We start from the raw sequence: 57,671 nt of genomic DNA, 5'->3' as shown, positions 1-57,671 counted from the left end.
GAACTCACCCCCTTCACAGCCGAACGCGCCGGATCGGAACTACTGATCCCCGACGCCCAACTCGCCAGCACCCCGAATGTGCTTTTCCTGCAAGCCAACCCCGTCGAGTCGATCGAAGACTTCCTCGGCACCGGCACCCTGATCACCACCGCAACCGAAGACGGGAAACCCCTCGAATCGGCCTCCAAAACGGTGTCGGCCGCCTTCCGCTCCGACACCCCACCCGCCTTCATCGTGGTCCAGGCAGGCCGCTGGCTCCTGCTCGCCGAAGCCGAACGCTGGGCCGAAGGCCGCTACCTCGCCATGGACCTGCTGGTCGTCGCCGAACGCCGCCACGACGCCCGCGGCGGCGAAATCGACCGCGCCGCAGCCATCTTCGGCCACCAATCCCTACGCCCCGATGCCGACGGCAACATCTGGTGGACCGGCGTCCTCGAAGACTCTGTGAAGCACACCGTCGGCGTCTCCAAGGACCTGCGCGAAGGCATCCGCCTGTCCATCGAAATCATCGCCAACGAGGTCGTGCACCGCCGCCGCGACAAGGGCCTGACGATGGACGGAATCGACGGCAACGACCTCGCCAAACACTCCCTGCGCTTCCTGTACCGCATCCTGTTCCTGCTCTACGCCGAGGCGTCGCCGGAGATGCAGGTGCTGCCCACCGGCGCCGCCGAGTACGAGGAGGGTTACGGCCTGGACCGCCTCCGCGAACTCACCCTCACCGAGTTGGTCTCCCACCACGCCCGCACCGGCACACATCTGTACGACTCGCTGAAGAAGCTCTTCGACCTCGTCGACCGGGGCCACAAGCCTGCCGTTCGGGAGAACGTCACCGACGACCCGGCTCCCGGTCTCGAGTTCAATCCGCTGCGCGCAGACCTGTTCTCCCCCAAGGCAACCGCCCTCATCGACGAAGTCGGCCTCGGCAACGAAGCGACCCAGCAGGTCTTGGCCCACCTCCTCCTCACCAAGGAGAGCAAGACCCGCAAGGGCGGTGACCGCGGCTTCATCAGCTACGCCGAACTCGGCATCAACCAGCTCGGCGCCGTCTATGAGGGCCTGATGTCCTACACCGGCTTCTTCGCCGAGGAAGACCTCTACGAAGTAGCCAAGGACGGCAACCCCGAAAAGGGCTCCTGGGTCGTCCCCGTCGACCGCGCCGACCACCTCTCCGAATCCGACTTCGTCCGCACCGAAGACCCCGTCACCGGCGAACTCAAGCCCGTCCTCCATCCCAAGGGCACCTTCGTCTTCCGTCTCGCAGGCCGCGAACGCCAACAGTCCGCCTCGTACTACACCCCCGAAGTCCTGACGAAATTCGTCGTCTCCCAGGCCCTCGAGGAACTCCTCGACCAAGACGGCCACCGCACCACCCCCGAAGAAATCCTCTCCCTCACCATCTGCGAACCAGCCCTCGGCTCCGGCGCCTTCGCCATCGAAGCAGTCCGCCAACTCGCCGCCGAGTACTTGAAGCGCAAACAAGAAGACCTGGGCGAACTGATTGACGCCGACCAATACACGATCGAACTCCAAAAGGTGAAGGCCCACATCGCCATTCACCAGGTCTACGGCGTCGACCTCAACGCAACAGCCGTAGAGCTAGCCGAAATCTCCCTCTGGCTCGACACCATGGTCGCAGGCCTCCAAGCCCCCTGGTTCGGCCTCCACCTCCGCCGAGGCAACTCCCTCATCGGCGCCCGTCGAGCGATCTACTCCCCCACCGACCTCATTAAAAAGGCCTGGCTCAAAACCGTCCCCAAGGACGTCCCCCTCGGCACCGAAATCGGCGCAGGGATCCACCACTTCCTCCTCCCCGCCGAAGGCTGGGGCGCGATAGTCGACACCGCCGAAGCCAAAACCTATGCTCCCGACCAGCGCGAAGAACTCCGGCTATGGCGCAACGAAATCCGTAAGTCCCCGTCCAAGGACATCACCAAACGCTTGGCCTCCCTCGCCCAGCGCGTGGAAACCCTGTGGGAGTTCACCCTCCGCCGCTTGACCATCGCCGAGTCCGAGATCCGCCGTGACCTTCACCTGTGGCGCAGCGAACCCATCGACCATGTCCCCGCGGTCACCCGCGAACAAATCGAAGCGGTCCTCAACGACGAGAAGGGCTCCTACCAGCGGTTGCGCAGAGTGATGGATGCCTGGTGCGCACTCTGGTCCTGGCCCGTCACCGGCGACATCGCGGCACCAGACTGGGACCAGTGGGTCGGCGGCCTCGAATCGATCCTCGGCACAACCGCCAAGGCAGGCAAGTTCGAAAAGTACGGCCAAACCAGCTTCGCCTCCGACCTGGACTGGTCCGAACTCGATATCGCCGAAGACAACGACCGGGTCTTCGCCCAAGCCAAGTCCACCGACGCCGCGACCGCTGAATTTCCCTGGCTGAACGTGGCTTCCGAGATCGCTAGTACACAAGGGTTCCACCATTGGGAGCTCGACTTTGCACCGCTGTTCGCGCGTGGTGGGGTCGACTTACAGGTGGGTAACCCCCCCTGGGTACGACCAGATTGGGACGAAGCCGGAGTGCTGGCCGAACTCGACCCGTGGTGGCGGCTGGAGAATAAGCCCGATGAAACCACAAAGCGCACCAAAATGGCAGCTCTCGTTTCACAGTCTGCATACCTAACCGCTTTCCTCAACGAACGGTCCGAGCAAGCAGGACAGAGCTGCCACCTCAGTTCCGGGATAGATCGCCCAGCTCTTAGTGGACTGCGACCAGACCTCTACCGATGCTTCATTGAACGAACATGGAGATCCGCATCAAAGATAGGCGTCGGATCGCTCGTACATCCTGAGAGTCACTTCGCAGAGGTCCGCGCCAGCCATTTTCGGAGAGAATGCTATAGACGACTCCGGCGGCACTGGCAGTTTAAAAACGAATTGAGCCTGTTCGACATTGACCATCACAATATATTTGGGGTCCATGTATATGGTGCTGATTCGGATATCCGCTTCTTGCAGGGTGCGGCTCTGTACCACCCAGACACAGTAGACCGATCCTTCCACCACGACGGCTCCGGGGCGCCACCCGGCGTCAAGTCGGAAGACGGACACTGGGACCTACGGCCCCACGCTGAAAGGATAATCGTCGTCACAGAGTCCCTATTGGCAACTTGGGCCGCCTTGATCGACGAGACAGGTACGGCGCCTGAAACAGCGCGCATGCTTTACCCAGTCAATCGAGCTAGTGCGGCAGTCCTTAACAAGCTCGCAGCCGCACCCCGCATCGCAGACAAACCGTTCTTCTGGACATCCGGCTGGAATGAAACGACTGACCGAAAACTTGGCTACTTTCAAGCGACATCCGCTATACCGAAGAAGATGGATGAGGCAATTCTTCAAGGACCTCACATCACCGTAGCCACACCGTTATTCAAACAGCCCACAGAGACGATGCGCAACAATCTCGACACCACAGAGATTGACTTAATGAGCATTGGCAAAGAATTCATCCCAAGAACCAGCTATCAACCAGCGAAGCGCCCCGACGAATACATTGCCGGGTACCCCAAGTGGCACAGTCAGCCAAGCTCGCACTTCTATCGGTTAACTTGGCGCGCAATGGGCCAGTCCGCAAACGTCCGGACCATACACTCGGCGTTGATTCCACCAGGCCCTACTCACGTCCTTGGACTGTTCTCGCTAACGTTCGACGATCTTGCGGATCTGGCGATTGCTGGCGGCATTACTGCGTCATTGCCAGCCGACTACATGGTCAAGGTAACCGGCGTTACCAACATCAAGATTGGAATCCTTGGACAGGTCCCACATATTCGCCATCATCCGCTCGAAAACCATCTGATTCACCGCACTCTCCGACTAAATTGTCTCACTCAAGCCTATGCTCCGCTTTGGTCCGAACTATTTTCTCCCGAATGGCTCAAGGATTCTAGCGTACCCAATCTTGGAAACGCATACTACGGACCGTCCGAACTCAGCAACGTTACACAAGACTGGACGTGGAACACTCCGCTGCGTAGCGCATCGGATCGCCGCCAAGCCCTCATCGAAATCGACGCCATCGTAGCCGTAATGCTCAACATCACCGCCGAAGAACTCCTGACCATCTACCGCACCCAATTCCCCGTCCTCCAAAAATACGAACGCGAAGCCCTCTACGACGCCAACGGCCGCCAACTCCCCACCAAACTAGCCTCCGAATACCGCAAGAAGGGCCCCCTCCCGTCGTCAGACCTAACAGTCGACGGCATCACCTACGTCGAGCCGTTCACCGGCGTAGACCGCGAGCGCGACATGGAGCTAGCTCACCAACATTTCTCGCGGCTGGCGAACTCGGCAAATAACACTTGATCCGGCCGAGGTTGGTGGCGCTCAATCGCCGTCTTGAGCCCTGAACCATCGTTCCACGACACGGAAAACTAGAGCTATGAAAACCAATGAGCGCCTCGTAATCGGAATCGCCTCCAGTGCACTGTTCGACCTGACGGAATCCGACCGTGTATTTCAAACCGACGGCGAAGCTTCTTACCGGAAATATCAGGAGGATAACCTTAACCGTAGGCTCGAACCCGGTACGGCCTTCCCCTTTGTTCGGAGGGTGTTGTCGTTAAACAATCTCAACCTGTCGAATGAGCAGCTGGTTGAGGTTGTGGTCTTGTCCCACAACGATCCGATGACCGGCCTCCGAGTCCTGCGATCAATCAAGGCTCACAAGCTCGAGAGAGTCGCCCGCGCAGTGTTTACACAGGGCCGCTCACCCTATCGCTACATGCCCGCCTTCAACATGTCTCTCTTTCTCTCCAAGAACGAAGAGGACGTCAAAGAAGCGACGGGGTTGTCGTTGCCAGCAGGCAGAGTCCTCGACTGTCCAGAGGCGGAGGATGATCCCGATGATCTTGAGCTGCGTATCGCGTTCGATTTCGACGGAGTACTTGCCGACGACTCATCCGAGAATGTATACGCATCAGGCGGGCTTGCCAGGTTTCACGAATACGAAGCTGAGCACGCCACTGTTCCACACCCGGCTGGGCCGTTGCGTCCATTCCTGCACGCAATCAACAAGATACAGATGTTGGAGGAGAGTCGGCGACAGAATGACGGGACGTATTCGCCCAGGGTACGCGTCTCCCTTATCACCGCCCGCGACACTTCAGATCATGCTCACGAACGTGCCGTGCACAGCTTAAAGCAGTGGGGGTTACGGTAAATGACGCCTTCTTTCTCGGCGGGCTTGAGAAAGGAAGTATTGTGTCGATCCTCAAGCCCCACATCTTCTTTGACGACCAAGAACGTCACCTCGTCTCAACAGCCAATAATGTGCCGAGTGTTCATATACCGTTCGGAATATTGAACCGATCACTATCGTGACGGACCTACAGCCAGCCTCACAGGCGACTCCAAATCTCCATCTATAGAAGAGAGGGCGGCCAAATCGTTGAGCGCGCTTCCGCAATTAGGTGATACAGACTTCACCGAACGCGCCGGTATAAATTATGTCGCGGTAATTGTCAACAGCGCCCGATGCATTTGGCGCGAACTGCTCCACAGAGATATCGGTATCGACGGACACATAGAATACATCACGCCCACCGGCGGTGCTCCCGGTCGGATCGTGGCCGTCCAGGTGAAAAGCGGAAAATCGTGGTTTCGGCGAACTACCGACGATTTCATCTCGTACAGCGTGAGCGCTAAGCATTCAGCCTATTGGGAGCGCTACCCTCTCCCTGTAATACTGATCCTGCACAATCCTGACACCTATGAAACCGTATGGACTGATGCCAGAGCGCTTTTGCGTTCTTGCCCCGATAAAACGGTAATCAAAGTATCACGCCATAATCGATTCGATGCCGACGGGGTCCTGCACTCACTGGCGACAGATGGCCCTCTGCCTGAAGGCGAGTTTCAGGTTGAAGCAATTCTGCGCGAGATGGCCAAGGCCGAGGAGGCCGCACAAGGACTCTCCTTTATAACTCTGTTTGCGCAGGGAATGACGAATATTGCACATTCGCTATTCTTCTCGATGCAGATAGTTTCAGAAGCTCTCGACTACAACTGTGCGAAGGCAGGCCAGTCGGCGTACACTGTCGGTTCCGCAGAGTTTGAATTTGTCGATAGTTACGTCGACTTTATCGTTGAGAACGATCTTGCTCGGATCGACTACGGCGCCTGGATGCAATCTTCATCCGAGCTGGGCATGGTCGGCAACTTCATCGCTCCCCTCACACAGAAAGGGCGGCTTATTCGCGATCGGATTACCGAGATTGACAAGCACCTTACTCAAAATGCGCCTGCACCGACGCGCCGGTACTTCGCCATCCAAGAACGGTTCGTGAGCATGCTCATAAATCGAATGGGTGAAGATGAATTTTCGATCCGGCAAAAATACATAGATTCAATCTCGGACTATATTGTGAGAACATCCGTCGAACCGGATAGTTAGGCGACACGGTAAGGGCAGTGCCGAGCCATTTTTCACGCAAAGGCAGGGTACACATTACCACGTCAAATACATAGCCATCACTTCGGCGACGAACACCTTGGTTTTCTCAGTGCGTAGACTTTCCGCGATGGAATTAATTGAAACAACTCAGGGCAACGTCAACCCAAGTACGGTTCGACTCTTCGCTCCTTGTAGTGTTCGATCCTCAGTCGGACGGTCGGGTGCATCGTCAATCCGGCAAGTTCGTCCACGCCGACGAATCGAACCTCGGTGGATTCTCTACTCACAGCAATTTCACCGCCCACAACCCGGCCAAGATACGTCACAGCGAACTCCTGCCGTACCTCTCCGTCCGCGTACTCGATCACGTGCTCCGGGTCGGTGTAGATGCCCAACAATCCGGTGATCTCGACATCGAGTCCGGTTTCCTCCTTCGTCTCGCGAATCGCACACTGCTCCAGGGTTTCCCCGATCTCCATCGTGCCCCCCGGCAGCGACCAGTTCCCGGAATCGCCTCTGCGCTGCAACAAGATTCGTCCGGCGCTGTCGGTGACCAGGACCGAACCACCGGGCACCAGACTGTTGGCTTCGGGAGCGTTGGGATCCTTGTAGTAGTCACGCCGTGAGCTCACGCGAAACTCCTTGTGCATAGTGAGTGGTCGAACCCCAGATCTGCTCGAATTGCTCAGCGAAGGACGAGAAGATTCCATGCGCTGACAGCTTCCGGAGGTGAAGCGCGGGGTGCTGGTATCCGCGGGCACGGAAGAGGTGTGGAGTGACGATCATCTTGTCGTCAAACCGGAACACCGAGTTGTAGAGATGGCAGGTGTGCAGTCCGATGTCGCACCCGCGCGTGTCGGTCAGCGGACCCAACATGTTCAGCGCGTTGCGAATTCGGCCGGAAAGCGTTCCGTTCATCTGCTCGAGCGCATCACGCTCTGCAACATGCGGGCAACTGGGATCCGCGAAAGCGAGCCGGATGCGAGTCCCGCTGCAGCATTTGGTGGCCAAGATGTCCCCTGCGTCCGGCAACAACTCCAGGACGAAGGGGTAGGCGTAACCGACGATATCGATCTGCTCGTGGGCACCGAGGAGTAGCGAGATCCACAGATCATTGGGAATGGCCGCGCGGTGCGCGTATGCGCCCTGGACCTCTGCGGTCGCGGCCCCGCCTGCCGCAAGGTCGGGGCGCGTCTGTGGCCACAGCAGATCCTCCGCTTCACCGAGGATCCCGGCGACCATCGCCCGCGTTCGCCGGTGTGGGACACGGCCGGCCAGCCATCGGTTGACCGTCTTGACGTCTACGCCGACGGCCTGTGCCAGTGCGACCGAATCGAGTTGCGCACGAAGCATTGCCGATCGCAAGCGGTGAGTCATGCTCGAACCATACTGCCCATTCAACGGACATTACAGCACCTTCGAAATGTCCACCGAAGCGTCCCGAACGTGGTTCAGGTGCCCGTCTCTGTTGCATACGGTCAGGTCACCGTGCACCACCAATAGCCAAGGGGGAAACGTGATCTACGACCAAGCACTTGTCCTTCGGACTCTGCAGGGAGGCAGACAACTCACCGACCGCCAGATCGCCGCAAACACAACGCTGTCCATTCGCCGGACCCACCGCGCATTGCGCGTCCTCTACGAGAACGGTCTGCTCCGCCATGTCACGCCTCGACAAACCTGGGAACTGTCGAGCCGTGGACGCTCCTACATCCGGACACCGACCGGTCAGGCCATGCTCGATGTCCCACGATCGGCGCTCGCCGGATGAAACCCATTGCCATCGGTTTTCTGCGCTCGGACATCTCTGGAACCGCCCAGAATTGGGACGAGATCCGAATCCGATCGCTCGCAAAGCGATACGGCTACGACCTCGCCAAAACGATCGTGTTCGGAGTCCGTGCTCAGAATCCCGTCGGCCAGCTCGTAGACATCGTCCGGCGAACCAGCGCCGAGGCTATATTCGCGCCGACTCATCGCCATCTCGACGATGAATTCTTCGATCGGCTTGTCCGCGCTTGTGACGTCGTCACGGTCGAAGACGGGACCACGTACGCACGGTCCTACGTGAGCTGCCCGTCCGAGCAGCTTTGAACCCTTAGGACTGCTACATGAGTAGGGCACCGGTGTCACCGGATCGTGCAGCAGTCCCAACTGTCCCGCGGACGGCTACCGAATCAGGGTTGCAGCTGCCAAACCAAGTTCCCGGCATTACGACCGTTGACGGTCGGGTTGCAGTACAACACCCGCTCTTCTGTGCCGACCGTCGTGTCAACGGCATTCAGGCACGAACTGCCGGGCGACGGTGGAAAGTGCGGATCCGTGGCGAGCTCGTCCGGAGACGATGACCAGACGTAGGCGTCTGTGTACTTGACACGGACGCAGTAGGCAACGGCACCGTTGTCAAACCTGGCCGGACCATCACCCAAATCGCAGTAGGCGCCCATCTGAACTGCGGGCTGTGAGCTGGGCGCTTGCCCGTCAGCGCTTCCGGTACCGGGAAGCGCCGCGACTGGGCCCGCTGACGCACACGCCAGCAGCATCAATCCGCCGACCGCGGCCCACCTCTGAATTGCACGCATCCACTGATGTTAGTCGGCAGCCGGGTGTGCGTCGGACGTGCTGGGGTGAAAGCAGCCGAAAACCACCACCTCCCGGTTTCCCACCTGCGCAGCACTCACATTGACGCAGGAGGAGGGTCAGCCGGAGATCCATGACGTTGACTCCACATCCACAGCTCGATAGCCTCGCGAGCAAGGGGGGCACATGAGTGACACCGGCAATCTGAATCTGCCTATCGCGGAGATCGTTTCGGCTGTCGAGCAGATCAGGAACGAGATCGAGACAGTCCGATACGACTGGAACTCGCTGTCGGCTGATATGTGCGGGGCCGAGCAGGGATGGGGTGGCGACTCGGTAGCCGCAGCTGCGATCCTGCGCACCGCATTCGACAAGGTCGGCACCGCGGTGCTGACCGCATTGAGCGACTGTGCCGACGCTGTCACCAAGAGTGTCGAGGCGCTGAGTTCCGTCGATGGAGCGACTGCCGCGGCCCTCACGAGCCAGCAGGAGGCGTAATGGCTCTGAGCTGGTCGGACGTGGTTTCGTGGGATTCCGAGAAGCTCGTCGGTGCGGCGCGCGCACTGTCGCACCGCTGTACGTCGGTGCGTGATCTCGAAGGCTATATCTCGAGGTCGTCCGCGCTGGCTGACTGGACGGGTGCGGCGAAAGATGCCGCGCAGCAGAGTCTGCTGAAGTCGAAGACAGAGCTCGGTCGAATCGCCGGAATCGTCGAGCCCCTCAGACAGGTGGCGATCGACCGCGCCGACACGATGGATCGACTGCGAACCCGCGCACGCGATGCCGAAACCTGGGCTGCCACAGAAGGTTTCGAGGTCGACGCGGATGGCTCAGTGAGCGACGTCTGGCAGCGCGATGGGCGCGACACCGACCTGACCGATGCCGAACGCGCGCGACGCACCACCGTGCGAGCGGAAATCGTCACCTCGGTGGCGACCATCGTCTCCGAAGCGCAGGCCGGCGACCAGCTGACGGCCAGCGCCCTCCAGACTGCGGCAACAGAACTGGGCGGTGGCCTCGCTCCTGCAGGACAACCCGACGTCGTAACGACAGACAAAGCCGTGGTGATCAAGACAGGGGAAGGCGACGACAAGGTCGAGGTTCACGAAGACCCTCAGACCCACGTCGTCACCGTTACCGTCAACGGACAGAAGTACGAATACGAAGGCCAGCAGGCGCAGAACATCACGATCTTCACCGAGGGTGGAAATGACACCATCAATGTCGACCCGGGCACCCAGGTCGGATTGAAGCTCGAGGGTGGAGCGGGGAACGACAAGATCCAAGGTGGCGGCGGAAAGGACTACATCAACGGAGCCGGGGGCGACGACATACTGGGCGGCGGCACCGGCGACGACGTCGTTTACGGCGGCGACGGAAACGACACGATGTTCGGTGGCGACGGCAACGACTACCTCGAAGGCTCCGCAGGCGATGACACTGTCTTCGGTGGATTCGGAAACGACACGGTGTCGGGCGGTCTCGGCAACGACCGGCTGCAGTCGGGAGGTGGCGACGACAAGGTATACACCGGTGGCGGGGGCGATTCCGTTGGCAACGAAGGCGGCAACGACACCATCTACGCGCAGGTCGGCGAGGACTCGGTGTCCGATGCCGGGCAGGGTGGCAACAACAAGGTCGTCAATGTGGTACTCACCGACATCCCGGACAATGTCACCGTGACCGGATCTCCTGAATTCCAGGATCGGGTTCGAGCGGACCTGGAGTTCATGCGTTCGTCTCCGACAGGACAGCAGATGCTCGCCGGTCTCGGCGAAACACCGCACAACGTCAACATTGTCGAAGGCGCAACGGGAAAGGACTCGGCCGTGGCAACAGACCCCCGCGCCGCGGATCTGGGCGCCGATGGCAAGCCCGGGGCTGGTTCTGCCTCGACGATCGTCTACAACCCACGCGGAACAACCTTTTCCGAGGTCTCGTCCGAGTACGCGGGCACTGCGTATGATCACCATCCGCCGATTACCACGCTCTACCACGAAGCCGCCCACGCCTACGACGAAACGCATGGCACGATGCGGCCCGTTACCGATGTTTATACCGGTGACGACGCCGTTGATCGCGAACGTCCGAACATCCATTCACCGACCGGAAATGGCATGTTCGAGCGCGAGCGTGTTGCGGTCGGTCTGACCATCGATCATGACAACAACCCCGATACCCCGGAGCAGCTGGCCGACGAGGACGAGCATCCTTACGCGTTGACCGAGAACGCGATGAGAGAGGAGCTGGGCATCGCGCGCCGTGATCACTATGCGCCGAAGTAGCCGGGCGGCTCGTGTACTCCGGGTCGGAGCTCTTGTGTCGGCGATAACGATGACCATCGGAGGATGCGGCAATGGGTCGACCGACTCAGTCGTACGCCATACTTCGATTCCGTCGGTACCACCGCATCAGACGACATCCACGATTGAATCGGAGTCGCCATGGTGCGAACCAGCCCCTGCGAAGGGGGACGACCTGCTCGAATTCACCATCGACCTCGAGGCCACACGCACTGAGCTCACCATCCACTACTCCGTGGTCAATCATCACCCCACCACTGTCTTCGCGATCAACAGGATTCAGCAGGACACCGGCTCCGCGTCGCCCCGCGAGCGACATTTCGTCGTCCCCCGCGCAGATGGGGTGGTGGAAATCAGTCAGCGCGCCTTTGTCTACCGCTCGCCCAACTGCGTCGTCCCCAGGTCTGTCCCACTGCCACTTCCCCTCGGGAAGGCCGTCGCATCTGGGTCCACTCTGCGCGATACCGTTCACGTCGCGTTGCCGCTGCATATTCAGCACCCCGAGGGGCCCTCTGCTGCACAGCATCTGGCTCAGCTGTTCGGTCCTCCCTACACGGTGTCGTTCTGCTTGGGCATTTCGCCCACTGCTGCAATCGACCCAGCCGACATCGACGGTGAAACGTTGTACAGCGGTTTGGCTCTCACCCCGGAAACCGTTGTGTGTAGCACTCCCCAGCAGCTGCCCTGACCCGTTGTAGCCACCTGGCGTCACCGAGTGTTCTCGAAACCGCTGCTGTAGGTGCCAGGGCGCGTCGCGGCGTCTTGGAGAGAGAGATATCCGATGCCCACGGAATGACGATCGGCGTCGCCGCGCCGGGGAGCTGCAATTCGATCGATGTCGTCGTCATGCTCGCGGAACCCTCGCGAGCGGCGAAGTAGGTGGTCGGCACGCGGACTTCACCACTCGGTGGAACCGGCACAGCGGGCGCGTCGCGGACCACATGCTCTAGCGGCCGACGATACTGCTCGGTCTTGGTGCCCCTGTCCGGGTGATGGGCGGTCCCGACGAGGCTGACGTCGGGAAAGCCAGTCAGGACGCATTGGTCGGCGGATGCGTTCGTCAGGATGCTCTGTTGGGTGGCCTGTCGACTCGTACTCTCCGGTGGCGGCCCCAGACGGGCGCGCAGGACTCTATCGGGTGCAGGGCTGGTTCGAGTGGGCCACAGGCGTCGATCCGAGAGCCGGCGCCTCGCCGGTTTCAGCATCAGAACTACACGCCCCCCGATTCTTTAGGAATTCGGGTATCAAAGGCGGTCGAGATGCTCCGCGCGTGCGACTGGAGTGTCATTTCGTCACTGCGACTCCGATCATCCTCGGCGACCAAGTCCGCTCAAGCACCAGAGGCTTCCCTTGTTGATTTACCGTGCCGCGATGCCGTCGTCATTTTCGACCCTGCACTTCGTCGCCGTCGTGATCCGCCGCCACCACCGCGAGATCCGATCACGCTGGCGCGCATTCGATCCGGGCCGACAAGCCATGCTGGTATTGGTCTACCTGCGCAAAGGCGAACCGCTCACCGATCTGGCTGCCGGGTTCGAGGTCTCCACGAGTACCGCGTGGCGCTACGTCGAGGAAACGACCATGCTGTTGGCAACGCAGGCGCCCGAGCGGAGGTCGGCGCTGCGGCGCGCGAAAGCTGCCGGTCACAGCTATCTCATCCTGGATGGCACCGTGGTCCCGGCAGCGTCCACGATAGTAAGGCTGCCTGGATCTGGCAGATCGTGACCGGGTTGGTAGTCGGTGTCTGGATAGTGTTGGCGGACAAGGGTTACCAAGGCGTCGCGGGAGTTCTCACCCCGCATAAGGGGCGGAACAAGCCCGCCTCGCAGAAGGAGGCCAACCGCGCTCACACCCGGCTTCACGGCTGCGGAGAGCGGGTGTTCGCCCAGCTCAAAGTGTGGAAGATCCTGCGGAAGCTGCGCTGTTGCCCAGACAAGACCCCGCGGCTCGTGAAGGCTATCGGTGTTCTCCAGGATCACGAGCGTCAAGCCACTTCGGCAGAATGAAAAGGGCTCCATGCCGACGCAGCGGGCGACAGCTACCAGCCCTGCAGCTGCAATGCTTGCTGGCTCGTCGCCGACCTGTGTTCCCTGCGGTACGCTACCTGCCGAATATGTCAGTTCCGGTCCGGAAGGCGGGGGATATGAAGCCCAGTGCAGACGAGATTGACCAGATCAACAAGCAGCTCACCGACTTACGTGGCTCATCGCGCGCAGCAGACGGCAGCGTAATCATCGAGACCGACCCGACCGGGCGGATTACATATTTGTACATCGCGGACTATGCGATGGACAAGGGGCCGGACCAATTGGCGCGCAAAGTTGTTGATCGACACCGTGCGGCTATGAACGACGTCGAAGCCAAAGTCGTCAATCTCTTCGAATCATTACCTGCACCAACCGAATCCGTCGCCGCTGCACCTGCCGCGAGGCCGACTGGCACGCATGAGGAAGCCGAGTTTTCTTACGTTCCTTCCCATCTCAGGCGAGGTTGATCGATGTCACTCGATATCAACCCTGCCAGGCTCCGAGAGATGGCAAATGACGTTCGCCGCAATGCCGACGCTATCGATGCTATTACGCCGATAGCCGCTGAGCAATGTACGAACGCCCGGCAATATATGGATGGCTCCGACCTGGCCGTGAAGCTGGAGGAATCACTCCAAGCCCTCGACCTCGTCGCCAGGTATCACGCGACCATGATACGCAACTTTTGCACCGATACAGACTACATCGCGAATGTGCAAGAAGAGCTCGATAAAGCGATCGGTGCCGAGTTGAACCAAGCAGGGGCGCATAGATAATGGCCGGAATCAAACCATTAACCGTCTTTCAGGTCATCGAATGGCAAATGGCCCATATTGAACAGGCCGTAGTTCAAGTTTCCCAATGCTCCACCACATTGGAGACGGAGGCAAATTCTTTCGAGGGAAAAGTAGCTCGTTCGACGGACTATTATAAGGGCCAGGCTGGGGACGCCGCCCGCACCCGCGCGAAGACCGACCAGGGGCAGATACTGGCAACAGAGGGCGTGCTCGATCAAATTGCTACAAAGACCTCAGCTCTCGTTGAAGACATCAAGACGAACATTTCAACAATAAAGTCGGGCATTGCAAGCGCCGAATCTTCTCGATGGGATCTGTACGTTGAATCCGACGGGACGGTACGGTCGCGAAAATCGAATGCCGAAACCGCGAAAGACTACTGGCCCGCTGGTGCGCCGGCGATACTCGCGAAAGAGATCGAAACAAGCAACCTCACCAGTACGATCACCGGCGCACTGCAGGCAATCGAACGCGCCGATCGCGAAGGAGCACAGCAAGTTGCCACCTTCCTCGAGCAGCTGCCCAACTCAGTAAAAGAGGCAATGGCCAGGTCACTCGAGACCGGCGATCCCAGGTTGGATTCAATTCTGCGCGATTATCAAACGGATCAATCAGCCTCCGGATCACGGTTATGGCCAACCGGTGCGGAGCTGGAGCTGATCCGGACCGTATACCCAGACTTCAATTCGTCGATGATGACAGAAGAAGAGATTGCATCTATGAGCGATCTACTGCTCCGTGTCGACGGCCCTCGCGCAGTGTACGACTACGTCCAAATCACCGAAGCAGCCGACAAGAGAGCAGCAGAACTTTATCCCGATTCAAAATTCGAAGGTCAGGGTGACGCGTTCAGACATGCCTATTGGAACGCTTTGATGACACAACGATTCGGCGAAGAGTGGACCACGGAAATGACAACCGCCCACGAGAAGTCGGGCGCAAACATCGCCCAACGCGAAGCGATGGACCTTTTCAATAATTCCCGAGGACGTGAGATCGCCCTCGCAAATCCTGACGCGAGCCCGGAAGAGCTCCGCAATTTGATTCAAACGGAGATCAGCAACGGCACTCTTGTTGTGGTCGAGACAAAAGATGCCAATGGTGCGGAGCACGCGCCTAAGCTCGCGAATAGCAACATCGATCAGGGACGGACCGGCCAGCTTCCCGGCGTCGGGCTCCCTCTTCCCGGAAGGTAGAAGCACTGTGATTCGATACGCTATCGCAACTTCCACAGTCCTTGCTGTCACAGCAGTATTGGGGGCAGGCTGTGGAATCGCCGAATCTGGCGAGGACGCCGCTCAGCATTCGTCCTGCACCACCGAATTCCGCTTCGGAACCGCCGAGCCACTCGGGTCGATCAGTCGGTTCGTCGAGCAGGCGAACGCCGCCGCGAAGGCCGGTAGCCCCACGACATTGCGAACTATCGCCATGAGCGCCGGGTGGAAAGACGGGTGGGACCGCATGATCGAGGTACCGCAGGGAATTACGGTCCCGGAGCTGAACCGTCGAACCGGAGCGGAATCGATCTGTTGGTCCAATGTGCCGGAAGAGCAGAGTGTCGAGGGACCACAGCGGGGCTACTACCTGTTCCTCAACGGGACCCAGCCCATTCAGAAGACTTCGTGGTACGGAAAGAAGGATCGAGCTTTCGACTTCCAGAATACCGATCAAATCCTTGCGGATACTCCACTGATCGGTACCGACGCCAGTTCGCTACGACCTGAATAATTCCTGACATGATGTCGGGTGGCCGATCTGCGATCGGACACCCGACATCATCAGAAAGCTCAGCGCTTTCCATGAGCTGGTGTAACCAACTTCAGGAGATCGAGCAGCTCCCTCGCGTCCGCCAGCTTCTGCGGCTCGTTCTCGGGAGCATCGATGTTCCAGTGGGCGATTTCGTTTCGGTACCTCGCCACCGCGCGGAGGCGTTCCACGATGCCTGCCTGCTCGAATGGCCAACCCAGCCATTTCCAGACCGCGGGATTCTCGAACAGGTAGGAGTAGTTGCCGAGGGTGAGGTCTTCGGGCTTCTCGGCCTTCTTCTTGCCGACCGTCTTCAGGAGATCCGGCGACATACCGTGGATCGCCTGCCGCAACCTGCGTTCCAATTCCTCGAGGACCATGAAGGGAGTCACGCGTGCTTCGAGCTCGTCGGCGAGGTCGGCGGCGGTCACGATGCCGGTGACCACGTTCTCGGAGTCGACGACGATGATGAAGCCGAACTTCCGGATGTCGTCCATGCGACTGAACAGCTCTTGCTCGCTGTGTGCTGCCGGCGGGAATTGAGCTGCCCGCGCGTCCCACAGTTCGACGCCTGCACCGGTAATGGACCGGTGGGCAATACTTTCCCAGGTCACGACGCCGAGCAGCCGATAGTGATCGTCGACAATCGGTAACTGCGACAGCCGCTTTGTCACCATCAGCTCGATAGCCCTGTGCAGCGAGTCGGCGCGCTTCACAGCCACCACGGACATCTGCTGGCGCACATTCCCGACGCGCCACGTGAGATCCTGCGTACCGGCCTCGGTCATCTCAGCCCCGGTCACCGAGGACACGGTTTCGGTTTCCTCGGGATCTGTCGCAACCACTGTGACAATGCTGTCGAGCTGCACGGTCGTGAAATCGGGCCGAACGGTGAGCCCATGCCGCTGCAAGGTGGATCCGACTTCTTCGAGAGCTTCGCTGGTTCGCCGACCGAATCCCCAGAGGCCCAGTAGGTCTCGCACCGAGAGTTGACGCGAACCCGCAGCGTCCACGTCGGCGATGAGGCCGTCGATGTCGTCGGGCGCCGCGATCGCCCCGGAGTACCCGGGGTCGGTTCCGTTCTCCGCGAGCATCTTGACGCGTTCCGCGGCATCGCGCCTGCTCAACTCGCTGACGGTGAGCAATGTCCCCATGCTGTCACGCAGATCTCCCGAGATCGCAGCTCTCTCCACCGTCTTGAGCCACTTCACCGGTCGGATGTGACGGTATCCCGGCGGTTGATCGGCTTGATACTCGTAGTCACCGGTGACCTGCCCGATAGCCACGACGTCCCGGTATTTGCGAGGCATCACGACGTAGTCCCCTACCGAGATCTCGTGCAGGAACCGCCAGATCTGGTGTGCCCAGTTCTTCCGCGTTCGTGGGGTTTCCGCTGGATAACACTCATCCAGCAGCGCGCAAAGGTCATCGAAGGTGCTCTGCTCCGAAAAGTCGTGACGGACTTCGGCCCACCCTGCGATGGCGGCACCGATCTCCAGTGCGGCTTCCTCGCGATGGCCGTCCCACCCCCCACGAACTGTCCACGCCCGCAATGTATTTCCCCTCCGGTCTGCTGGTCGTACTGTCAAGCATTCCATCACACCACTGCACCGTCGGCCTGTTGAGTCCACAGGGCGGCGATGAGACCGGCCAGGACCGATACCCCATGGACATCCTGCTCGGTACAATCCATCACGACCCTCAGTTCAGGCTCCCACGGTGCCGCAACCGGTCGACCGCCCAGCCGGTCGGGATACGTTGGTGGCGATCGTCGCCAGGTAGGACGGTGCCTACGTCGTAGCACCATCCGGCGTCGAGCAAACCCGTGCCAGCCGAATGTTATCCACTTCATCAGTTAGGTCAGAAGTCCAACCGAACTGACGGAAAAGGAAGCTCGCCAGCCTTTCCACCTTCTCGATTCGCGCTGGGTCTTCACTGAGTCGATCGGTAAGCGTGGCGGCGATTTTCGCGAAGCGCTCCACAGGATCTATTTGGCTCTGATTCTTGGAGACCACGGGCCGCACGATTTCGTCAAACGTTTGCCACGAAGTATCCGGATCGGAACCACTCAAGTTGAGATCCAGCCACCAAAGCCGAGCAACGACGATATCGCTGAGTACCTCACGACGAAGGAATTCGAGGTGGTCCCGGCGCACAATGTCAGCTAGCCGAGCCACACGCTGCGACCTCTCATAGTCCGCTAGGTTTGCCCGGTCTTCGGGCGCCAGATCGACAGCCACGACCACTCGATATTCGAATCCTTCTTGCGGACTAGTAGAGCACCAGTCAGCTAGCGCATGGTTGCATGCTGCCTCGACTTCAGCCAGGCTATCGGGTGACGCCCCGGCGGTAAACTCCTTTAACATTCCAAACATATGTACGGTGCAAAGTGAAATTCCTGAGCGTTTCGTATATCGGCGGCCGCCGAATCCCTTTTCCCGTCTAACAAAAATCTTCCCTGTCATTGTAAATGCTATCCCAGGGAGTGCGCTCGGCAGACGAGCATTGAATCGTTTTTGTCGCCGCCTGCCCACGAATACTGTTCGCTTATGCGACAACATCAGCCTCTCCTCCGGGCTGCGCCCGTTCCGACGTGACAGCCATAACTTCAGACCAGTATGAGTCATCCGCACCCCAGACTCGCGCAATCAGCCCTTCGAGGGCATTCGCACGGAACATGACATCAATCAATTGGCTTGTAATTGCGACTGCGAAGTCACGGGCAATAGACCCGTCCTCAGAAAAATTCTTCCAATTATCCAGCACATTGTAAGCTTCGTGCGCTAAATCTTGCTGCCGCATGGCCGCACTAAGAAGCTCAAGAATCGGCGGTATCACTTGGGCAGTGTGCCCCGCACCCAGCGAGCAATATTCTTCAATTGCAACCATACCCTCACGATCTGACGCAATCGCTATGGCAGCTGACAACCCCGAAGTACGGGAGATATCCATTTTGGACCAGGCCGAGAGCGCATCTACTACAAGGACAACATCAGCTACACACATGCGCACCAGTGATGCCCGGACCGACGGATGCCCGCCTCCACACCGAATGGCGGCACGCCGAAGACGAGTCAGGGCAAGCACCGGCATGCTATCGCCGAAACCGCCACCGCATGATTCCGCGACAAGTGCAGCCGTATCAAGCGATGGACTGTCCGACCATGCATACAGCCGCTCCCTGATAAACCCTCCCCACCGTTCATCGGTCGCCCAGGAGGAAAACACACTGCTGGCTGAGTTCTTGTGCGATGTCAGGAGTGCATCTCGAACCGTCACCATAAGTTGGTTGGCGCGCAGTTGAGCAGCGATGTCGATGACATTGTTCGCCACACGCTCCGCGTCAGACCAGGGAAGCACCTGAATACAGGTAGCCAGCCATTTGGTCAGCAAGTCGGACGACTGCCGGTACTCCGACCACATATGGCGCCGAACTGCCGCCGCATAACCACGCTTAGCCGGACGAAGCATTGCAGCGCCACCGTTCACCACAATCCCAGCATCGGAAAACTTCCGAGAAGCCGGAGGTTCGCTGAGGATGTCCAGCTCACTTCTCCTGACATCAACCAATCTTCGGAGTTCCTCTGCCATCCTAAGGACTGAAATGTCTGATCCCCCGTGACAGAAAGCCCCGGACCACACCAAGGCTCGTGTGCCAAACTGGCTCGTTGTGTCGGCAAGCTGACCTTCAATATGTGTTCGCCAGTCCTGATACTCGTCGACAATCTCGGCAGGATCGGCGTGAACGGAGTGGATAACAATCGCGCCTAGCCTGCAAGTATCCCGTGCATTCAGGTCGGAATGGAGGATCGATTGAATATCTTGGTGGTTCAGCAGCTCCGAACACTGCACATACACCCCCGCAGATTCGAGCTCTTTTTTAATCAGATCCCGCGGAGACGGCGAACCGAGCTCCACTACCGAGCTTCGAATCTCCGTTGCCCAATTTGCCGAACGAGCATTGCGCATGGCAATGACAACTACGAAAACATCGGCCGACCTGGCCCAGCCCTTCAAGCGCGGTCCAAATTCACCAGCTATGCCGTCCTGCCCCAGCTTGGACAAGTCCACCAGGACGCCGACACCGGGATCGATCCGAGGCATTGCATCCTCAATGAACCGATGCCACGTCGCTTCCAGCTCAATAACACGCGAGGTACCGCATCTACCGGCGAGAAGCCGTAGAGCTGCAGTACGGCGTCCTGTGCCATCCTCTCCCGCTAGAACGATGAGATTTCCGGCAGCGGCCATACTCTTCGCCGATGCCCAAGACCCTGACGGTTCTACGAATCGACCTTCCATGCATGCAGAAAATTCGTGGGCAGCAACGGGACGTGCTATGACACTTTCTTCACCGTAGTAGTTCTGGTGGAAATATTGCCGCTCAGCGGCAAATACCATTGCATTCTCGTTTGCATCGATCGAGATCATGGCTGTTCTGCACTCCGCGGGTTCGTGTTCTTGGTGCTGAAGTTCGGACTGTTGAAGTTTATTGTCTGTTGCTCGCCAACTATGACGTTGCCGCTACCCGTGTGAGTTACTGATATCCCCCCGCGAACGGTGTCGCCCCGTTCCATGTCGTTGGCGAGGTCAATGCAATGCTTTCGTCGGAGCTCAGCCTTCAACATGTCGATATCAACCACAGCTGCGCGAGGACCGTAGCCTTGCGATAGGGCGAGCATCGCATTCATCAGATCGCCCACCGGCAATCCCACTCGACTGGCAATGGTGTCCAATGCCTCAAGTTCCCGCCGCCAATCGTGGCCGTCCTCGGTGGGTTCAACTAGCCAGACGCGAAGAGTGGAGAGAATGCGATGCACCAATCTGTCCAAGTGATCGTCGTCATGACCTGCTGCCAGCTGAACAGCCTCACGGAAATAGAGATAGCGCTCCCGCAGGGAACGGTTGACGAACGGATCGACACCTAGGGGATCGAAACCGGAATTCAACGAACGGGAGGCAGCCCACTCCGAAAGGTCGGACAATTCCTTCATGTGCTTGACTTTTCCCCCGGCCGCAATGACCAACTGCATTACGCCCGAGTCCAAAGCATCTCCTTGATCTCGGCAAACATCAACCATCGCTGCGACGACCTGCTTAAACGAGGCATCACTCGCGGTCGCCGATATTTCGGTCTTCACCTGAATTTGAAGACATGATTCTCTAGAATTCCGCTTCCCGAACACCACGATATCGTCCAGATGAAAACCTGCGTTTTTCTGCTGAAGAGCGATGCGATGTATGGGATCTTGAAAGCCCACTGGTGGGGGCGCATTACGCAGCAGGCGACCTAGCAATAGAGTTACTACGCGCTGCTCGAATTCGAACCCGTAGCCACCAGTAACCTTCGGCGATACAGGAATATTAGCCAACACCCCTCCAGGCGAACTCAAGCCGTCCCCACCCCAGTTACGGTTCATGATGGTCAATCCTAGCTCTATCCCGTTGAGTAGCAAGCGTTTTGGCACTTACCATCCGTAGGCAGTCTCCATTCCGCCCGCTGCGAATCCCGCGTAGCCGACGGCGCCACCGAACGTCGCAGTAGCATCCGCCGGAGCCCGTGAAGGTTGCGATCAATCCGGTAGGTATCGGATGGGGACAGGGATGGGGATGTCGGCGGCGCGAAGCTCTTCGAGCGTGAAGGTCCGATCGAGGTTCTCGCCGTAGAGGCCACGCATGAGGACCGCGATCAGGTTGTGGTGTTCACGCTCCGAGGCCTGGGTGAGCCGGCTGATCTCGCGACTGAGGGACATGACTTCCTCAGTGATCCCTGCATTGTCGAACTGCTGGATGATTAGGCCGCCCTCGAGGATCCCGCTCCACGGCGTCGTGATTGCATGGCAGGAATCAGCAGCCCTGAACAGCATGTGGAGCAACATGTTTCGACTGCCCATCGCTGGCCGCTCGACAGGGAGGTCCACCTCGAACAACCGCTGCAACCCCTCGAAATGAGCCCGGCGATCGCCCTTGCCCGGGAGGTCCCTGCGACGCAGGTCGAGGATGGCGTCCAAGTACGATTCGATGAGCTGCTGTCTACCGAAGACGGCCGGTGGGGGTGGGGCGAAATCGGTGTAGTCGAACGACATTCAGCCGGTCCCTTCAAGGCGCACCGGTCCTCCGCTCGGCACCTGCAGTTGGTATACAACCAAGCTAAACTCACACGAAAACATTGTCAACACGCCTCTTGCTGGTGTACATTACGTATAGCTGTCGACCAACGAGACCATCGTCCACCGGCAGCCGGCTGGCCGGTTGCGATCCGAGAATTCCGGATCCCGTAATCAACTAGCATCCGAATCCGATAGTTCCAGATGAACACAGGTCGACACCCGACCGAACCGCATGCCGGTCGCGCACACTGAGGAGCAACACGTGGGGGCCCTGCTTCCGACTCTGCAAGCCGAACGGCTGAGGGAAGGGTTGACGGACTATCTGACAACCACCTTCGCACTCACCGATCCCGACACGCAGGGTGCGCTGACCGACTTCATCGGCGATCCGAAGGACGGGCTCTTCAAAGGCCCGTATGTGCGGTTGCGGTTGCCCTTCGCGCAGGCGCGCGGCAACTGGGGCATGCATCTGGACTGGTGGCCGAAGTATTTCGAACCGTACGGGCATCAGGCCGCGGCATTCGAACGGTTGTCGACGAAGTTCCAGCGCCGACCGCTGCCCACCCTGGTCACCACAGGCACCGGCTCCGGCAAGACCGAGTCGTTCCTCATCCCCATCCTCGACCATGTGCTCCGGGCCAAGAAGGCCGGCGCGGTGGGGATGAAGGCACTGATCATCTATCCGATGAATGCTCTGGCCAACGACCAGGAGCAACGACTGGCGAAGATGATCACCGAGCACTCCGAGCTGTCCGGGATCACGGCCGGTCTCTACACCGGCGAGCAATCCTCCGGCGGACGGACGATGGTGTCGGAGGCCGGTCTGATCACCGATCGTCGGCTGATGCACGATTCGCCGCCCGACATCCTGCTCACCAACTACAAGATGCTCGACCATATGCTGTTGCGTCCGGATCGCGCGTCGATGTGGCGCCAGTCGGCGGACTCGCTGCAATACGTGGTGCTCGACGAGTTCCATACCTACGACGGTGCACAGGGCACCGATGTGGCCATGCTGCTGCGCCGGCTCGGGCTGACGGTCAAATCGCACTGGTCCGCCGGCTCGCCTGTCACGGAAGCGGATCGGGCGCGACCACTCGGGAAGATCACTCCGGTTGCCACGTCGGCGACATTGGGGTCGAAGGGATCCCCGACCGCGATGCTCGACTTCGCGAAAACCGTTTTCGGCGAAACGTTTACATCCGAGACGTTGATCGGTGAAACGCGGCTCGAACCCGACGACTGGCTCGGGCAACGTGGCTCCTCCCTCGATCGGGCGTTCTCGCCGGTCGAGCCGGTGATCGATGAAGCGGTTGCCGAGCTCGATCGTGCGGCGGCCCATGCCGTGACGAACAAGCGACTGACAGCGGCGGTGCTCGCTACTTTGTTCCGCCACACCTCCGACATCGACGACACCCATGAGCGGATCGCGGCGAGCCTGCACAAGCTCGACGAATCCGAGATGCTCGACCTGATCAAGCGGCACGGCACCTTCGCGCGGCTCCTGCGCAGCGCGGTCGACGTGATTTCGACGGCGAAGCTGGCCGCCACCGTCTTGCCCGCCCAGACCGGCGAACGTGACCTCACTCGTGGCCTTGCACACCGCGAGCGCTACATCGGCTACCTCCTCGCCGCCCTCTCGCATGTTCGCGCCGAGGTCGGGCGGTCGGCGCTGAATGTCGATGTGCACCTGTGGCTTCGGGAGTTGTCCCGGATCGATCGAGCGGCCGCGGTGACTCCCCTGTTCCGCTGGCCTGACGACGGAAAACTCGACGTAACCACGGTCGACTACTTCCCCTCGCTCTACTGTCGTCACTGTGGTCGGTCGGGCTGGGGTGTGCGGCTGGGCCCGACGGGCAGCACACTGGACGCCGGTGACGACGACATTCGTACCTACCATGCCACCGGTGGTCCACGTTTCCGGGCGCTGATCTCCGCGCCCGCCGAGGCCGAAATCGACGGCCCCGTCGAAGGTTTACGCTGGTTCCGTGTCGACGATCGCGAGATCGTCGACGAACGCCCCGACGCCGACAGCGATGAGGTGCTCGACGGGCGAGTTCTGCCCGTCTTGTTCCTGAGCGGGCCCGAAGCCGACGAGCATTCGCGCAAGGATCTGTGCCCGGCGTGCGGCGCCGACGACGGCATCCGGTTCCTCGGTAGCGCGATTGCCACCCAGCTGTCGGTTGCGCTGTCGAACCTCTTCGGCGATGCGAACTTGGCCGACGGTGAGAAGAAGGCCCTCGTCTTCACCGACAGTGTGCAGGACGCTGCTCACCGCGCCGGTTTCGTGCAGGCACGCTCACACACCCTCAGTCTGCGTTCATCATTGCGAAATGCCCTCGGTGACAACGTGAGTGGTGACCAGATGCTGACTCTGGCCGAGCTCTGCGACGCGGTGCTCGATCGCGCAGGTGAGGACCCCAAGCGGCGCTATCACCTGCTCGCCCCCGACATCGTCGAACACGATGAGTTCACCGCGTTCTGGAACCCCGACAGTCCCGCCCAGGCTCGGCGCAAGGCGGCCAGAAACGTGGCGCGGCGGGTGCAATTCGACATCGACCTCGAGTTCGGTCTGCAGTCCCGCCTCGGCCGCACACTGGAGCTCACCGGCAGCGTGGTGTCGGAGGTGGATCTGGGTTCCCCGCAGCGTGTGGCGCAGCTGGGGGCCGCCGCCCTGCAGCGAACGGAACACCAGCTCGCCTTCTCCGAGCCAGACGCAGCAGCCCTGACACAATGGGTCCGCGGCGTCGCCGAACGAATGCGCACCCGCGGCGCGATCGCGCACGATTGGTTGACGAAATACGTTCAGCGCGACGCGAACCGGCGCTGGGTATGGGGTGGCCGCCCGAAAGGGCAGGGCATGCCCGCGTTTCCGAAGGGCCGCCCCGCGCCGGCCTTCCCGGCGCTCGGCGGCCGGACCATCCCCGAAGGCTTCGACCCGATCACCGTTTCCGCGTCGTGGTACGCCCGCTGGGCCTCGCGCTGTCTGAACGTCTCGCCCATCGAGGGCGGATCACTGGCGCGTGCCCTGTTCGAGGTGTTCGCAGAAGAACGAGTGGTCGTCACCGAGGCTACCGAGAAGTCGCTCACCGCTTACGAATTGACGCACGACTCGATTCTGGTCGGAATTCCGGACCCGGCCGGGCTGACCGGAATGCGATACCTGCTCGTCTGCGGTGTCTGCCAGACACCGACGCCGGGCAGCGCCGCGGTCATCGACCAGCTGGACGGCGCACCCTGCCTGTTGACCCGATGCCCGGGCAGGCTCGTCCGGGCCGCCAAACACGACAACTTCTACCGCAGCCTCTACGACAGTTCCGAGATGAAGCGTGTGGTCGCACGCGAACACACCTCGTTGCTTCCCACAAAGACGCGGCTCGAGTACGAGAACAAGTTCAAGGCCACGGCGAGTGATCCCACCGCACCGAATGTGCTTGTCGCGACGCCGACATTGGAAATGGGTATAGATATCGGCGACCTGTCGACCGTGATGCTCGGCTCCATGCCGCGAACAGTGTCGTCGTATCTGCAGCGAGTCGGCCGCGCCGGGCGTCTCACCGGCAACTCGTTGGCGCTTGCCTTCGTCCGTGGACGTGGTGAACACCTGCCGAAACTCGGTGACCCGACGTCGGTGATCCAGGGCGAAGTGCGGCCACCGGCGACCTTCCTGACCGCTGAGGAGATCCTGCAACGCCAGTACATCGCGCACATCATCGACCGGCTCGCACGACGTGCGGGTGCGGAAGATCCGGGGAACGCCGCCAATGTGTTGTCGAGTTTCGACTCGGGTTCCTGGATGGGCACCCTTATCGAGACCGCCGACGACGACGCAGATCTCCTGGTCGACGAGTTCCTCGCCCAGTTCGGTGAGTTGCTCGGTGCAGAAACCGCAGCGAGTCTTCGTACCTGGGCGACCCCGCCCGGCCTCGGCGAACACAGCGGGCTCGGCACGTTGCTGCGAGGAGCCGTACACCGTTGGAACCGTGACGTCGACGAATTGCGTCATCGGCGAACGGCGGTGGACGCGGCCATCCCCGAGTTCGAACAGCGTGCCAACTCCCCCGCGGCCACCGACGACGACAAACGTGACTTGCGCACCGCCCGAGGAACTTTGCGGCTGCTCTCGAAAACGATCAGCACCCTCACCACCGAGCACTGGGTCGGCGTTCTCGAACGCTACGGCGTGCTGCCCAACTACACGCTGCTCGACGACGCGGTCATGCTGGACGTCGGCATCACCTGGATCGATCCGGACACGAATCAATACGCCGAAGACACAGCCAGCTACCAGCGGGGTTCGCGAGTCGCACTCACCGAGTTGGCTCCGGGTGCGACCTTCTACGCGCAGGGGCTGGCCGTCGAAATCGATGCGGTCGATCTCGGCGCCGGCGAATCCGCGATCCAGATCTGGCGGATGTGCCCGTCGTGTGGATGGGCAGGCATCACCCACACCGCGGAGCCCACCCCGCCGCCGAACCAATGTCCACGTTGCCACACCAGCGCCATTGCCGATGTGAGTCAACAGCTGCAGGTCGTCGAGATGGCCAAGGTGTCGGCCGAGGTCCGCCGCGACGAGGCCGCGATCAACGATATCCGCGACGAACGGCGCCAGGAATCGTTCACCGTGCTGGCCGCGGCCGACATCGATCCGGACAACATCACCAAGCGCTGGTTCGTCACCGAGCAGGACTTCGGCGCAGAGTACCTGCGGCGCATGGACATTCGCTGGCTGAACATGGGCAGGCGGAACGCCCAGGGCGGCAAGCGCACCATCGCGGGAAACACGACGACCGGTTCGCTGTTCCGTGTGTGCTCCGGTTGCGGGCAACTCGACAAGGTCGCAGGCCGGAACGAACCGCACGAGCACCGCAGTTGGTGCCGGTTCCGAAAAGCCGACGACGAGAAGCACGTTCGTGAGATTGCACTGGCCCGGACCCTACGCACCCAAGCTGTGCTGCTGCATCTGCCGAACTGGCTCGAGTACGACTCGTTCGCCCACCCGAGCCTCAGCGCCGCCATCTTGCTCGGCCTGCGTCAGGTGATCGGCGGTTCACCGGAGCATCTCGATGTCACCGCGATCACCGACGCGCTGCACAACCCGAACCAGCGGGCACTGCTCATTCACGACACCGTCCCCGGTGGCACCGGCTATCTGGCCGACTTCGCCAATCCGCGCCAGGTCTGGGAGGTCCTGGCCGCGGCGCGCACCGTGGTCAAGACCTGTGACTGCACGGATCGGCTCGCGTGCCATAAATGCCTGCTGCCTTTCGCACCGCCCCGGGAACTCGACAAGGTCTCCCGAGTCACCGCGGCCAAGGTACTCGATGATCTGCTCGGTTGCGGCGACGGTGAGCCGAATGCGGATAGTTGGCTGGCCTCGGTCACCGAGGAGACACCCGAGCAGGACGTCAATCCCGAGTCACCGTTGGAGCGTGAGTTCTACCGTGCGTTCACCGAGCGGCTGACGACGATGGGCGCCACGGTCACCGAACGACCGGGCACCTACGGTCCGACGGCAACGATCAAGCTGCCCGGTAGCAAGATCCGGACCTGGCAGCTCGAACCACAGGTGCTGATGGGCAACAGCCAACCAGACTTCCAGCTCAGGACCAGCGATCCCGACATCCCACTCATCGCCCTGTTCGCCGACGGCCACCGCTACCACGCGACACCCGAGAACAACCGGGTGGCCGACGACGCACGCAAGCGCGAGATCCTGCGCTCCGGCGGCGTCATGGTCTGGTCGTTCGGCCACGACGACCTCGAGCGCTTCAAGGCCGCGCGAGCGGAGAAACCGACGTGGTTCACCGAGAAGCTGGAAGGCCTGACCCGTAAACACGGGAATCTGAAGCCGAAACTCTTCAAGCTGCTACACACAGACCCGATCACTCAATTGATCGAGTACATGCTGGAACCGGACCGGGAGCCGTGGGAAGCAGTGGGACGATGGCTTCCACTGATGTTCCTCCTCAACGGCCGTCACCAGGGCGACGCCGACGCCATCGCGAGCTGGGCACTCGATCTCATCGACGGCACCGCCTCGACTCCAGCCGACGGCGAGTACAACTGCTGGTCCTACAGCGACGGTCCGTTGACCATCACCGCCGCGACGAACAAGGGCATGAAGACCCTCGACGCGGTACTGGCGCTGGACGATCGAGACGAGAAGCTCGATCACGACGGCAGTCGCGCGTGGAAGGAATGGCTACGCCTGTCCAACTGGTTCGGACTGGCCGACCACGTGATCACGACCCGGACTCTCCTCCAGGCGAACTCCACTGTGCCCGAGCGGGGACCGGATGTGGTCGGTGCCGATCTCACCGCCGATTGGCAGGTGCTCTACGACGACACCGTTTCCGACGCCGAACGGGAACTCGTCCTCGCCCTCGCCGCGGCGGGGGCGCCGGTTCCGGTGCTCGGCGTGGAGACCGATCGTGGTGATGTGATCGACCTGGGCTGGCCCGATGTCCGGCTCGGAGTGCTCCTCGAAGATCCGGAGACCGCCCATACGATGACCGAACAAGGCTGGACGATCTGCCCGGCCGATCCGGCTGAGCTCGTCCGGGCACTGCAAACGAACGGGGTGATGTGATGGCGCACGTCGTCATGACCAGGACGAGTGGGTCCGCGGACGAGCTCGAGGGTGCGATCAAGCGACGCGCGATCGATTTCCTCTACACCGTGCAGGACGACGAGCCTGCCGCTGCCAAGCTCATCGAGGAAGTTCCCGGCGCCCAGGACGAGCGGGTCCGTCTCGGCCGAATCGGCCTGGGGCACAGCGCGATCCTGTTCTACGTGGCGCCCGCGGGTGGCGAAGGGTCCTACGTCTACATGGGCGCGTGGCCGGACGATACCGCGGCCGGGCTGGCGCCCCGGGCAGGGCTGAAGGTAAACCCGGTCAACGGCGTCCTCGAGCTCATCATCGCCGAAGCCGAAGAGCACCCGCCGGCGAAGCAGCCGAAGCCGACCGTGAAGCCTGGATACCTCGCCGACCTCGGCTTCACCACTGCACAGCTGACCGACGATCTCGGCTTGGATCCGAAATTGGCCGAACGAATACTTGCCGCTCCCGACGACCACGTCATCAACGAGATCGCAGCCGAGATCGACGGCTGGCAAGGTGATGCTGTACTCGAATTGGCCTGTGGCACAAGCATCGACGATATTCGCGCCAAGCTCCGGCTCACCGAGAACCCGGTCGACCCGACCCTGGCGGAGGACGAACAGATCCTTCAAGCGCTCGAGCATCCCGCATCGAAGATCCGATTCGCCTATATCGGTGACAACACCGAGGAACTGCGGCGTGTGATCGAAGGTGGCAATTTCGCCGCGTGGCGCACCTTCTTGCATCCCGAACAACGTACGTATGCGGAAAAGCGGTACAACGGCGCGTTCCGGCTGTCCGGCGGTGCGGGAACGGGAAAAACGGTGGTGGCGCTGCACCGCGCTCGCAACCTCTGGCGCCGCAACCCGAACGCCCGCGTCGTCCTGACCACCTTCAACCGGACGCTCGCGCGACAGCTGCAGGCTGACCTGCAGGCGCTGGATCCGGATGTGACAATCGCGACCAAACCCGGAGATGTCGGCATCTACATCGACGGTGTCGACAAACTCGCCAGCGATGTACTCAGCCGGGCGGGCGACCTCACCCCGATCTCGGCCTCGGTCTTCGGGAGCGCAACACCGCTGCCACCGCGACGCACCGACGCAGGCAAGGTCTGGCGCGAGATCACCAAAACTGTTGACACCGAGCTGGATTCCCGTCTTGCCACACCGGCATTCCTCGACAGCGAGTACACCTCGGTCGTGCTCGCCAACAAGGTCACCACCGTCGCCGAGTACGCGAAGGTCGCGCGTGCCGGGCGCGGTGTGCGGCTCAATCGCGCGCAGCGCATCGCGGTCTGGAAGTTGATGGAAGCGTTCCGCCGTCGCAGCCGGATGGACGGCACCGTCAGCTTCCCCGAAGTACTCGCCCTGGCAGCTGAGTATCTGCGTCAGCGTAGTGCCGCAGGTGAGTTCATCGCCGATCACGTCATCATCGACGAAGCCCAGGACCTGCACGCCACACACTGGGCGATGCTGCGAGCCTTGGTCGCCGAGGGGCCGGACGACCTGTTCATCGCCGAGGACTCTCATCAGCGGATCTTCGGCCAGCCGGTGGTGCTCGGTCGGCTCGGAGTGAAGATCGTCGGTCGCTCCCGTCGGCTCACGTTGAACTACCGAACGACGGCGCAGAATCTGCGGTTCGCCATCGACATCCTGTCCGGCGGTGACTACCACGACCTCGAAGAGGCCGAAGAGTCCACGCACGGTTACCGCAGTGCTCGCATCGGCCCTGAACCCGTACTGCTGGCCTGCACTTCGCTGGCCGACGAGCTCGAGCAGGTCGCCGATCAAGTCCGGCGGTGGCTCGACGCGGGTGAGGAACCGTCGAACATCGCCGTGCTGACGCGCGGGAAGAACGACCGCAGCCAGTTCGTTCGTGCCCTCGGAGATCGCGGTATCGACGCGCGGGTGCTCGACGACAACCCGGCCGGACCAGGCCATGTACAGGTGCTGACCATGCATCGGTCCAAGGGCATGGAGTTCGCCAAGGTGATCCTGGCCGGGGTCGACGACGCACACGTGCCCGCCAAATCCGTGCTGAACGAAGCACCGGAAGAGGAACGTGGCGAGGCCGAACTACGGGAACGATCACTGCTGTATGTGGCAGCGAGCCGCGCACGCGATCAACTGGTGGTGACATGGAACGGGCGCCGCTCGGAACTGCTGGCCAATACCTGAATCGCCGAACAACACCTGCATACCGGAGCAACAGATGAATCCCCCCGCGGCACCTCGCCAGCCCTACTCACTGTGGACGACCAGTCGTGGCTGGGCCGCGCAGGACGTCGTCGGCACCCAGTCGTATCTACCGAACTTCCTCGGAATGCTCGGCGATGATTTCGATCCGCGCGGAACCGAAACCCGTCGCACGGTCGAACTGGTACCGGAACCGGACAACCCGTACGACCGAAATGCGGTCGCGGTTCGGTTCGCCAACCAGACGATCGGCTACCTGCCACGCGAGGACGCGATCCGCTACCACCGTCCGTTGCTCGAGTTGATGAAACGCGGGTACGTCCCCGTCGCGCAGGGCCGGATCTGGGCGCGTGAGTACTCCGAGTGGGACGATCACGGGCGCGAGCAACGCCGGCTCAGTACGGATGTCCATCTCTACGTGTCGAGCCCGGAAACGATGTTTCCGCTCAACGATCCGCCGGTCGTGCCGTACACGATGCTGCCGGAGGGCAGCGCGGTGCAGGTGCTCAAAGCGGGCGACCACACCGATGTCCTGACCCGCTTCCATACGGATGGTGGCGAGCGGCCGGTGATCGTCACGCTCGTCGCCGTCGATCAGGCGAGCGCACGTTCGAGCAAACGGGTCGTGGAGGTGCGGATCGACGGCGACCGTGTCGGGCAGCTCTCCCCCGCGATGAGCGAGAAGTACCTGCCTGCGATCGACCATTTCACCGCACGTGGATGGGTCACGTCCGCTAGGGCGATGCTCACCGCTTCGGCTGTTTCGGCCACGCTTTCTTTGCGCGCGCAGAAGGCTCATGAATTGTCCGGAGATGCGCTCACCGGACCTCCTACTGTCGTGCCACCGCGTGGAGTGTCCGGACCGGTTGCGCCGAGTACCCGTGCGGCATCCGCGGTCGAGGTGCAGTCGGGTGTCACCGGCAACGGCAGCAAGATCACGGTGCGTGAGTCGAGCGCCGAGTCGCTGATCACTGTCACCATCGAATTCGCCCAGCCTCTCACCGCCTGGCAATCCAAGGTCGCGCAGAAGGTGCAGGTGGCGGCTCAGCAGCTACTGGCCCGTGACAAGCTCAGCGCACCCGCGGTCACCTTGACCAACCAGACCTTCGCGGCATCGGCGCCGTTGGCGCTCGGGCAGGAGTTCGTCGACGCGCTCATCGGCATCGATGACTCCGATTTCGGTGCGGCTCAGGAGTTCAACCAGCTGACCGAAGGGGCGCTGTGATGGCAAACGTTGTGCTGGCCCAGAACACGAAGTCGATGCCGAAGCTCGACGGATCGATCAAGGCCAAGGTCTACGACTACTTCAAGAAGGTCTGCGCCGACGACACCGCACCCGGCTTGCACATCGAGCCGTTGAAGGGCGCGGTCGACCCGCGAGTACGCACCGGACGAGTCGATCTCAACTATCGCGCCATCATGTTCCGCATCGATGACCGGTTCGGTGAGCCGACCTACATCTACCTCGGCACGTGGAAACACGACGTGGCGAACAAGCTCGCCGAGAAGTCCACGCTGCGGGTGAATCCGATCAACGGCGTTCTGGAAGGGATCGTCGGCCAGCTCGACGGCAACGCAGACCGCAAAAAGCGGACCGTGATTCCCGACCCGGGCGGGGTGCTGGCGGCCGCCCTCGCGGCTCAGCCCACCGCCGGGTACCTCGCCGACGCCGGATATACGCTCACCGAACTCACCGACCGCCTAGGTCTCGATCCCGAACTCGCCGCACTGGTGCTGGCGGCGCCTGACCAGGACGCCGTCTTCGCGGTGGCGCAGACCACCGATGTCGCGTGGCAGCAGAACGCCCTGCTCGAATTGGCCGTCGGCCGGGCCATCGACGATATTCGTGACGTCCTCGGCTTCACCGAGCAGCCGGTCGACCACTCCCTGGACGAGAACGAGCAGATTCTCGCCGCACTCGCACACCCGGCAACGAAGATGCAGTTCACCCTCGTCGACGACAACGACGAGCTGCGCCGGGTCATCGAGGAGGGCGACTTCAAAGCCTGGCGTACCTTTTTGCACCCCAATCAGCGCCGTTTCGTCGAGAAGGACCACCGCGGTGCGTTCCGGCTTTCGGGCGGAGCCGGTACCGGGAAGACGGTGGTCGCGCTGCACCGCGCGCGACATCTCGCCACCCGGAATCCGGGCGCCCGGGTTGTGGTGACCACCTTCAACAAGACGCTGGCCAAAGCCATGCAGGACGACCTGCTCGCCCTCGATCCGACCATCACCATCGCAGCGAAGCCTGGCGACCCGGGCGTCTACGTGGCCGGTATCGACAGTCTCGCATCGGCGATCCTCAGCCGTCGCAAGGATCTCGACGCGGCGTTCGAGGCTGTGTTCGGGCCGGGGACACCGACCAGGATCGGAGCGCGCACCAACCCGGACGTCGGCTGGTCCGATGTCGTGGCGGGCAGCACGTTGGATCCACGGCTGCTGCACGCGGGATTCCTGTCCACCGAGTACGTGAGCGTGGTGCTGGGCAATCGGGTGACCACTCTCGAGGAGTACCTCAAGGTTCCGCGCGCCGGTCGCGGAGTGCGGCTGACCCGAGCGCAGCGCGTCGCCGTATGGAAGATTGTCGAACAGTTCAGGAAGCAGGGTCGAGCCGGCGGACGGATCAGCTTCCCCGAGATCCTCGCCGTCGCGGCCGCGTACCTGCAGTGGCGCGAACAAACAACCGGTGAGACATCGGCCGACCACGTCATCGTCGACGAGGCGCAGGATCTTCATGCCACGCATTGGGCGTTGCTGCGTGCGTTGGTCGCCGACGGGCCCAACGATCTGTTCATCGCCGAGGACTCGCATCAGCGCATCTACGGGCAGCCGGTGGTACTGAACCGGCTCGGCATCAATATCCGCGGCGGGCGGTCGAGCAAGCTCACGCTCAACTATCGAACAACCGCACAGAACCTGCATTTCGCGGTGAGCATTCTCGCGGGTGCCGACTATCGCGACCTCGAGGAAGGCCAGGAGTCGACAGCCGGGTACACCAGTGCCCGGCTCGGTCCGAATCCACAGCTGATCGAATGCCGATCGATGATGGAGGAGTTGCAGACGATCGCCGATCAGATCAAGAAGTGGCTCGCCGAGGATGTGCCGCCATCGAGCATCGCGGTACTGGCACGCGGCCAGAGCGAACGGAGCCTGATCGTCCGTGCGCTGGTCGAGCGTGGAGTCGATGCCGCCGTGCTCGATGCAGAGCCCGCGGCGGGCGAGCACGTTCAGGTTCTGACGATGCACCGCTCCAAAGGCATGGAGTTCCGGTGTGTGATCCTCGCCGGCGTCGATCGTGAGCACGTGCCGTCGCAGGCGCAGTTGCGCGGCATTCCCGAGGAGGAGCAGGCCGAGGCACAGCAGCGCGAGAGGTCGCTGCTGTACGTCGCGGCCAGCCGTGCGCGCGACGAGCTGATCGTCACGTGGAGTGGGCAGCAGTCCGAACTGCTCAACCGCTAGGTTGCACAGGGGCAGCGTAAGCCGCTGCCCCTGTGGGTGTTACGCACCGACGAGGATGGCCGCCAGTTCGTCGACATCGGCTTCTTCCACCCGGACAACTCGGTACCCGTCGGCCGCCAGGCCGGTATCGCGGTCGTCGTCCACACCTTCGACGACGACTACCTTCTCCGCAGGCCAGACTATGTCGACCATCCAATAGGCAGGCCCCGCCTCGATGCCGACCTCAGGTCGGGGAACGCCGGCCTTCTGCAGTTCCGCGAGCAGGTCTCGTACCGCCTGTGACGAATAGAGCGGATCGTCGTCCCAGGATTCCGGTGCCTCGTCGAAGGTCAGGTCGACGACCTGGTCCCCCAGCCCGAGCTGTTGGAACACTTCCAGCGCGCCTTCTCTGGTCAGCTGGTCGTGAAACCGGGCGTTGCGATAGGACCGCAAGCAGCCGTAACACGATGTTTCGACACCACAATCACAGCTGGCAACCCTTTGCGCGGCGAACTTCAGCACCCGATCCAGTTCCGCGGCAATCTTTTTCGATGCGCCGGCACCAGCGGGCACGGTATCGAACAAGACAATGCTTCGACGGTGGTCGGCGCTCCAGGACAGCGTGCCGTCGATGTCGTCGCGGCTGATCTCGAGGGCTTCCGAGGCACCCTCCAGCAGGGCGTACAGCACCGACAACCACTTCGATTCCGACTCGGTGTAATGAAAATCCGCGAAGGTGAACTCCGCGACATCGGTTTCGTAGCGATGGGCGAGGTTGACCTGATCGAGCGGTCCAGCACAGGGACTACCAGTGGTCGGGCGCGTATGGGTCTTGCTCGGCGCGCGATCGAATCTGATCGGCTCAGCCCACCCACACCACGCGCACAACCGGAAACCATTACCCGATCCTTCGCCGATGACGGCGAGTTTGGCCCGCGTGCCCGACCGAGCCCACACCTGCATGTCGCCCTTCGGCGGCCAGGCCACCGGGTCCGAGCCCTCGCCGACCGTCTCGACGAAGCTGGCCCCCGACCATGCTCGTTGCGGCGCTTCGGCTTTCACATCCTCAGGCTTTCGATCGGCGACGAAACCGAACTCCGGCAGGACACAGATCTTCGTCGGGTCGAACTCTGCCGCGCAATTCGGACAGGTCGACAGCGGGTCGAGAACGTGCCCGGACTCGAAGTGATTGCACTCCTTGCATACTCGGTACTGCAGCGTTTCCAGCTCGCGTTTGGGCAGTTTGTGCAGCCCACGGGAGGTCCACAATTTGCCGCCCGCAACCACCTGGTTGCCCGGCGCGTAGTCGTAGATCGCCTGCCCGAGGTCACGGGACAGTTCCAGCTGCATGCCGACTGTCCCTTCGCAGTGGGTGGTGCGCAGTTCCACGGTATCGACGGGAAAGCCGTATTTCGGCAACACGTTCTTGTTGGCGAGGTACCCGAGCAGCTGGCGGTCACGGATGGTCCGCAACGTTTTCTGCAGGCGGCTGCCCAGTGCCAGGTTCTTCGCGTCGATGGCCTGCTGGATCAGATCGTCGAATGTGGCGATGTCGGTGCGAATGTCGCTTTCCGCATCGGCGAGCTGGACACACAGGCGCTCGACCCAGGCGTCGGTCTGCACCCCGATCTCATGCTGCACATGCGCGGGCAGCGCAGCGCGCAGCGAGGTTCGAACAGCGGCCGGAACAGGAGTCAGGAAATAGCGGACTCGGGCCGCTGCAGACTCGGTCTCGTCCTTCCCCGGCGTGAAGAAGTCACCGGCTGTAGACCACTCACGGTTTTCCTTGTCTTAGCAGTCCCGGAAGTAGGCTGCCAGCGCGATCGAGTGAGCGTGCCTACGTCCGATCCGGTCGTTGTCGATGGGAATCCACGGAATGCGCATCTGCCCGGCGATCATCGACTCCGGCTTCTGAAACTTCGACAGATCGTGCGAACTGCGTTTGGCATAGGTGACCACCAGGGCGGCCGACGCGGCCCGGCGGCCGGCCCGGCCGGCCCGCTGCACGTAGTTGGCCGTTTTCGGCGGCATATTGCGCAGCATCACCGACTGCAGATCGCCCACATCGACACCGAGCTCGAACGTCGTCGAACACGACAGAACGTTCACTTCGCCGGAGATGAACCTTCGTTGGATGTCCGCGGCTGCGGTGGCTTCCCACTGCGCGGTGTGCTCACTCGCCGACAGCGGAACCATGGCCAACGAGCGGTAGGCGGTCCGATAGTGGTTGATGTCCTCATCACGACCCGGAATCGGATGGGGCACGAGCCTGCCGTCGCAATTGCCCTGGGGGCACAGACCGCGGACATTGTGGATGGTGATCCGGCGGCATGCGCCGCATTGGAACCATTCGCAATCGTCGCCGCGACGGATGCGTAGCTGCTCCTGGTCCAGCTGGTACAGCACCCCGGCGACGCGGTCGCTCTCCTCGAGGAAATACTTGTTCTGTAGCAGAAAATTCCAGCACGCATCGAGAACCTTCTCGGCAGGCTCCGGCCTGCCCAGCTCGTTGAGCACTTTGCGCAGGAACAGGATTCGATTGTTGGCCGTTCCCGGCCTGCCGCCCGGGAGCCAGCTGATGATCCTTCGATCCCGATCCGAATCCCGGGACCGGATCCTGACCCGGCTGGCCCGTGGCTCGAAGATCGGGAGTGTGATGTCGACTTCGGGCAGCAGACTCATCGCGCCCTGCAGACGGATGGTCTTCACCAGCTCGTTCAGCAAGTCCCATACTTCGTCGTCGCTGAGGCCTAGGTTGCGAAACCCCCTCGGAATCGCGATGTTTCGGGAGCGGAACAACGAAATCGCCATGAGACCGAGCCCTTCGAGCGATTGACGCTGGTCCATCGCCATCAGCTCCGCCATCACCCACGGATTGACCTCCCGCAGGATCTTGGCACGGGTGGCGCGTTCCTCGAAGTGCTGAGCACGAACCGCGACAGCTTTGGCATCCGCTGCGAGATCATCGGGTGACAGGGCCTCGCCGGCGTTCTTCGACTGGCCGAGCGCCTCGGCGAGGTACCGACGTTCCAGCATCCGACCGTAGGTCTGTTCGAGATAGGGTGCAGCGAATGCCGCGGCCTGCCGGGAATCGGAGAACATCAACAGCTTCCGTCCACCGCCGACGAAATCCGCCGTGCCGTCCTCCGCCGCCGGAAGGTGCTGGTAGAGCGCCGTCGTGATGACTGCGGGCGCGGCGTTCGTGTCGGTTCTGAGGCGGCGGATGACCTGGCGGGACCGCGCACCGCACTCGGTGCATTTACTCATGACCCGCGCAGCGGCGCGATGCTCGCGGACGCGTAGTACCCGGCCGCCCGGACAGGTCAGCGAGCAACTGCCTCGAGCACCGCACCCGGTACACAATGTGCCGATGCCCGTGCCTGCCGCGCTGCTCTGCTGCTCGTCGAGAGTTTCGTCGTCCTCGTCGATGAGGTCGCCGGTGTCGCTGTCTGTCACCACCAGCCAGCTCACCTTGGCCTCCCCCTTGGCCGGGCGGAAATACTCCCGGCCTTCGACGAGTTCCCGCTGACCGGCGAGATGAACTGCGCCGCACCGCTGGCAGGTACCGAACTCGAAGACCGCGCGGCCGGTGATCGGGTCGACTTCGTGCCGGCCGAGCAAGACTGTCGGGCCGTTGTCGTCGAAGCTGACGTATGCGCCCTCGGTCGCCCGGAAGAACAGGTGGTATCGAGCAGACAACACCGGGTTTCCGGTGCCATCCTTGATTCTGGAGCCGAGCGCTACCAGGGCTTCGAGTTTCTGTGTGGCCTGGTCGTCGCCCGGCCACAGCTTCGCAGCAAGCTCTCGCACGCTTTGAGGTCCCGCGGTCGCGTAGCTCTTGAGGTCGGCGATTCTGCGTTCTCTGTGCAGCGCGTCGGCGATGTCCCCGGAGGGCACATTCTTACCGATCCAGGTGAGATCGGTGTCCGGTATGGCCAGGGCCGACAGCTTGTCGTCGTCGATGGTCCATGTTGCCGGCGGACGGCTCGGCATCCGCGTGGCGGTCACCAGATCTTGGCGGCTCGGATCGTAGGACACGAACTCGAACGGGACGTCGAACAGCTTCTGCGCGAACGCCGTTGCCTCGGCGCCCTGGGTTTCCGGTGTTGTCCCGGACAGCGATGCCGACGTAGCGATGCACTGCAGCGGTCGGGCTCCGGCGACCCGGTCCCGGAGTCTGCGCAGCAGCAGCGCGACTTCACATCCCTGCGCGCCGTCGTAGACGTGGGCCTCGTCGAGCGCGATGAATCGCCAGGTGTCCTGGTGCTGTCCGTCGAACAGCTCCAAGTCGCGCGGGCGAAGCAGCAGATACTCGAGCATCGCGTAGTTGGTGAGCAGGATGTGCGGCGGACTCACCCACATCTCCTCGCGGCTGAGCAGTTCGTTCGGCAGGCGCTCGGCTCCGGGAAACATTGCGTGGTAACCGGCTTCGGCGTCGGCACGACGCCGTTTGGTCTCACCGGTATAGCGTCCGAAAGTGATGTCCGGTGTGGCCGCGAGCAGTTCCCGCAAGCGTTTGAGCTGGTCGTTGGCGAGCGCGTTCATCGGGTACAGCAGCAGCGCACGCACTCCCGGAGTGAGTGTTCCTGCTGCTTTTTCGGCGATGAGGGAGTTCAGGATCGGGAGTAGGAAGCTCTCCGTCTTACCCGAGCCGGTGCCGGTGCTCACCACCAGGTTGCGCCCGCTCACCACCTTGCGGACCGCCGTCTCCTGGTGCATATACAGCGGGCGGTCCAGATCGAGCGCTGCGCCGAACTCGGTGAAGCCAGGGTGCAACACCCCCTCGGAGATCAGCGACCGCAGCGACGCGCCCGGAGCGTAAGGGGGCGTCAACTCGAGCATCGGCCCCTTCGTCAGTAACGAGGTCTCGTCGACCGCCTGATCGAAGGCACCCGCCAGCGCCGGGTCCCGCGGCGCAAGCAGTGTTTTCAGATACCGTTTGTAGCCTGCTTCGATGTCGGCACTGGCGGCAAGCGGATCCAGCCTGTCGGTCACCGATGGACTCCGATCTTGTTGATGACATCGTTGTGCAGGACATGCGACGCGAGCGCGTCGGCGATCAGGAGGTCGGCGCCGACCAGACCCGGACACAATTCGGCCAACCTGGCCCAGCACTGCCGCATCGGCGCGGTCAACACCGGCTGCGGCATCACCGAGCGCGCCTGCAAGCGGGCAACAGCCGCGAACAGGAGCGACTGCATCGACATCAGCATCCAGGGGAACTCGCCGGTATCCACACCGGTCAGTGCGTCGCTGCGGGCTTTGACCACGTCGTACACCCAGGGTGAGGCCCGCCGCAATGATCCCGTCAGCACAGCCGAATGAGTGGTCATGGCTTGGGAAGCCGGGTCGCGCTGCCAGTCGAGTCGTCGGGCGAACGCCTCGAACATCGCGGCCCTGCGGGTGTCGGGATCGAGCAGTGCACCGGGCACGATCTCGCAGGCGTCCTTGAGCGCAGCGATCTGTTCCGGCGCCATGCGGTGCATTCCGATGGTATTTCGCTCGAAGTGACCGGTGTAGACCTCGCGCAACGTCCCGGACAACAACTCGAGTAGGGCTGGACCGCCGTGAGCTGCCAGGTCTGCACGAAGCTCTTCTGCGCTTTCCTGCGCCGACTGCAGCGCGACATTCGGAAGGTCAGCGATATCGATAAGACAGCCGAGCCAAGGATTGGCATGCTTGCCCAGACGGAAATACGAACTGAAATCCTTGTCCACCAGCCCGGTCCGGATCAGCAGGGCTGGAAGTTGTGCCTGCGGTAGAGCGCTGCGTTCCAGCGCCTCGAGGGAGGTGCGCGGGTCGACTCCGAGCACGCGCAGTAACCCGCTGCGCACAAAGGGACTGAGCGAGCTGTCGGCATAGCGGCTCGCGTAAGCGGTCCAGACCTCCGTCAGCGCAGTACCGGTGGTCGGTGGATCCCCAGCCCCGGCCAGGAACTTCGCCAGATCTGTGCGCACCGGATCCGAATCCTGTAGCCAACCGTGTTGCACAACGCGGTAGGCCGTGTCGTCTGGGCGGACCGGAGCGGTGATCACCGCCCACGGGTCATCGACGAACACTTGCACGGTCAGCGGTCCCGCATCGACGAACTCCGACGGCAGAGGCGCTTTTCCCTCGACGATCTCGATCTGGGTCGGCGGCCGCCAGGGCGCGGTTTCCGGCCAGACGAATGCGGCGAGATCGTCGCTGTCGGTGCCGTCGAATACCAGAACGGTGCCATCCAGTCGGATCCCGGAACAGAGCAGGCGCGGCTGCACTCGAGCCACGGTGATCTGAGTGGTCCCACCGTCCGGTGTATCTATCCGTGCCAGCAGTGTCGCGGTTCGCAGCGACCGCGCGGTGTCGGCGAACGCCCGGCTCGATATCTGAAAGAGGTTGTCGCGGTTGAGCTGTGGAATCTCCGTTTGCCGAATCCGGCCCGCCGAATCCGACAGAGCGATATCGACCAAGACGTCACCGGGGACCCGCACCGCGACGATCAGGTGCTCCGTCAGATCATCGACGGTCAAAATAGGGGCGACTGTGCGCCAGCGAGCGGTAGCGCCGATCTGATCGACCCGGAACTCGATATGCGGCGGGCGAAGGACAAGCCGCTCGACCGACTCGCCCAGTGAGACCCGAAACTCCGAATCACGCTGTGCGCTGGGAAATTCGACGAAGTCTCGATCCACCGCCAAGGGTGGCGCGATTTCGATCGTGGTGGCTGCCGGTGACAACCCATCCGGCGTCGGCACCCGGAAAGTACTTTCGTGCTCGACAGAGAGCCCTTCGGCCATGAACAGGCTGTGCCTGATGTCTTGGCCCAGCGGGCCGCTGATCACGATGTCGAACATCCCGAGCAGGCCGGGGGCGATACCGTCGAACGGATCGAGCTCGGTCAGCTCGCTACCCGATTCCCACTCGTCGTCGGCCAGCCAGTCCGTGGTGCCCGACCGGCGCACGCGCACGCGCCAGGCAACCTGTTCGGCTCCTGCCACCGGCAGTGTCACGGCGGGACGTTCGCCGTACACGGGCAACCCCGATCTGGTGAAGACACCTTCGACCGGGTCGGCGAACTCGAGCCGCGCGGCGCCGACCCGGCGAACCTGCTGCACCGGGCCGAGTAGGCGTTCCCGGCGCAACCGAACCGAGTCGATCCCGGCGAGATCGTAGACGCGGGCGCGCCAGTCGCGCCAGCCCGCGGGGACGGCTTCGGCCGTGAACGCAACGGGTTCTCCGCTGTGCCCGTCGATCAATTCCGCAGTCGCCGGATGGACTCCGACCACCTCACCACGCGGCAGGGCGAGATGCCGTGAGATGGGCCTGCCGTTGTGATCGAACAGAAGGAGCGGATTGTCCTTGTCAACCAAGGCAATCCGGTGGTGCGCCAGAGAGGCGTCGTGGCGCAATACCACTTCTCGAACTCGCCGCGGAACCGGAATCGGCGTCGGCGGGTGCACCTCCCCCGCTCCCAATCCCCAGCCACGTTCGGCGTACACCTCGGTACTGTCGCCGTCGAACGAAACCAGCCATGGGACTTCAGGCGCCTCGTCCGGAAACGGGACCTCCACCACGACTTGGTCATCGGAGCGTGAGTACGCGATCACCGGTCGACGCGACCGGCCGGTTCGACCGGAGTCGACAGCGCTCGAGCCGAACGGCCGCTCCTCGAATCGGTCGATCAATGCTTCGAGCATGACGCTGGGCAAACCGGTGGTCGAGGTGTCCAGATCGAGATCGTTGGCAACTTCCGGATGTTCTCGCGCGTACTCCGCGAACTCGATGATCCGGTCGACGATGTCGACGGCGGCTTCACCACCGAATTGCAGGAAGTTGCGGACCGGAACGTCGAGGTTGTTCATCCGGTACTCGAGGCCGGGCTGGGTGAGCCACTCGAACACCGCGGAGCCGCTGGGATCACGTCCATGCGAGATGTGCTGTTCGATGACATCGACCAGGTCGTTCAGACAATGCACCGGTACCCCGGCGTGCACCGCCATGGTCTGCACGTACTGCTGGTTGCTGATCTCGGGAAACTCCCGCAATTTGAACTTGCGTAGCAGCGAGGTGAGTTTGGTCCGAAGCAGACTCTCGAACTCCTGCTCGCGATCCATCGCCAGTTCCGACCAGAAACTCTCCCAGTACTTTCCCTGCTCATAGGAAAGTCCCGCGTGGCCGATCAGGGTGGTCAGGGTGAGCGCAGGAAACCGATCGATCAACCGCGCTAGGCCGTGCGTACGCCGGTGGTCCCGGATGAGTTGCCCGAACAGGTCGCGGGTACGGACGATTTCGTCGTGGTCCAAGTTGAGCTCGACGAACAGCGACACCCGCTCCAGCTGTCTGGCGCGAGCGAACTCCTCGTCACCGGCCTGATCCCACACGAATGACTCGGCCATTCGTGCCACCACCCCCTCCACACCGCCCGGTACCCACTTCAGATGCCCGGCAAACCCACAATCAACGCGCGCTTATCATCGCACCGATCGGAAGTTTCCGGGAGCAGACCGGACCTGTGTATTCGAGCCGCTACCCTCTTGGGCAAGGCCTCGTCCGGGCCTGGCGAGGAGGGGTGTGAGGGTGCTGCGCCCATGGCAACAGGCTGCCTACGACGAGTGGATACGCAAGGGCCGCAGTGGCATCGTCGAGGCTGTGACCGGTGCGGGCAAAACCGTACTCGGTGTTCGAGCCGCGATCGACGCTGTCGAGGCGGGCAGTCCGGTCGTCATCGTCGTCCCCGACGAGAACGTCCGTGATCGCTGGCTCGCGATCCTGGAAGAAGCGATGCCGTCGTGCCGAATCGGCAGCCTCGCGACTACCAGCCAGTCCTGGCAAGTTGCGGTGCTCACCGCCAATACTGTCGTGCGTCTGCGGACCGCAGGTCTGAGCCACCTTAGGGCCCTACTCGTCATCGATGATCTGCATCGATACGGCGCAGGCTTTTGGCCGACGGCGCTGGCGGAGCACTTTCCTTACCGGCTCGGTTTCACGGACACGCTGCCGCACAGTGGCCACATCGTCGATTCCGTGCTTCGCCCCTATTTCGGCTCGGTGATCGCGGGATGCGACTACGCGCGAGCTCGCACGGACGGGCATCTCGCGCCTGTGACAGTCGTGCACGTCGGTCTGGAGCTGACACCCAAGGAGCGTGCCCGCCTCAATCAGGCGCAAGCACTCATCGAACGCGAGACCGATACCCTGACCGGTAGCTACGGCGCACCGGAACGGTCCGAGGAGTTCCACGGATTCGTCGAGCAGCTCCGTCGAGGTCGCGGCTCCGCGGCCCATCATGCCAACCGCTACGTGCAGGCTCTCGGCGACCGCGCGACCCTGCTGGCGGAATGCCGAGCGAAGATGGATCTTGTCCGCTCGCTTCCGATCGGCGTGCTCAGTGAGACTCAGACAGTGATTTTCGCCGGACGGGCGGTGGCGGCGGGAACGGTGGCACAGGCCCTTGGCGCGAGCGGGATCACTGCAGCGATGTCGACTCCCTCGATGACGCCGGAACAGCGATCGGCCCTGGCCGCAGGCCTGCGGGATCGGTCGACGCGGGTATTCGTCGAACAACGCTCCCCCGACGAATCGGTTCTCGTGCCGCATGCGGAACTCGGGCTGTTCCTCGCCCGCAGCCATGATCGCGCCGAGATGATCCGCCGGTTGAGCCGCTTCGTGAAGCAGACCCCGGCTTCGCGTCCTTGCGTCGTTGTCATCGGATATGTCGTCGGCTCCATTGAGGACCCGGCCTCGGGCACCGACGGTTCTCTCACGTCGATCGTCCATCAGCTGGCCGACAACATCGTGCGAACGGATGTCGCGGGCTTGGCGCAGTTCCTGATCGAATGGGTTCGCCAGGTAGGTGGAGTCGCGGCCGAGAAGGATCCAGCCGAGACGGCATCGCCGTCCGCTGTCCACTCGGCTGCGCCCGACGACGCGTACACCGATGGTGTCGACGATGTCGAGCCGGCCGAGGACGTGGCGGTGGACGGCCCCGAATACATCGATCTGCTCGATCAACTGACCAAGCTCGACTTCGTCGCCATCGGCGACGAAGTCGGAGATCTGATCGGCGTCACCGATCCTCGAGAGCTGCTGGAACAAGTCCACGCTGCGGCCGACGCCGGGTTACTGACCTATCGTCCACTCGGCGAACCCACTGACGACCTCCTGCTGCTGTCGGCCGCCGTGGGCGGCACGACAGCGACGCGCGAGCAGGCCGCGACGGCGATTGCGCATTGGGCAGCTGAATCCGACGATCCGGTGAGCGACCTGCGCGCCGTGATGTCCCAGGTCGGTGCGCTCGCCGTACCGCCGCACCGGCTGATCCAAGTCGCCGCGTTCCTCCGCGGCCGGACACCCTCGGGACTGCTCTGAGCTCATCTCATCCGGCAGCCGCGGGCGTTGGACGCACACTCGACAGCACCAGGGCGAACATCGAGATGGCCCGATCGGTCAACTGCTGCTGGCCCAGATCGCTCGCGGCCCTTTGCATCAGCGCCCGTCGATCATCCCAACCGGTCGAATCGGCGCTGTCTGCCAGAATCTGTGCGAGTTCACGCGGTGGGATCTCCTCGATCGAACGAGCGCCCAGCGTCCGCCGTCTCGTTTCCGGCTGGGTGGGTGATCGGTAGGTGAACCACTGCGGCTGAGGCAGTTCCAGGAAATCGTCCACGATCAGGACGCCCCGTTGGACAGCTGCAAGCAGCGCACGATCCAACGCTGCGCTGCGATCCGACGCGTCGCCGTCCGACGTGTTGCGGAAAAACACCGAGCGTAGGCGCCCGGCGGTAACCGGACCTTCTACTTCGACGACGCGCAACAGGTCATCGACGATGGTATCGACCGGCGTGGCCGGGGACACCGGTGACACCAATCCACTGAAGGCCGAATAGTCCTGCGCACCAGCTGTTTCTACCTGTACCGAAGGTACGGATAGAGAATGCGGTGTATCGAATCGGACATCGGCATCGGCGGCGTCCCGTGGCGAGGTTTGCTCGGTCTCATCAGCCCGGTGACCGGGTTCCGGCTTGCTCCAATCGAAGTCGGCGAGCGGGTCTGCCACTGGAACCGACGGCGCCACTTCGGGTTCCACGATATTCTCGGCCGACACCGGCTTCAGACCGACTTCACGCAACAGTTCCCACAGCGGCGCTAGGCTCGCCTCCGGATCGGATACGAAGCGCGACTGCCGAATTCGGAAGAACGGCCAACCACACCGTTGCAGATCACGCTGCCAGGCCATCGACCGCTGATATTCGGACGGCCCCGCCCACTTGTCCCCATCGCACTGCACCGCGACCCGGATATTGCCGCCGATGATCACCATGTCGAGCGCATGCCCGCCGACGTCGTATTGTGCGACCACTCGGTAGCCACGATCGACGATCCGGTTGAAGACATGTTGCTCGAACAACGAACGGAAAGGCGATACCGGTCTGTCCTCGGGGACCGGTTTCGATACCCCGCTGGTGACCTCGCGAGGCGCGGTCTCGATCGTGCGACAGTAGTCGAGCAATTGATAGCGCAGGTCGGCGGGATTCTTGAGCTGCTCGGCTGTAACCGAGTGGAACAACCACAGCTGATCGGCCGCACGCGACACCGCGACGTTGTATCGCTGGGTCGCCGATTCGTCGGCTCGGGCGACCAGTCTGGACTCCGGCCCCGCCGACTTCACCAACGACAGGAACATCACATCTCGTTCGGCACCCTGGAAGTCGGCCGCGTCGCCGCAGCGAAGTTTACGACGCGCGATTTCCTCAGGCGGAACCTTGACCAGCAGTTTCTTCCAAATCACTTCTGCCTGCGCGGTGCCGAGCAAGGAGATCACGCCGAAAGTCTTGCCGTCGTAGTGTGAATCGGCCAGGCACGCCAGGATGCGCGCGACGACCCGATCGGCTTCGACATCGTTGACGTTGCCGGGTGTGCTGACGCCGTCCGCGACGTACTCGGTCCGAATCGGAGGCAGCCGATCCGCGCCGTACAACCGCACCGGAACCAAACGCACATCGTCCTTTTCGTAGGCGATCTTGTTCGAGAAGCCGATGATCTCGGGCACGCAGCGACGATGTTCGAGCAAGGTGAGCCGCGACGGGAAGCGCATCGCGGCTTCGTCGAACAGGCTTCGCTTGGGGTCGGTCCATGTCGCCCGGTGCAGGTTGTCGGACAGATATTGCTCGCCGAGCCCGTTCACCGTGTCGATCCTGACGCCCACGCCCGACGGCGAGACCTGCCGGTTGTCGCCGATCACCACGATCCGCGGTGCGAGGTACTGCAAGAATACCGCCTCCACACCAGCCTGCGATGCCTCGTCGACAACAACGACGTCGAACATGTCCTGCTCGATATCGAGCTGCTCGACGACACGGTAGATCGGCATGATCCACACCGGTACCGCGGAACGGCATCGGGCGAGCGTCGCGCGAATCTCAGCGCGGCGGCGGTCCGCGTGAGCGCCCGTGCCTTTGCCGAGGCGACGGACCAGCTGGGCGTACTGACGTAGATCCACCCGGGTGTTCGCGGTGAGGCGGTCAGGTCCCACGGCATAGTCCCAGGCTTTGGTCACCGCGAGCTCGGATGCCTCGTTACGCAACGACGACTCGATGTCGTCGAGACGGCTGAACAACTCGTTGACGGTGTCGTCCTCGTGCGACGCCAACCATCGCCCCAACCCCGCCCACTCCCAGGCACTTTCGAGGTCAGCGAGGCGATCGTCCCACACCGGATCGGAGGCGGTCGCCGTGACCGCGTCCCGCAGGCGGGGCAACAACGCCATCCGGGCACCGGTCTCGTGCAGCTGAACAAATTTGCGCCGCAACATGTTCAGCTCACCGAGACGCTGATAGGCGCGGCGGTAGGCCTCGACATCGCCACGCTCTACCGCGATATACAGCTCCTGCAGATTGGCCGTCGCATGCGGCTGATAGCGCAGCGCGTTCAGCTTGGCGCATACCGTCTCGAAGAGATGCTGTACGGCCTGCCGCTCATCGATCGAAGTAACTGCGTCGAACGACGCGAAAATCGTCTTGCGTGCTTTCACGTCGGACCAGTCCGGTTCGGGGATGCCGAAGGTGCGCAATTGCCTGCCGGCCTCGGACAATTCGGAACCACAACTCAGTAACCGCTTCAGCTGTTCGGCATGTTCGCGATGCCAGGTGAGCCGGATCGTCGGGCTGCCGGTGACCGGTGTCGCTGAGGTCCCCACCCACACCTCGTCGAGCTGGCCGAGCAGTCGTTCGATCGCCTCGAAATGCAGGAATACACCGAGCTGCTCGGACGTGGTCGGGATACGCCCGTCCACCCGCACATGCTCGAACAGCGGTGCGGCGTCCTTGAGCACGCGGCTCTTACCAAGGGCGAAACCGATCTTCGGCATCCCATCCGCGCCGACCTTGAGCGGACCAGCGGCCTCGATATGTGCGCGAACGGCTTCGGCGAGCGCGACCAGTGCAGCGGTATCGCCGCCGGTCACTCGTACCTGCGATATTCCGACCTGGGCAACCAATTGCATCGCCGGTTGGGTGAGCCCCGCCAGCCGCATCGCCCGGTCCTGCCAGAGACCTGCGCGTCCACGACTGATGTCGGCCAACGCATCTCGGACCCAGGCGTCTGGACTCGTTGCGAGGTCGCCCAACTCCCGATCCAGCCGCTGCACCATCGCCTGCAGCTCCGAGCGCGTCGGAGGATTCAGTGCAACGATGCGTTCTATCCACTGAGGCGAGCCCTGTTCCGAGCAGGACCTCACTCGCGACTCGGCCTTCTGCAGACGTTCGGACCACAGCGCTATCTGGTCGAGGGGCGGGACATCATGAGTGGTGATCAGATCCGGTGCTTTCGCTTCGGGATCTTCGAGCGAGGAATCCAGCAGCAGAGAGCGCCACTGCGCCACTTCCGCCGCTGAGACAGGCAGAACGGTGCCGGGTTCGGCTGGGTCCAGGGTGCTGATCCAGTCGAATCGTTGCACTTCGGACCGATGGCGCGTGACCAGCTCGGTCAGCGTGCCTTCGTACGAACCACACTGGTGCTGTACGACCTCGGCTTCGCGCAACTGCAGCAGCTGCTTTCGGATATCCGTGCGGGCTGCGCACAGATCGGCAACGCGGGCTTGCGCGGCTTTCACCGTCGCCTGCGCACGGTGGGAATCGTGGCGGTCGGCCTCGTGAGCAATGCGCTCCATAGCGCGTTTCAGATCGTCGAAGTTGTCGCGCGAAGCACCTGCCACCGAGACACACAGGCCCTGCATCTCTTCGCGCAGCTTGCCGCGGACCTCCTCCAGCGCACGATCGGTGTGCGCGGTGACGAGCACACGTTTACCCTGCGCCAGCAGGTGGGTGATGAGTGCGGCGGCGGTATGGGTCTTGCCCGTTCCGGGCGGGCCCTGCACGATCGTGTGCGCATGCGAATCGACGTGCTCGAGGATCTGGAGCTGCACGCTGTTCAACGGCAGTGGCAAGAAGCAATCGTCACCGTCACGGACGATCGCACCGGTTTCCCCGGACTTGACCATGGTCGGCGAGTAGGCGGGGTCGACCAGGTTGCGGATTCCGCTCGGCACCGCTCGCTGATCCTGGATCCGATCGGAAATCGAGTCGAGAACCCTGGTCAGGCCTCGCTTACCGCGCGAACGCATGATCAGTGCAGGGGCATAGAAGCCGACGGGATCGCTGGTGGCATTCGCGGGCACATCCTCGTCCCGGTAGCTCGACGAAGGACCGAGACTGTGCAGCAGACGGCGCATCTGTCCGGCGATCGTCGCACGGTCGAACGGCTCCAGCCCGTCGTCGACGAGCTCACGTTCCGACGTTCGGAGGAGGCCGGGATCGGCGATCTCGGACGGGTCCAGGAATTCGGCGAGTTCCACCGTGACCCGTCCGTCACCGTCCACGCGTACCGTCAACCGACCCGAGTCGGTGTCGAAATCCAGCTTGACCGGCATGGTCAGCACATGGCGTCGGCACGTTCCGGATCCAGGCCTACGCCAGACCAGGCAGCCGAGTGCGAGGACCGCTTCCTTGGACTCCGCCGCGGCGTTCACGTCCGAGTACATCTGGTAGACCGCGCGGTATAGGCGAAGCGCGGCCTCCTCGATACGCGCGCCGGCCGCCCAATCCCGCCATCGAGCAAGCCATCGGCCGAACTCCTCGGAAACGTCCGGATACTCGTTCAAAAGCAGGGTCTGCGTGCCTGAGCTGTCCAGACGACGCTGAAGCAGCGACGGCTCGTCATCGGGGTCGTCCAGTCGACCCGGTGCCAACCAGCCGCGAACAGCAGCGTCGGGCGGCTCGACGGCCGCAGTCCGGTGCACCTTGTCCAGCAGGAGAAAGGGAGAGTCGGCACTGGTCGGGCTGAACCGTACCGACGGATGGTCCGGCAGTTGCCCGAGCCATTCGACTACGCCGAGGTCGGCGGCGTCCTGCACCCTTGTCACCCCGACGCCCTGCACACGAGCGAGGAACCTGAACAAACGCGCCGCGCGATCTACAAGATCTGCCTCTGCCACCACGCCCCGCACCAGTTCTCCTCGCCCTAACCATCAACCCTCGAAACGCTATCGTCTGGAAGCTGTTCAGCGCTACACCACGACGCCCCTCATCTGGACCTCCCGAGGACCTCTGAGACGACGGTCTGAGCTGCGGAATGATCCGCTTCATCGAGAGGAGCCGAGGCATCGGTGTCTGAGCCCTGATCGACTGGTCGATTTGCTGCGTCCGGAGACTCCAGGCGACGAACCACCGGACGGCCTGCCATTGGCGTGCACTCGTTCTCGCGGGGATAGCGGCCATCCCGACAGGGCAGTGAACGGCGCTGACAGCCGCACTTGTAAGTCGACGACCTCGATCGAATCAGCACCGGCGGACAGTGTCGAACAGCATCTGCAATTTGGACGTCCCAGGTGGCTGGATACCCTGTGACCTCACTAGGCTGGGCGTCATGACAGAGCCCGTTCAGGTGAAGATCTGTGGCATCAGGTCAGCAGGCGACCTGCGCCGGGCTCTACGTGCGCGGCCAGATGCTGTGGGGTTCATCTGCGGTCTTACTCATTTCAGCGAGGATGAGCTCAGTGCTGTGGAAGCGCGCGAGCTGTCCGCACTGGCCCGCGAGCTCGCAGCGTCGGTGAAACGCGTGTTGGTCACCCACCTGACGGAGGCCGACGAGATTCTGGCGCTCGCCGACAGCATCGACGTGGATGCCATTCAGGTTCACGGCCTGGTGAGCCCTGAGAATCTCGAGAAAGTGTATGCACGCAGGGATACACGGGAGATCATTCGTGCGGTGCACGTCCTTGACGAAAGCGTGTTCTCCGACGTCGAGGACATAGTCGATCACTGCGACGTGATCCTGCTCGATTCGCGCACCTCGGAGCGACTCGGTGGGACGGGACAGACGCATGATTGGCGAATCAGCAAGAAGATCGTCGAGTCACAGAAGGATCGGGGCAAGCGCGTGGTCCTGGCCGGCGGGCTGACGCCGGACAATGTTCGTGCGGCGATCGATTCTGTGAAGCCTTTCGGTGTCGACGTCAATTCAGGTGTCGACGACGCCGAGGGAGACAAATCAGAGGCGGAGTGCGCTGCTTTCGTCGAAAGGGTCAGGGCGGCGTCTGTCTAGATTTGTCGTCCAGCACAACCGCGCCCAGGACGAGCAGCCCGCCGATCACCGCGCCCGTCGTGATCGGTGTATCCGTGAAAATCGCACTCACCACCGCGGCGAACACTGCCTCGTTGAGTCCGATGATGCTGGCCTTCGTCGCGTCGAGTCCGCGTAGACCGCGCCAATACAGCACAAAACCGGGGGCGAGTAGTAGCGCACCGACGAGCACGAGCGCACCGGCGGTACGTGGGTCGGGTGGGTCGGTGAATATCAGTGCGGCGCCGAGGATTCCGGCCACGACCAGCTGCCAGCCGGCCGACGCGATCGTCGGCCGCTGCGCCGACTCGCGAGCGATCAGGCTGACCAGCATCGCGACACACACCGCGCTGCCGACCGCCAAGATACAACCCAATAGTGCTCTGTCCGTGCGGATCTCACTCGAGCTACCTGGCACCGCAACGGCTACTGCGGCACCGACCAGGAGAAATTCGATCGCAACCAACGATGTCAGCCGCCGTCGACCGCGAACGATATCGGCAGCGAGCAAGAGCAGTGGCGCGATCAGGTGTAGCGCAACGACTACGGGCAGCGGACCACATTTCAGCGCGGCGACGAACAGGATCAGGTTGGCCGCTTCGAGCGCGCCGAGTCGCATATACAACCCGGGCGACTCCCGCAGGATCCGCAGCGGATCTTGACGACGAACTCCCGCGATGAGCAGCAGCGTCGCACCGCCACCTGCGGCGACCAGCGCCGAGGAGGTCAGGGCACCTTCAACAGCTGCCAACGCCGCGCTCGACGCGCCCCACACCAGCGTCGCCGCGAGCATGATCCACGGCGACGCTCGGGTGTAGGACGACCGGGCTACGGTCAAATCGCATAGGTCACGATGGGCAGCACTACAGCAGTGAACCCTCCGAAGACAGCCGCCGCAACCACGCGCGACGACGAACTGGGAAACCGGCTGGTGAGCCAGGTGAGGGTGCCGAACGCGATCACGGTTGTCCCCCAGATCACGAGCGCCCTCGCCGCCAGCTTTACCGGCCAGTCCGGATTCTCGTACCTCGCGTTCAACTCCGCACCGTGGGCCACAATGGTCAACCCCGCTGTCAGCGCCAACAGGAACACCGCGAAGCCGGCAAAGCTGTTCATGATCAGCCGCTGCCGTCCCAATTTCGCCAGCACCTGACCGTCGCTGTGGTGCGCGCCGTCGGCTCGGCAGATCAGGTCGAAAATCTTTCCAGGATTGGCTGTTTCGCCGACGGCCGCCCGGGCGTGCACCATCGCCTCGACGGCTGATGTCGTCGAGTACGCGGTGACGAAACCTTCACTCGAAGTCCTGAACCCACCACGACTCGGGAGCCGCACCGAGGTCTCCTGCAGCTCGAACAGCGAGGTGAGTGCGGCGCGAACCGCCGGATGGAAGATCAGCTTGCCGTCCGCGACGAGGAGGGCGCCCACTGCCGAGTGCAGGCCGAGATGACGCCACGTGTGCGCGATGTCGCCACGCAGAAAGTACTCGTCCCCATTGCAATTCCCACCGTCGGCCAACGCGTCGAGAATGCGTTCGATCGCCAGTTCCGACGCCCGTCGCGCCCGTTTGCCGCCGACCGACGCGAACTCCGGGCGCGCCAGTACCGTCACGATGTGCGCTGCGGTGTACAGGGGTTCGGCGCGGACGTCATCGGACAGCATCGTCAACGCCAGGAACGTCACCCCACGCAGTGTGGCCTTGGCGACCTCTTCGTTTGTCGCCGCATAAGGTGCGAGGGCGTGCATCGCGGCGGACGTCGCGGTGAGCGACACCGGACCGATCCACCCCGACATCCGATACCCGCCAGATTCCGCGTCCTGCTCCTCGATCAGCCGCCGAATGCATTCGGCCACATCAGGATCCGTGTCCGGCACGCCGAGACAATGTATCGCCCGCAACTGCCACGCGATGTCGATCGGCCCGGTGAATTCACCCGCACCCGCTGTCGGCGGCACGATCCGTTGCCTGCGCACCAGGTGCAGCACCTCGTCGGCACGTGGCACCGGGATCCCCGCCGCGGTCAGTGCGCACACCACTTCGGCGGTGTTCTGCGGATTCGGCGGTACGTCGTGAATCCAGCCCCACCCGGCCCCACCCGCCCCATCGGAGAATTGGTAACGCTCGAACCATTCGACCGCCAGTCTCATCCGCTCATCGAGATTGGACATGTCTTCCCCTTACAGATCTGCTCCGAAGCCACTTCGCCCCAGGTCCTTTCACTTATACAGACGCAAAACAGACCGCTTCCGGATCGGTCGAGTAGGACGGAGACCCGTACCGACGACAGCTCGGTGGAAACGAAGCTCTCTGACTCGCCCCGGATGGTCGCCCTGTTCGACCCCATCGGCAACCCGATCAACCCCTGATACGAGGATTGCGTGATGAGGTGGAGACGGCAGGCGAACTCTGACGCTGACCGCGTGGCACTGATGCTCGATTCGCTCGACGGGCTCTCGGTCGGCGATGCGCTGGGGGCGCAGTTCTTCATCATGGGGAGGTCGCTCTCTGATCTTCGGTCGGGTAGGCCGCCGAGGGGGCCGTGGGATTGGACAGATGACACCGAGATGGCTTGCGGTCTGGTCGCCGAACTACGCCGCCACGAGCACATCGACCAGGATCGCCTGGCCATCGAGTTCGCGCGCCGATTCTCTCCGGAACGCGACTACGGGCATGCGACGGTCACGACGCTTCGCCGTATCCGCGACGGTGCGCGCTGGCGAGAAACAGCCGCAGCCACGTTCGAAGGTCAGGGGTCCTGCGGCAACGGCGCGGCTATGCGGGTCCCCCCGCTGGGCGCCTACTACTGGGATGATCCGCAACGGGCTGTCACGCGAAGCAGTCCGGTCGGCACAGGTGACTCACATGCACCCAGACGGAGTGCTCGGCGCGGTCGCCGTGGCCGTTGCGGCGGGGCAGGCCGCTCATGCCCGCCGCACCCGAATTCGGCCCACTGCAACAGAATTCCTCACCATCGTCCTGGAGCATCTCGAACCGGGCGAGACGACACGAGGTGTCTACCGCGCTCGTGACCTGCTCGGCGCGACCGTCGCGGAAGCCGCACACGAACTGGGCAACGGGTCTCGGGTGAAGGCGCAGGACACGGTGCCCTTCACCTTGTGGTCCGCCGCAACATATTTGGACGACTACCCGGCAGCTGTCGCCGCTTGCATCGAAGCGGACGGCGATATCGACACGACCTGCGCCATTACCGGAGGAATCGTCGCCGCGTATACCGGAACCGGTACCGTGAACGGAGTACCCTCGGCGTGGCTCGCTGCCCGCGAACCGTTGCCTTCCTGGCTCACCTCGATCAACTCGGCGCGCCGCATGTGAACGTCGACGGGGTCAAGCGGTCTGGGCGGGAGTTGAAACGGACGGATCGTGTCACCGGTTGGCGAGCGGACCGATCAGCACGGCGGGGTCGACGGTTGCGGGTAGGTCGCTGACCTGGGCATCGCCTACTTCGATCACCCGCCACACCCCGTCGACGCGACGGGCAACGTCGGTGGTGATGAAGCGGCGCCCGAAGCGGGAGACGGTCGGCGCTATTGCGGTCAGGTCCGGTTCGACGTGGACTGTCGGGTTGTCGGGGTGCGGGCCGATGATGATGGGTTCTCCGTCGAGCCACCAGACTCGGGACTCCGAGGCGGGGCTGCCCGCCGTGTCTGAGAAGTCTTCGAACTCGCGCACCACGAGTCCACCTGCCAAGAACTCTCCCTGCAGTTCGACGAATTTTTCGACGACCCGTCTAAGGTTCTCGGAATCCCGCAGGTCGGGAATGAAGCAGGCGGTGTCCCACTCGTGCTTGCGTGACTTCACGTAGTCCTTGACGATCCCCGCACCGTCCCTGAGCGGCGCGACCAACTGTGCGAGTGCCGATTCATCGGGGATCTTGCCGGGTCCTGTCGCCGACCAGACAGATCGCGGCGTCAGCTCCTCGAACGAGGGATACCAACCCGGCAGTTCGTGGGCTGAGGCGTACTGGTCCGGTGAGACGGCCAGGCTGCAGCCGCGGGATGAAAGCGCTTGGGCCAGTTCGCGATATCGCTGCGTGGGAATCATCCAGCCGCGATACCACAGCTCTCCGCTGTCGGGGACCACACGGCGGGCAGCAGCATCGATGTCCCCGGTCAGCAGCGCGTCGTGGTCCAGCAGCGCGACAGCTGCACCCGCGGCTCGTGCGCTCTCGGCCTGCTCGGCGAAGTGGTCGTCGACCTTTCGCGGGTTCAGCGGGTCGCAGCAGAACAGCAGGGAGGCGGGCACCCTCGCACAATAGTCGGCGAGGTAATCGCGCAGTCAGGCATTTCAGGCAGGCTGAGCCTCCGCGCCTTCCAGCGCCGGACGAGCGCTGAACGGGCATTGCCAGTCGACGGGTTTGGGGCGGCCGGAGTAGCGGCGGGCTTCGGAGAGGGTTTCGTACTCCACCAGGTTCGGGTTGATGTCGCCCTGGAGCATGATGTCTTGTTTGCGGATCTTGTCGGCCAGGCGGTCCCACATGCCGTCGGCTTTGATGCGGGCGAACTGGTCGTGTGAGTTGAAGGCCAGCATGGGGAAGGGTGGGCGGCGGCCGAGGCGGCGGTGGGTTTCGTGGAGGCCGATGACGAAGAATTTGTGGCCGGCGACGCTGTATTTGAATTCTTCGGATTGGGGGTCGGAGGAGCAGCCGTCTGCCCAGGCGAAGCGTTGCGCGTCGGCCTCGTGGAGGAGCTGCAGGTGCTGCCACAGGAGTTCTTCGAAGCGGAGTTCGTCGACGCCGCGGGGCTGTTCGAAGGTGGCGATGAAGCTGGTGAACTTTCGTGAGCTCCAGTCCGCGGCGCCGACGAATTCGGCCAGGTCGGCGGCCATCAGGCGGGCGGATTCTTCGCCGCCGAGCACGTCGTAGTGGCAATGGGTAATTCCGCCCTGGCGCCAGGCGGAGCGACCCGCCAGACAGGCGAACCGGTCTCCGAGAAGGAAGTTCCCCACTTCGGCTCGCGCATCCGTCGTCAACCCCGGCGTTCCTTTCCGACCACATCTCTACCCGGGCCGGAGTGCGAGCCATTCGGCGAATGCAGCCACCTGGCCCATATTGCGAGGCTGATCCTGTCAGCCGACCAGCCGGTGCGCTAATCGATCGAATCGACACCGGCAATCATTCGCCCCGCTCGAGGGCACAATCGGACGGGCAAGCGTGTCGCGGATCACCTCCGGCGGCGTGGGTCGGCACACTCGCAGAGCAATTCGGACCGCTCGGCGCGATCCCTTCGGCTTGTCGGTGTCGAAGAGTAACGTCGAGATTCGTCAGCGTTGCGGTGACCACCTGGAGGTCTGCGATGGACGTGTTGCTCGGGATAGGGACTCGTAAGGGGCTGTTTCTGGCACGGAGCCGGGACGGGCGCAAGACCTGGGAGGTATCGCCGCCGCAGTTTCCGGTTGCCGATGTGAAGGCGTTGGCGATCGACACACGATCGGAGACGCCGCGAGTGCTGGCGGGGGTGTTGAACAGTCACTTCGGTCCAACGTTGGTGGTCAGCGACGATCTCGGGCAGACGTGGAGTGAGCCGGACGACGCGCCGCTGGCGTTTCCGGACGACACAGATGTTGCGCTGCAAGGGGTTTGGCAGATCAAGCCGGCGACCGAGGCGGAGCCGGATGTGGTGTATGCGGGAGTCGAGCCGTCTGCGTTGTTCCGTTCCGAGGACGGTGGGCGCAGTTTCGAGTTGGTCCGCGGACTCTGGGACCACCCGCATCGCACGCAGTGGCAGCCGGGAGGCGGCGGACTCGCACTGCACACGATCCTTCCGCACCCGGCGGACACCCGGCGAATGGCTGTCGCGATGTCGACCGGTGGGGTGTATCAGACCACCGACGGCGGGGAATCGTGGCGCCCCACGAACAAGGGGGTCACAGCGGACTTCATGCCGGGCGAGTTACCGGAATGGGGGCAGTGCGTGCACAAGGTGGCGCTCGACGCCGCGGATCCCGACACGATGTATTTGCAGAACCACGGCGGAGTGTTCCGTAGTACCGATGCCGGGGAGCGCTGGCAGGCGATCGATGATGCATTGCCGCCGTCGAACTTCGGGTTTCCGATCGTCGCGCACCCGCGGCGGCCCGGAGTTATCTACACGTTCCCGCTGGTCGCGGACATGGATCGCTTTCGATTTCCGCCCGATGCGAAATGCGCCGTCTACCGCAGCGAGGACGGTGGGCAGACCTGGTCGGCGCTCAGCGATGGGCTGCCGGAGGTGCCGTTCTGGGCCGCGGTGATGCGTGATGCCATGTGCGCCGACGATGCCGAGCCGACCGGCATCTATTTCGGCACCCGCAACGGCGAGGTGTACTGCAGTGCGGACGAAGGCGACCACTGGCAGCTGGTGGCCGACAAGCTCCCGGACGTGCTCTGTGTGCGCGCCGCAGTGATCGGATAAGGGCCGTGGCGCGCGTCTGTTTGCCGTCGGTGCTTCGTACATACGTCGACGGCGCAAGGGAACTCGACATCGACGGGGCTGATCTGCGCCAGGTGCTCGATGCGCTGCGTGAGCAGTATCCGGGGCTGGAACGACGCCTGCGGGATGAACGGGGAGTATTGCGCCGGTATGTGAACTTCTATGTCGACGGTGACGAATGCCGGACTCTCGACGGTCAGGAAACTGCGGTCGAGAAAGGGACCGAGGTGATGATTATTCCGGCCGTTGCCGGCGGCTGAATCTGGTCCAGAAACGACGAAAGCCCCCTGACCGTAGTCAGAGGGCTTTCGTGAATGATTGTCCGGCGGTGTCCTACTCTCCCACACCCTGTCGAGTGCAGTACCATCGGCGCAGGTGGCCTTAGCTTCCGGGTTCGGAATGGGACCGGGCGTTTCCCCACCGCTATAACCGCCGTAACA

General features: G+C 62.6%; 35 protein-coding genes, 1 rRNA gene and 3 pseudogenes (1 of these 39 running past the window's edge). 23 read left to right on the top strand and 16 right to left on the bottom strand.

Annotation, left to right across the window (positions count from 1 at the left end):
* The 3 genes and pseudogenes from HYG95_RS18395 to HYG95_RS18385 form a co-directional block, all read left to right on the top strand.
* Nucleotides 1–4,317 carry the 3' portion of a DNA methyltransferase gene (locus HYG95_RS18395; protein ID WP_181699357.1) on the top strand. Its footprint begins 270 nt before the window's first position, so the window shows 4,317 of its 4,587 coding nt (coding positions 271–4,587); the start codon falls outside the window, past its left edge; its stop codon occupies nt 4,315–4,317.
* A gap of 76 nt (nt 4,318–4,393) precedes the next feature.
* Nucleotides 4,394–5,334: pseudogene (locus HYG95_RS18390) on the top strand (5'-nucleotidase).
* A gap of 67 nt (nt 5,335–5,401) precedes the next feature.
* The gene (locus HYG95_RS18385) at nt 5,402–6,406 is read left to right on the top strand and encodes a DUF4365 domain-containing protein (RefSeq protein WP_181699355.1); all 1,005 of its coding nucleotides are present in this window, start codon (nt 5,402–5,404) and stop codon (nt 6,404–6,406) included.
* Between the two features lie 158 nt (nt 6,407–6,564).
* Here the strand turns inward: HYG95_RS18385 and HYG95_RS18380 are convergent, their stop codons facing one another.
* Together HYG95_RS18380 and HYG95_RS18375 are read right to left on the bottom strand one after the other, a co-directional pair.
* Nucleotides 6,565–7,056, bottom strand: coding sequence for an NUDIX domain-containing protein (locus tag HYG95_RS18380; protein WP_220139573.1), 492 nt, complete (start codon nt 7,054–7,056; stop codon nt 6,565–6,567).
* On the bottom strand, nt 7,022–7,783 hold the full coding sequence (locus HYG95_RS18375; protein ID WP_181699353.1) for an XRE family transcriptional regulator: 762 nt from the start codon (nt 7,781–7,783) through the stop codon (nt 7,022–7,024). Before HYG95_RS18375 ends, HYG95_RS18380 begins: the two co-directional genes overlap by 35 nt.
* Nucleotides 7,784–7,922: 139 nt before the next feature.
* On the opposite strand from HYG95_RS18375, the gene HYG95_RS18370 reads away from it, so the two are divergent.
* The 10 genes and pseudogenes from HYG95_RS18370 to HYG95_RS18320 all read left to right on the top strand — a co-directional run bounded on the left by HYG95_RS18370 (nt 7,923) and on the right by HYG95_RS18320 (nt 15,841).
* Complete coding sequence (locus HYG95_RS18370; protein WP_181699351.1) at nt 7,923–8,177, top strand: hypothetical protein; 255 nt, start codon at nt 7,923–7,925, stop codon at nt 8,175–8,177.
* Complete coding sequence (locus HYG95_RS18365; RefSeq protein WP_181699349.1) at nt 8,174–8,500, top strand: hypothetical protein; 327 nt, start codon at nt 8,174–8,176, stop codon at nt 8,498–8,500. The genes HYG95_RS18370 and HYG95_RS18365 overlap by 4 nt, the downstream gene beginning before the upstream one ends.
* Nucleotides 8,501–9,172: 672 nt before the next feature.
* Entirely contained in the window at nt 9,173–9,484 is a 312-nt protein-coding gene (locus HYG95_RS18360) for a hypothetical protein (protein ID WP_181699348.1), read from the top strand.
* Nucleotides 9,484–11,271 carry a M91 family zinc metallopeptidase gene (locus tag HYG95_RS18355; RefSeq protein WP_181699346.1) on the top strand — a complete coding sequence of 596 codons (1,788 nt, stop codon included), beginning with the start codon at nt 9,484–9,486 and terminating at the stop codon, nt 11,269–11,271. The genes HYG95_RS18360 and HYG95_RS18355 overlap by 1 nt, the downstream gene beginning before the upstream one ends.
* 49 nt (nt 11,272–11,320) lie before the next feature.
* On the top strand, nt 11,321–11,977 hold the full coding sequence (locus HYG95_RS18350) for a hypothetical protein (RefSeq protein ID WP_181699402.1): 657 nt from the start codon (nt 11,321–11,323) through the stop codon (nt 11,975–11,977).
* Between the two features lie 662 nt (nt 11,978–12,639).
* A pseudogene (locus HYG95_RS18340) lies at nt 12,640–13,295 on the top strand (transposase family protein).
* Between the two features lie 137 nt (nt 13,296–13,432).
* The gene (locus tag HYG95_RS18335; RefSeq protein WP_181699343.1) at nt 13,433–13,783 is read left to right on the top strand and encodes a hypothetical protein; all 351 of its coding nucleotides are present in this window, start codon (nt 13,433–13,435) and stop codon (nt 13,781–13,783) included.
* Between the two features lie 3 nt (nt 13,784–13,786).
* Nucleotides 13,787–14,092 carry a hypothetical protein gene (locus HYG95_RS18330; protein ID WP_181699341.1) on the top strand — a complete coding sequence of 102 codons (306 nt, stop codon included), beginning with the start codon at nt 13,787–13,789 and terminating at the stop codon, nt 14,090–14,092.
* A complete protein-coding gene (locus tag HYG95_RS18325; protein ID WP_181699339.1) occupies nt 14,092–15,309 on the top strand; it encodes a hypothetical protein in 1,218 nt (405 codons plus the stop codon). Before HYG95_RS18330 ends, HYG95_RS18325 begins: the two co-directional genes overlap by 1 nt.
* Nucleotides 15,310–15,316: 7 nt before the next feature.
* Entirely contained in the window at nt 15,317–15,841 is a 525-nt protein-coding gene (locus HYG95_RS18320) for a hypothetical protein (protein ID WP_181699337.1), read from the top strand.
* Nucleotides 15,842–15,900: 59 nt separating this feature from the next.
* Here the strand turns inward: HYG95_RS18320 and HYG95_RS18315 are convergent, their stop codons facing one another.
* The 5 genes from HYG95_RS18315 to HYG95_RS18295 form a co-directional block, all read right to left on the bottom strand.
* Nucleotides 15,901–17,412 carry a CBS domain-containing protein gene (locus HYG95_RS18315; protein ID WP_181699334.1) on the bottom strand — a complete coding sequence of 504 codons (1,512 nt, stop codon included), beginning with the start codon at nt 17,410–17,412 and terminating at the stop codon, nt 15,901–15,903.
* Between the two features lie 237 nt (nt 17,413–17,649).
* Nucleotides 17,650–18,099, bottom strand: a complete 450-nt coding sequence (locus HYG95_RS18310; protein WP_181699332.1) for a hypothetical protein — start codon at nt 18,097–18,099, stop codon at nt 17,650–17,652.
* A 307-nt stretch (nt 18,100–18,406) separates the two neighbouring features.
* Entirely contained in the window at nt 18,407–20,290 is a 1,884-nt protein-coding gene (locus HYG95_RS18305) for a hypothetical protein (RefSeq protein WP_181699330.1), read from the bottom strand.
* Nucleotides 20,287–21,279, bottom strand: a complete 993-nt coding sequence (locus HYG95_RS18300; RefSeq protein ID WP_181699327.1) for a hypothetical protein — start codon at nt 21,277–21,279, stop codon at nt 20,287–20,289. The genes HYG95_RS18305 and HYG95_RS18300 overlap by 4 nt, the downstream gene beginning before the upstream one ends.
* 153 nt (nt 21,280–21,432) lie before the next feature.
* A complete protein-coding gene (locus HYG95_RS18295; RefSeq protein WP_181699325.1) occupies nt 21,433–21,945 on the bottom strand; it encodes a hypothetical protein in 513 nt (170 codons plus the stop codon).
* Between the two features lie 286 nt (nt 21,946–22,231).
* Between HYG95_RS18295 and HYG95_RS18290 the strand changes: the two genes are divergently transcribed.
* From HYG95_RS18290 to HYG95_RS18275, 4 genes are read left to right on the top strand one after another with little or no spacing between them, the layout of a single operon-like run.
* Nucleotides 22,232–28,561, top strand: a complete 6,330-nt coding sequence (locus tag HYG95_RS18290) for a DEAD/DEAH box helicase (RefSeq protein WP_181699323.1) — start codon at nt 22,232–22,234, stop codon at nt 28,559–28,561.
* Nucleotides 28,561–30,753 carry a 3'-5' exonuclease gene (locus HYG95_RS18285; RefSeq protein ID WP_181699321.1) on the top strand — a complete coding sequence of 731 codons (2,193 nt, stop codon included), beginning with the start codon at nt 28,561–28,563 and terminating at the stop codon, nt 30,751–30,753. The genes HYG95_RS18290 and HYG95_RS18285 overlap by 1 nt, the downstream gene beginning before the upstream one ends.
* Nucleotides 30,754–30,787: 34 nt before the next feature.
* A complete protein-coding gene (locus tag HYG95_RS18280; RefSeq protein ID WP_181699319.1) occupies nt 30,788–31,996 on the top strand; it encodes an HIRAN domain-containing protein in 1,209 nt (402 codons plus the stop codon).
* The gene (locus HYG95_RS18275) at nt 31,996–34,230 is read left to right on the top strand and encodes a 3'-5' exonuclease (protein WP_181699318.1); all 2,235 of its coding nucleotides are present in this window, start codon (nt 31,996–31,998) and stop codon (nt 34,228–34,230) included. The genes HYG95_RS18280 and HYG95_RS18275 overlap by 1 nt, the downstream gene beginning before the upstream one ends.
* 39 nt (nt 34,231–34,269) lie before the next feature.
* Here HYG95_RS18275 and HYG95_RS25205 read toward each other — a convergent pair whose 3' ends face one another.
* From HYG95_RS25205 to HYG95_RS18265, 3 genes are all read right to left on the bottom strand, one after another.
* Nucleotides 34,270–35,832 carry a DUF1998 domain-containing protein gene (locus HYG95_RS25205; RefSeq protein ID WP_370465840.1) on the bottom strand — a complete coding sequence of 521 codons (1,563 nt, stop codon included), beginning with the start codon at nt 35,830–35,832 and terminating at the stop codon, nt 34,270–34,272.
* 168 nt (nt 35,833–36,000) lie between these two features.
* Entirely contained in the window at nt 36,001–39,204 is a 3,204-nt protein-coding gene (locus HYG95_RS25200) for a DEAD/DEAH box helicase (RefSeq protein ID WP_370465839.1), read from the bottom strand.
* Nucleotides 39,201–42,584 (bottom strand): hypothetical protein, encoded by a 3,384-nt coding sequence (locus HYG95_RS18265; protein WP_255495490.1) that lies wholly within the window; start codon nt 42,582–42,584, stop codon nt 39,201–39,203. Before HYG95_RS18265 ends, HYG95_RS25200 begins: the two co-directional genes overlap by 4 nt.
* Before the next feature lie 175 nt (nt 42,585–42,759).
* On the opposite strand from HYG95_RS18265, the gene HYG95_RS18260 reads away from it, so the two are divergent.
* Entirely contained in the window at nt 42,760–44,556 is a 1,797-nt protein-coding gene (locus HYG95_RS18260; protein ID WP_181699316.1) for a DEAD/DEAH box helicase family protein, read from the top strand.
* A gap of 7 nt (nt 44,557–44,563) precedes the next feature.
* Here the strand turns inward: HYG95_RS18260 and HYG95_RS18255 are convergent, their stop codons facing one another.
* Nucleotides 44,564–49,690, bottom strand: coding sequence for an AAA domain-containing protein (locus tag HYG95_RS18255; RefSeq protein ID WP_181699314.1), 5,127 nt, complete (start codon nt 49,688–49,690; stop codon nt 44,564–44,566).
* Between the two features lie 419 nt (nt 49,691–50,109).
* Between HYG95_RS18255 and HYG95_RS18250 the strand changes: the two genes are divergently transcribed.
* Nucleotides 50,110–50,787, top strand: a complete 678-nt coding sequence (locus HYG95_RS18250) for a phosphoribosylanthranilate isomerase (RefSeq protein ID WP_181699312.1) — start codon at nt 50,110–50,112, stop codon at nt 50,785–50,787.
* Here HYG95_RS18250 and HYG95_RS18245 read toward each other — a convergent pair.
* Both HYG95_RS18245 and HYG95_RS18240 read right to left on the bottom strand, forming a co-directional pair.
* Nucleotides 50,768–51,643 (bottom strand): DMT family transporter, encoded by an 876-nt coding sequence (locus tag HYG95_RS18245; protein ID WP_181699311.1) that lies wholly within the window; start codon nt 51,641–51,643, stop codon nt 50,768–50,770. The genes HYG95_RS18250 and HYG95_RS18245 overlap by 20 nt on opposite strands.
* A complete protein-coding gene (locus HYG95_RS18240; RefSeq protein ID WP_181699309.1) occupies nt 51,640–52,971 on the bottom strand; it encodes a hypothetical protein in 1,332 nt (443 codons plus the stop codon). Before HYG95_RS18240 ends, HYG95_RS18245 begins: the two co-directional genes overlap by 4 nt.
* Before the next feature lie 213 nt (nt 52,972–53,184).
* On the opposite strand from HYG95_RS18240, the pseudogene HYG95_RS24905 reads away from it, so the two are divergent.
* Both HYG95_RS24905 and HYG95_RS24900 read left to right on the top strand, forming a co-directional pair.
* Nucleotides 53,185–53,577: pseudogene (locus HYG95_RS24905) on the top strand (ADP-ribosylglycohydrolase family protein); the annotation flags it as partial.
* 88 nt (nt 53,578–53,665) lie between these two features.
* Nucleotides 53,666–54,136: an ADP-ribosylglycohydrolase family protein gene (locus tag HYG95_RS24900; RefSeq protein ID WP_255495489.1), complete on the top strand. Its 471-nt coding sequence runs from the start codon at nt 53,666–53,668 to the stop codon at nt 54,134–54,136.
* Nucleotides 54,137–54,187: 51 nt separating this feature from the next.
* Here HYG95_RS24900 and HYG95_RS18230 read toward each other — a convergent pair whose 3' ends face one another.
* Nucleotides 54,188–55,066, bottom strand: coding sequence for an ATP-grasp domain-containing protein (locus HYG95_RS18230; RefSeq protein ID WP_181699307.1), 879 nt, complete (start codon nt 55,064–55,066; stop codon nt 54,188–54,190).
* A gap of 42 nt (nt 55,067–55,108) precedes the next feature.
* Nucleotides 55,109–55,792, bottom strand: coding sequence for a guanitoxin biosynthesis heme-dependent pre-guanitoxin N-hydroxylase GntA (gene gntA, locus HYG95_RS18225; RefSeq protein ID WP_181699305.1), 684 nt, complete (start codon nt 55,790–55,792; stop codon nt 55,109–55,111).
* A 323-nt stretch (nt 55,793–56,115) separates the two neighbouring features.
* On the opposite strand from gntA, the gene HYG95_RS18220 reads away from it, so the two are divergent.
* Both HYG95_RS18220 and HYG95_RS18215 read left to right on the top strand, forming a co-directional pair.
* Nucleotides 56,116–57,213, top strand: a complete 1,098-nt coding sequence (locus tag HYG95_RS18220; RefSeq protein WP_181699304.1) for a sialidase family protein — start codon at nt 56,116–56,118, stop codon at nt 57,211–57,213.
* 5 nt (nt 57,214–57,218) lie between these two features.
* Nucleotides 57,219–57,491: a MoaD/ThiS family protein gene (locus HYG95_RS18215; protein ID WP_181699302.1), complete on the top strand. Its 273-nt coding sequence runs from the start codon at nt 57,219–57,221 to the stop codon at nt 57,489–57,491.
* Between the two features lie 60 nt (nt 57,492–57,551).
* On the opposite strand, the gene rrf is transcribed toward HYG95_RS18215, so the two are convergent.
* A 5S ribosomal RNA gene (rrf, locus tag HYG95_RS18210) occupies nt 57,552–57,668 on the bottom strand.
* Between the last annotated feature and the right edge of the window lie 3 nt (nt 57,669–57,671).

Source organism: Nocardia sp. GTS18, from assembly GCF_013839555.1.
GTDB lineage: Bacteria > Actinomycetota > Actinomycetes > Mycobacteriales > Mycobacteriaceae > Nocardia > Nocardia rosealba.
The sequence above is the reverse complement of the archived record's forward strand: the minus strand, read 5'-3'. Positions and strand labels throughout refer to the sequence as shown.

Coding starts and splice junctions, on each gene's coding strand:
- HYG95_RS18295 (WP_181699325.1), bottom strand. CDS start 21,945: ATGTCGTTCGACTACACCGATTTCGCCCCACCCCCACCGGCCGTCTTC.
- HYG95_RS18280 (WP_181699319.1), top strand. CDS start 30,788: ATGAATCCCCCCGCGGCACCTCGCCAGCCCTACTCACTGTGGACGACC.
- HYG95_RS18360 (WP_181699348.1), top strand. CDS start 9,173: ATGAGTGACACCGGCAATCTGAATCTGCCTATCGCGGAGATCGTTTCG.
- HYG95_RS18265 (WP_255495490.1), bottom strand. CDS start 42,584: ATGGCCGAGTCATTCGTGTGGGATCAGGCCGGTGACGAGGAGTTCGCT.
- HYG95_RS18250 (WP_181699312.1), top strand. CDS start 50,110: ATGACAGAGCCCGTTCAGGTGAAGATCTGTGGCATCAGGTCAGCAGGC.
- HYG95_RS18355 (WP_181699346.1), top strand. CDS start 9,484: ATGGCTCTGAGCTGGTCGGACGTGGTTTCGTGGGATTCCGAGAAGCTC.
- HYG95_RS18305 (WP_181699330.1), bottom strand. CDS start 20,290: ATGATCTCGATCGATGCAAACGAGAATGCAATGGTATTTGCCGCTGAG.
- HYG95_RS18275 (WP_181699318.1), top strand. CDS start 31,996: ATGGCAAACGTTGTGCTGGCCCAGAACACGAAGTCGATGCCGAAGCTC.
- HYG95_RS18335 (WP_181699343.1), top strand. CDS start 13,433: ATGAAGCCCAGTGCAGACGAGATTGACCAGATCAACAAGCAGCTCACC.
- HYG95_RS18325 (WP_181699339.1), top strand. CDS start 14,092: ATGGCCGGAATCAAACCATTAACCGTCTTTCAGGTCATCGAATGGCAA.
- HYG95_RS18330 (WP_181699341.1), top strand. CDS start 13,787: ATGTCACTCGATATCAACCCTGCCAGGCTCCGAGAGATGGCAAATGAC.
- HYG95_RS18375 (WP_181699353.1), bottom strand. CDS start 7,783: ATGACTCACCGCTTGCGATCGGCAATGCTTCGTGCGCAACTCGATTCG.
- HYG95_RS18365 (WP_181699349.1), top strand. CDS start 8,174: ATGAAACCCATTGCCATCGGTTTTCTGCGCTCGGACATCTCTGGAACC.
- HYG95_RS18285 (WP_181699321.1), top strand. CDS start 28,561: ATGGCGCACGTCGTCATGACCAGGACGAGTGGGTCCGCGGACGAGCTC.
- HYG95_RS18240 (WP_181699309.1), bottom strand. CDS start 52,971: ATGTCCAATCTCGATGAGCGGATGAGACTGGCGGTCGAATGGTTCGAG.
- HYG95_RS24900 (WP_255495489.1), top strand. CDS start 53,666: ATGCACCCAGACGGAGTGCTCGGCGCGGTCGCCGTGGCCGTTGCGGCG.
- HYG95_RS18350 (WP_181699402.1), top strand. CDS start 11,321: ATGACCATCGGAGGATGCGGCAATGGGTCGACCGACTCAGTCGTACGC.
- HYG95_RS18380 (WP_220139573.1), bottom strand. CDS start 7,056: ATGCACAAGGAGTTTCGCGTGAGCTCACGGCGTGACTACTACAAGGAT.
- HYG95_RS18220 (WP_181699304.1), top strand. CDS start 56,116: ATGGACGTGTTGCTCGGGATAGGGACTCGTAAGGGGCTGTTTCTGGCA.
- HYG95_RS18300 (WP_181699327.1), bottom strand. CDS start 21,279: ATGAACCGTAACTGGGGTGGGGACGGCTTGAGTTCGCCTGGAGGGGTG.